Here is a 56,485-nt window from a genome sequence, read left to right as displayed (position 1 = left end):
AGGGTGATATCAATATCTTCGCCTTGGTTGTCATCGGTTTGCTGGCAGTAGCGATTATCGGTTTCGTGGTGTTCATTGAGCGTGGTCAGCGTCGTATCGCTGTTCACTACGCCAAGCGTCAGCAGGGCCGCAAGGTTTTTGCTGCGCAGACAAGCCACTTGCCGCTGAAGGTGAACATGGCCGGCGTTATTCCGGCTATTTTCGCGAGCAGCATTTTGCTGTTCCCGGCTTCGTTGGGTGCCTGGTTTGGTCAGTCTGAAGGTATGGGCTGGTTGCAGGACATCTCGCAGTCGATCGCTCCTGGTCAGCCGTTGAATATTCTGCTGTTTAGTGCAGGGATTATTTTCTTCTGCTTCTTCTATACGGCGTTGATGTTCAATCCGAAAGACGTAGCGGAAAACCTGAAGAAGTCCGGTGCCTTTATTCCGGGCATCCGTCCAGGTGAGCAGTCTGCGCGCTACATTGATGGCGTACTGACTCGCTTGACCATGTTCGGTGCTCTTTACATGACGGCCGTGTGTCTGTTGCCCCAGTTCCTGGTGGTTGCAGCAAACGTTCCGTTCTACCTTGGCGGGACCTCGTTGCTGATCGTGGTCGTGGTTGTGATGGACTTCATGTCCCAAGTACAATCGCACCTCGTTTCGCACCAGTACGAATCCCTGATGAAGAAAGCCAACCTGAAGGGTTACGGCAGCGGCATGTTGCGCTGAGTACCCATAAGGTTCGAGGAGTTGGTGATGAAAGTTCGTGCATCGGTGAAAAAGCTGTGCCGTAACTGCAAGATTATTCGCCGCGAAGGTGTTGTTCGAGTAATTTGCAGCGCGGAACCGCGTCACAAACAGCGCCAAGGCTGAGTGTGATTGTGCTTCAAGCCCGGCAGCTAGTGCGCTGCCGGGTTGATTATTTGTTATTACAGCGATATTATCTCGCGCCCTATTTCTTGGCTTCCGGGGCGTAGGTAGCTGTCAATTGGAGTCCCACTGAATGGCCCGTATTGCAGGCGTTAACATTCCAGATAACAAGCATACTGTTATCTCGCTGACCTACATCTATGGTGTTGGTCGCACTACTGCGCAGAAAATCTGTGCAGACACTGGGGTAAACCCAGCAGCAAAGATCAAAGATCTGAGCGACGAGCAAATTGAACAGCTGCGTGGCGAAGTGGCGAAGTTCACCACTGAAGGTGACCTGCGTCGCGAAATCAACATGAAAATCAAGCGCTTGATGGACCTCGGTTGCTATCGCGGTCTGCGTCATCGTCGCGGTCTTCCAGTACGCGGTCAGCGTACCAAGACCAACGCGCGTACCCGTAAAGGTCCGCGTAAGCCGATCCGCAAGTAATCGCCCCAGCGAATCGACAGGAATTTAATCATGGCAAAACCTGCTGCTCGTCCTCGTAAAAAAGTTAAAAAGACAGTGGTTGATGGCATCGCCCACATCCATGCTTCTTTTAACAACACCATCGTGACCATTACCGACCGTCAAGGTAACGCTCTTTCCTGGGCTACCTCCGGTGGTTCGGGTTTCCGCGGTTCCCGCAAGTCCACCCCGTTCGCTGCTCAAGTAGCTGCTGAGCGTGCTGGTCAAGCTGCGCTGGAATACGGCCTGAAAAACCTCGACGTTAACGTCAAGGGTCCAGGTCCAGGTCGTGAATCCGCAGTCCGCGCTTTGAACGGCTGTGGCTACAAGATCGCCAGCATCACCGACGTGACGCCAATCCCGCACAACGGGTGCCGTCCGCCGAAGAAGCGCCGCGTGTAATCCAGGAGATTGTAAAGAATGGCTCGTTACATTGGTCCAAAATGCAAACTCGCTCGTCGCGAAGGCACCGATCTCTTCCTGAAGAGCGGCGTGCGCGCGATCGAATCGAAGTGCAACATTGAAGCAGCACCTGGTATCCACGGCCAACGCCGCGGTCGCCAGTCCGACTACGGCACCCAACTGCGTGAAAAGCAGAAGGTCCGTCGTATTTATGGCGTTCTCGAGCGTCAGTTCAGCGGCTACTACAAAGAAGCTGCTGGCAAGAAAGGTGCAACCGGTGAAAACCTGCTGCAACTGCTCGAATGCCGTCTGGACAACGTTGTATACCGTATGGGCTTTGGTTCGACTCGTGCCGAATCCCGTCAGCTGGTATCGCACAAGTCGATCAGCGTTAACGGTCAGACCGTAAACGTTCCGTCGTATCAGGTTCGTGCTGGTGACGTGGTCGCAGTTCGCGAGAAAGCAAAAAACCAACTTCGCATTGTCCAAGCTCTCGATCTGTGTGCCCAACGTGGCCGCGTAGAATGGGTAGAAGTAGACACTGAGAAGAAGTCGGGCGTTTTCAAGAACGTTCCTGCTCGCAGTGATCTGTCCGCCGACATCAACGAAAGCCTGATTGTCGAGCTCTACTCCAAGTAAGGGCTAGAAAATAGGTGCATCCATGCAGATTTCGGTAAATGAGTTCCTGACACCCCGCCACATTGATGTGCAGGTTGTCAGTCCAACCCGCGCCAAGATCACTCTCGAGCCTCTCGAGCGTGGTTTTGGCCACACCCTGGGCAACGCGCTGCGCCGCATCCTGTTGTCCTCAATGCCCGGCTGCGCAGTAGTCGAGGCCGAGATTGACGGTGTGCTCCACGAGTACAGCGCCATCGAAGGTGTACAGGAAGACGTAATTGAAATCCTGTTGAACCTTAAAGGTCTGGCCATCAAGCTGCACGGTCGTGACGAAGTTACGCTGACCTTGTCGAAGAAGGGTTCGGGGGTGGTTACCGCTGCCGATATTCAGCTGGATCATGATGTCGAGATCGTTAACCCCGATCACGTAATCGCTAACCTGGCGTCTAACGGCGCCCTGAACATGAAGCTCACCGTAGCTCGTGGTCGTGGTTATGAACCAGCCGACTCGCGTCAGAGCGATGAAGATGAAAGCCGCAGCATTGGTCGCTTGCAGCTTGACTCTTCGTTCAGCCCGGTTCGCCGTATCGCATACGTGGTGGAAAACGCCCGTGTCGAGCAGCGTACCAACCTGGACAAGCTGGTTATTGATCTGGAAACCAACGGTACTCTGGATCCTGAAGAGGCTATCCGCCGCGCTGCAACCATCCTGCAACAGCAGTTGGCTGCGTTCGTCGACCTCAAAGGTGACAGTGAGCCAGTGGTTGTCGAGCAGGAAGACGAGATCGATCCGATCCTGCTTCGCCCGGTTGACGATCTGGAACTGACTGTACGTTCGGCTAACTGCCTTAAGGCGGAAAACATCTACTACATCGGTGACCTGATTCAGCGTACCGAAGTAGAGCTGTTGAAGACTCCGAACCTGGGCAAGAAATCCTTGACTGAAATCAAGGACGTTCTGGCCTCCCGCGGTCTGTCCCTCGGCATGCGCCTCGACAACTGGCCGCCTGCAAGTCTTAAGAAGGACGACAAGGCGACTGCCTGATCGTCGTAATCACCGAACGTAGTGTTTGGTAAGGAATGAACCATGCGTCATCGTAAAAGTGGGCGTCACCTGAGCCGCACCAGCTCGCACCGCAAGGCCATGTTCCAGAACATGGCGGTGTCGTTGTTCGAGCACGAGCTGATCAAGACTACTCTGCCAAAAGCCAAAGAACTGCGCCGCGTTGCCGAGCCGCTGATCACTCTGGCCAAGACAGACAGCCTGGCTAACCGCCGTCTGGCTTTCGACCGTACTCGTTCGAAAGCTATCGTTGGTAAGCTCTTCAACGACCTGGGCAAGCGTTACGCTACCCGTGAGGGTGGCTACCTGCGCATCCTCAAGTGCGGTTTCCGCGCTGGCGACAACGCGCCTATGGCGTACGTCGAGTTGGTTGATCGTGCTACTGCTGGCGAAGCTGTATCCGCCGAGTAAGACGTCAGTCTGAAACGAAAAACCGGGCCTAGTGCCCGGTTTTTTGTGTCCACAAGAAAATGCGCTGTTCGTACAAGCTTCTGACATTGTTCTGTTGTCACTATGTGTTGGGAAACTTAATTAGTAATTATCTATCGATGACTACAAGTTAATGAATTTGTAGGTGTTACATCGATGATCAATACTTCCCAGCAAGCCGATTCGCCGGCAGTTTCAAGACTGACAGAGGAAGAAGACCGTATGAGCCAGATCAAAACGCTTACGACCGCCAGTGGCGCACCTGTCGCTGATAACCAGAATTCTCGCTCCGCCGGCCCTCGTGGCCCGCTGCTGCTCGACGATTTTCACCTGATCGAGAAGCTTGCCCATTTCAACCGTGAAAATATTCCTGAGCGCCGCGTACACGCCAAAGGCTCGGGTGCTTACGGTACTTTTACTGTTACCCGCGACATTACCGAGTACACAAGCGCCAAGCTGTTCGAATCTGTAGGCAAACAAACCCCGACATTCCTGCGTTTCTCTACTGTTGGCGGTGAGCGTGGTTCGGCTGACACCGAGCGTGATCCGCGCGGTTTTGCCCTGAAGTTTTACACCGAGGAAGGCAACTGGGACATCGTTGGCAACAATACTCCGGTGTTCTTCATTCGTGACCCGCTGAAGTTTCCCGACTTTATCCACACCCAGAAACGTCTGCCGCAGAGCAACCTGAAAAGCGCGCAAATGATGTGGGACTTCTGGTCGCATTCGCCTGAAGCGCTGCACCAGGTGACCATCCTGTTCTCGGATCGCGGCATCCCCGATGGCTACCGTCATATGCACGGTTTTGGCAGCCACACCTACAGCCTGATCAACGCAAGAGGCGAGCGTCACTGGGTGAAATGGCACTACAAGACCCAGCAAGGGATCAAGAACCTTGCGCCGGCCGACGCCGCACGCCTGGCGGGTACCGATCCGGATTACGCGCAGCGTGACCTGTTCGAAGCCATCGAGCGTGGCGACTTTCCGAAATGGCGTGTGTGCATTCAGATCATGACCGAAGCTCAGGCTGTGGCGCATTACGAGAACCCGTTCGACGTGACCAAGACCTGGTCGCAGAAGGAATTCCCGCTGATCGAGGTCGGTGAGCTGGAGCTGAACCGCAATCCGCTGAACTACTTCGCCGAGGTTGAGCAAGCTGCATTTGGTCCCAGCAACATGGTGCCTGGTGTCGGTCTGTCGCCGGATCGCATGCTGCAAGGCCGCGTGTTCGCTTACGCCGATGCGCACCGTTACCGCGTGGGTACCAATCACCAACAATTGCCGGTAAACGCGCCGCGCAGCCCGGTGAACACTTATCAGCGCGACGGTTCGATGGCGTTCGGCAGCAACGGTGGTGCAGCGCCTAACTACGAACCGAACAGCTACATCGAATCACCGAAACAAGCCCCGCACTACGCCGAACCCGCGCTGGCCTTGAGCGGTGCTGCTGATCGTTACGATCATCGCGAAGATACGGACTACTACAGCCACGCCGGTGCGCTGTTCCGCCTGATGAATGACGAGCAGAAGGCCTTGCTGGTCAGCAATATTGCCGGCGCCATGAGCGGTGTTTCGCCTGATGTGGTTGACCGTCAGTTGCAACATTTCTTCAAAGCTGACCCGGCGTATGGAGAAGCAGTCGCAAAGCTGCTCAACGTACAGCTTAACGAAGTCTAAACGAGAAGCAGAACCGCCCTCATTAGGGCGGTTTTTGCGTTATTTAGGCTGATTTTCTCAGAATATCTTCGCTTTTATTGCGCGAAACGGGGTGACCTTCCGGTCAGCTTGGTTCAAACTACAGACTTTCAAGCAGGGAGATGTAGGGCGATGCAAGGCCACCCAGACGTTATCGATTACCTCAACACGTTGCTGACCGGCGAACTGGCCGCGCGTGACCAATATTTTGTGCACTCGCGGATGTATGAGGACTGGGGTTTCACCAAGCTCTACGAACGAATCAACCACGAGATGGAAGAAGAAGCAGGTCACGCAGACGCGCTGATGCGCCGGATCCTGATGCTCGAAGGTACGCCGCGCATGCGCCCTGACGATCTTGACGTCGGTACCACCGTGCCGGAGATGCTTGAAGCCGATCTGCGTCTTGAATACAAAGTTCGCGCCGCACTGTGCAAAGGCATTGAACTGTGCGAGCAGCACAAGGACTACGTCAGTCGCGAGATTCTGCGTGTTCAGCTCAACGACACCGAAGAAGATCACACCTACTGGCTGGAAAAGCAGTTGGGCCTGATCAAACTCATCGGTCTCGAGAATTACCTGCAATCCCACACCTGATTGCACAGACACAAAAAAGCCCCTGTCACTGTTGAAGTGACAGGGGCTTTTTCGTTCCTGGCTTTTAAGCCCGGTCGCGAATCAACAACGGCTTGAGGTAATGACCTGTGTGAGACTGCTTCATCTCGGCCACTTCCTCAGGCGTGCCGGTGGCGATGATCTGCCCACCCTTGGAGCCGCCCTCTGGCCCTAGGTCCACCAACCAGTCGGCAGTCTTGATGACGTCCAGGTTGTGCTCGATCACCACTACCGTATTGCCGTGGTCGCGCAGGCGATGCAGCACGTCGAGCAATTGCTGGATATCCGCGAAGTGCAGGCCGGTGGTCGGCTCATCGAGGATATACAGGGTCTTGCCGGTGTCGCGCTTGGACAGCTCGCGTGACAGCTTGACCCGCTGCGCTTCACCACCGGACAGCGTGGTCGCCGACTGCCCGAGTTTGATGTACGACAGGCCCACATCCATCAACGTCTGCAGCTTGCGCGCCAGCGCCGGTACCGCGTCGAAGAACTCCCGGGCTTCCTCGATGGTCATCTCGAGGGTTTCGTGGATGCTCTTGCCCTTGTATTTGATCTCAAGGGTTTCGCGGTTGTAGCGCTTGCTCTTGCACACATCGCAGGGCACGTAGATGTCCGGCAGGAAGTGCATTTCCACTTTGATCAAGCCGTCGCCCTGGCACGCCTCGCAGCGACCGCCCTTGACGTTGAACGAGAAGCGCCCCGGGCCGTAACCTCGGGAGCGTGACTCGGGCACGCCGGCGAACAGTTCGCGGATCGGCGTGAACAGCCCGGTGTAGGTGGCCGGATTGGAGCGCGGCGTACGGCCGATCGGGCTTTGGTCAATGTCGACGACTTTGTCGAGATGTTCCAGGCCTTTGATGCTGTCGTGCGCGGCCGCTTCCAGCGTGGTCGCACCATTAAGTGCAGTAGCGCTCAACGGGAACAGCGTGTTGTTGATCAGCGTCGATTTGCCCGAGCCGGAAACGCCGGTCACGCAGGTCAGCAGGCCGATCGGGATTTCCAGATCGACGTTGCGCAGGTTGTTGCCGCGCGCGCCCTTGAGCGACAGCGTCAGCTTCTTGTTACGCGGCGTGCGTTTGGCCGGCACTTCGATCTTCACCCGCCCCGACAGGTATTTACCGGTCAGGGAGTCCGGGTGCGCCATGACTTCGGCCGGCGTACCTTCAGCCACGATCTGCCCGCCGTGCACCCCGGCGCCCGGGCCGATATCCACCACATAGTCAGCCAGACGAATCGCGTCTTCGTCGTGCTCGACCACGATCACCGTGTTGCCGATGTCGCGCAGGTGCTTGAGGGTGCCGAGCAAACGGTCGTTATCGCGCTGGTGCAGACCAATGGACGGTTCGTCGAGGATGTACAGCACCCCGACCAGACCGGCGCCGATCTGGCTCGCCAGACGAATGCGCTGCGCCTCGCCACCGGACAGGGTGTCGGCACTGCGATCCAGCGATAGATAGTCGAGGCCGACGTTGACCAGGAACTGCAGACGCTCGCGGATCTCCTTGAGGATCTTGTCGGCGATTTCGCCGCGACGGCCGGTCATCTTCAGCTCGCCGAAGTATTCGCAGGCATCGCCAATCGGCAGGTTGGTCACTGCCGGCAGGGTTTTCTCGCCAACCCACACGTGCCGCGCTTCACGGCGCAGACGAGTGCCGCGGCAATCCGGGCAGGCCTGGGTGCTGAGAAACTTGGCCAGTTCTTCACGCACGCTGGCCGATTCGGTTTCGCGGTAGCGACGCTCAAGGTTCGGCACGATGCCTTCGAAGGGGTGCGAACGTTTGACGATGTCGCCGCGATCGTTCAGATACTTGAAGTCGACATTCTGTGAGCCGCTGCCATGCAGAATGTGTTTCTGCTGTTCGGCGGTCAGCTCGTTGAACGGCTTCTCCAGGCTGAACTTGTAATGCGAAGCCAGCGAGCCGAGCATCTGGAAGTAATAGACGTTGCGCCTGTCCCAACCGCGAATCGCGCCCTCGGCAAGAGTCAGTTCACCATTGACCAGGCGCTTGATGTCGAAGAACTGCTTCACGCCCAGCCCATCGCAGGTCGGGCAGGCGCCGGCCGGGTTGTTGAAGGAGAACAGCTTCGGCTCCAGCTCGCTGATGGCGTGGCCACAGATCGGGCAGGCGAAGCGCGCGGAGAAGATCATCTCTTCGCCCGGCTCATCGTCCATCGGCGCCACCAGGGCAATGCCGTCCGCCAGCTTCAGTGCGGTTTCGAAGGATTCGGCCAGACGCTGCTGCAGGTCGGCACGGACCTTGAAACGGTCGACGATCACATCGATCGAGTGCTTCTTCTGCTTGTCCAGTTTCGGCAGTTCGTCGAGCTCGCAAATGCGGCCGTTGACCCGGGCGCGGACGAAGCCTTGGGCGCGCAGTTCTTCGAACACCGACAAGTGTTCGCCCTTGCGCTCGCGGATCACCGGGGCCAGCAACATCAGTTTGCTGCCTTCCGGCTGGGCCAGCACCAGGTCGACCATCTGGCTGACGGTCTGCGCTTCCAGCGGAATGTCGTGATCGGGGCAGCGCGGCGTGCCGACGCGTGCATAGAGCAGACGCAGGTAGTCGTAGATTTCGGTGATGGTGCCGACCGTGGAGCGCGGGTTGTGCGAGGTCGACTTCTGTTCGATGGAGATGGCCGGCGACAAACCTTCAATGGTGTCGACGTCGGGCTTTTCCATCATTGACAGGAACTGTCGGGCGTAGGCCGACAGGGATTCGACATAGCGGCGCTGACCTTCGGCGTAGAGCGTGTCGAAGGCCAGGGACGACTTGCCGGATCCGGACAGGCCGGTGATGACGATCAGTTTGTCCCTTGGCAGGGTCAGGTCGATGTTCTTCAGGTTGTGGGTACGGGCCCCACGTATCAGGATCTTGTCCAAAGTGGCCTCGCTCGGCGGGCGTCGAAAACGTAGGAGTATACGGGCAAATACTGGATGGATGCACACTATCAAACGAAGGGTTTTTTACCTTGCATGAAGAGAGTTTCATCTATACGCGTCATAGCGTCGCGATATACCCCGTCTTTCGATGGGACTGGTAGAATCGCCGCCGGTTCACACGAGGTTTTTCCATGCACGATCCCCACAGCGAACGCATGAGTGGCAGCGAGACCCGCGCAGCGAGCGGTCTGGCCCTGGTGTTCGCCTTCCGTATGCTTGGCATGTTCATGGTGTTGCCGGTACTGGCGACCTACGGCATGGACCTGGCGGGAGCGACCCCGGCCCTGATCGGGCTGGCGATTGGCGCTTACGGCCTGACCCAGGCGATTTTCCAGATTCCCTTCGGGATCATTTCCGACCGTATCGGCCGGCGTCCGGTGATTTTCCTCGGGCTGGTGGTCTTCGCCCTCGGCAGTGTACTGGCGGCCCAGGCGGATTCGATCTGGGGCGTGATCGCCGGGCGTATCCTGCAGGGCGCCGGGGCGATTTCTGCCGCGGTGATGGCCCTGCTCTCCGACCTGACCCGTGAACAACACCGCACCAAAGCCATGGCGATGATCGGCATGACCATCGGCCTGTCGTTCGCCGTGGCCATGGTGGTCGGGCCGCTGCTGACCCGTGCGTTCGGCCTGTCCGGGCTGTTCCTCGCGACGGGCGGCATGGCCCTGTTCGGGATCGTCATCGTGATGTTCATGGTGCCGAAATCCACCGGGCCGCTGAGCCATCGTGAATCCGGCGTGGCGCGTCAGGCCTTGATGCCGACGCTCAAACATCCGGACCTGCTGCGTCTGGATCTGGGCATTTTTGTGTTGCACGCGATGTTGATGTCGAGCTTCGTCGCCCTGCCGCTGGCACTGGTGGAAAAGGCCGGGTTGCCCAAGGAGCAGCACTGGTGGGTTTACCTGACTGCGCTGTTGATCTCTTTCTTCGCCATGATCCCGTTCATCATCTACGGCGAGAAAAAACGCAAAATGAAACGAATTTTGCTCGGCGCCGTCCTGACGTTGATGCTCACTGAGCTATTCTTCTGGCAGTTCGGTGACAGCTTGCGGGCCCTGGTGATCGGCACGGTGGTGTTCTTCACCGCGTTCAATCTGCTGGAAGCTTCGTTGCCGTCGCTGATCAGCAAGGTTTCACCGGCAGGCGGGAAGGGCACGGCCATGGGCGTGTATTCCACCAGCCAGTTCCTCGGTTCGGCACTCGGCGGGATACTCGGCGGCTGGCTGTTTCAGCATGGCGGTCTGTCGGTTGTGTTCCTTGGATGTGCCGGTCTGGCTGCCATCTGGCTGGCCTTTGCTGTTACCATGCGCGAACCTCCCTACGTGACGAGCCTGCGCTTGCCGTTGTCGCCCGAGGCGATCCGCGAAGCGGGTCTGGTCGAGCGCCTCAAGGCCCTCGTAGGGGTAACAGATGCAGTGATAGTTGCTGATGAAGCGGCTGTTTACATCAAACTGGACAAAGAATTAGTGGATCGCGACACCCTCGAACGCCTGGTGAACAACCCGGCCGAGGCTGCTTGCGAAGCCTAGGAGAACGTTATGGCCCGTGGGGTTAACAAAGTCATATTGGTCGGCACTTGCGGCCAGGATCCCGAAGTTCGCTACCTGCCTAACGGTAACGCCGTGACCAACCTGAGTCTGGCAACCAGCGAACAATGGACCGACAAGCAAACCGGTCAGAAGGTCGAGAAGACCGAGTGGCACCGTGTTTCGATGTTCGGCAAGGTTGCCGAAATCGCCGGCGAATACCTGCGTAAAGGTTCGCAGGTTTACATCGAAGGCAAACTGCAGACCCGCGAGTGGGAAAAAGACGGTATCAAGCGTTACACCACCGAAATCGTGGTCGACATGCAAGGCACCATGCAACTGCTCGGCGGCCGTCCACAACAGGGCGATCAACAAGGCGGTGGCAACAACTACCAGCAACAGGCACCACGTCAACAGGCTCCACGCCCGCAGCAGTCGGCTCCGCAACAGCGTCCAGCCCCGGCTCCACAGCAGGCTGCACCGCAACCGGCTCCGGATTTCGACAGCTTCGATGACGACATTCCGTTCTGATTCGCTGCTGCATCCGCGCTGAATAAAAAAGGCCCGTCGTTCAACACGACGGGCCTTTTTTGTGGCGCAAGGTCCGCGATTAGCGCTGATCTCCTGTGGGAGCGGGCTTGCTCGCGAAGGCGTCGGGTCAGTCAAAGCATTTGTTGAATGGCAGACCGTTTTCGCGAGCAAGTCCGCTCCCACAGGTGCGGATGTATGCCTCAGTCGAGGATCAGATGCGGCAGGAACCGGCTCGAATCCTTGGTGATCAGACTGTTGTCTTCGCGCACGCCAATCCCAGCCGCTTGATCACCAATCACCCACGAGCCGATCAGGGTGTAGCTGTCATCGAACTTCGGCAATGGCGCAAACTCCTGCAGGATGAATGGCGCATCGGTGTAGGGCCCGTCCTCTTTGACGATCAGACCTTCCGCCGTTTGCAGTTCGATGTTGGCGCCTTCGCGGGAGAAGTACGGTTTGCGTACCCAGCCCTTGGGCACCGCACGGGTCGGATTCGGATCAAGGTGCGCCGCGAGCAGATTCGGATGCCCCTTGTGCAGCTCCCACAGCAAAGGCAGCGCGCCTTTGTTCGACAGGATCGATTTCCACGCCGGCTCAAAGAACTGCGTATCGCTCTCGGCAATTGCAGCACCGAACGGCTCATGGAAAATGAATTCCCAGGCGTGCAGCTTGAACAGGTGCGGGATCCAGCGATCCTCCAGATCGACGAAGCGTCCCTCGGCGGTCAGGCCGATGTCTTCGATGTCGATATGCCGGGATTCGATGCCGACCTTTTCCGCGATCAGGCGCAGGTAATCGGTGGTGCCCTTGTCTTCGACCGAGTCTTTCATCGAGGCAAAATAGAACGGCCGCTTGAGCTGCAATTCGGCGAAGGCCTGATGCAACTTGGTATCGATGCTGTTGAACTGGTCTGCGTGGCGCGGCAGCATTCCGCGCTCGATGCACTGTTCCAGCCAGCCCCACTGAAATGCCGCCGCCTCATAAAGGCTGGTCGGCGTGTCGTAGTTGAGTTCCAGCAGCTTTGCCGGGCCGTTGCCGCTGTAGGAAAAGTCCATGCGCCCGTAGAGATGGGGATGACCTTCCAGCCAGGACGTGCGGATCATGTCGTAGTACGGCGCCGGGATGCTCAGGCGATCCAGCAACTCTTCGCTATGCACCACGCGATCAACCAGGTCCATGCACATCTCGTGCAGTTCGGTGGTCGGATCCTCCAGATCGTTTTCAATCTGCGCGAGCGTGAACTGGTAGTAGGCGCTTTCGTCCCAGTACGGTTCGTCGTCGATGGTGTGGAACAGAAAGCCGAGGCTTTCGGCCGTCTGTTTCCAGTCGGGGCGCTCGGCGCAGTGGATCTTCTTCATGGTCAGCTGCTCGAACTGCCCCAGCCGCCCCAACCGCTGCGGGCGGAAGACTGGCTGCCGAAACCACCGCGGGACGTCGACGAAGCGACGTTGACCGGTTTGCTTCGGGAGTTGTCGTAGCGGGTGTCGGTGCGAGTTGCCGGCGCCGATTCGATTTTGCGGTACTGCGCCGAGGTGTTGTAGGTCTGGCGGGTATCGCGGTCGCGATAGACCGTGCGGTTGGCGTTGTTGCTCATCGCATTGCCGATCAACCAGCCTGTGAGCCAGCCGTTACCTGCACCACCGGAACCGGAAGAGTGGAAAGTGCTTTGCGCATTCTGCGCAGCGGCGGCTTCACCGGCAGGCATCTGCGCATTGGCAATCGCATTCAGGTCCTGCGGCGCCTCACCGCTCTGTGGCACCTTGAAACCGCCGAGCTTCGGCACGAAGCGACCGTCGGAATTCTTCTGGCACCAGTCGGCGGCAAAGTCTGCGTCGCACTTGGCCTTGTCATCGTAGGCCGGTGCAATGCGTCGGTGCTCGGTCAATGCCGCGACATAGGCGTTCGAGCAGACATCGGCGGCCACTTCGGCGCCGACGCACTCCTCGACAGTTTGAAAGCGTTGCTGATCCTGCGCGGCAACCTCGCCGGAAATCGCCAGCGCCACCGAAGCGGCGAGAGACAGTTGAACGTACTTGCTGCGTTTCATCGAAGGCTTCCTGCCGATCAGTTGGACGGGGTCATGCACGCGGCGTTGAGCATGCCGACGCTGATGGCCACCGCGGCCACGTAGATACCGGAAGCGATTTCACCGTTGGCGATGCGCTGGGACGTGCCTTTGAGCACCAGCCCTGTGGCGAGGAAGGCCAGCAGTTGCACCACGGCCGCAATCACTGCCCACAGCAAGAAATCGAGGACGTTGACCGAAAACGCGATCACGTTGCTGGCCGGAATCGCAAAACCGATGATCGCCCCCGCGAGGGCAATGGCGGCGGCGATGTTGCCGGAGCGAATCAGCTCGAACTCTTTGTGTGGTGTGATGCGGGTGTAGACGAACTGAAACAGCATGAACAACAGCACGGCGCCGATCAGGTAGATGACGAAACCGACCAGCGCGGTCTTGTTCAGGGAAACGGCCAGCACTTCCAGCATGGAAAACTTCCTTTTTTAAATGGTGCTCAAATCAGTCGTGTACAGCGAAATGCCCAGCGAGGTGCTCAGGCTGACGGTGCCTTCCTCGTCCTGTTCGACGGAGAACAGCAGCAGCTCGCGGCGATCGGTCAGGCCGGTCTCGCGGGCGTAGAGCATCGAGTGGTGCTCGATAGTGTAGGACTCGTCCGGGTTGATCACGTGTTCGGTCAGCGGCACCAGTTCGGTCTGGCCCTGCTCGGTGCCCCATTCGCGGCTGTACTGGACGCCGTCGTGGGTGTAGGTCGGCAGGCCGATCGGGCTGGCGGGGCCGGCCAGGCGCTGCAGTTCGGCGTCACTGTTGACGGTCACGTAACTGAGATAGTTGAACAGGGTGACCGACTCGATCTGGTCGTCACCGGTGACGTGGATCTGTAGCCAGAAATCCTCGTCATTCATGTAATAGCGGTGCAGTTTGTTGGATTGGCCGAGGTCGACCCAGCCGGCGCTCCAGATTGCCTGATCGAATGGCACTCGCACTGACGTCGAGCCGTCGAGCAGCAGGGCGAGAGTCGAATCGAATCTGACAGCCTTGCCTTGCGCCATCCCGAGTGGGCCACTGGCAACGGTTGGCGTTGGCGCAGCGGACTGCCAGTTGCTGGTGCCCAGCAAATCTTTGAACCATCCCATGGGTACATTCCTTGAGGCGGGTGGAGGTGTGCGTCGTAAAAAGCGCCGCTAGTGTACCGGGCCGGGCGACGAACGAGCAGAGTCATTTGCACAGCACAAACCATGTGGGAGCGGGCTTGCTCGCGAATACGGTGTGTCAGCTAGCAAATTGTTCACTGACACAGCGTATTCGCGAGCAAGCCCGCTCCCACAGGTTTTTTATCGCGTTGTTACTGCGTGGACTTCTGCTTCAGACGTTCAAGAATCGCATTGGCGCTGCCTTCGTTCGGCGTGATGCCGGCGTCGCGCAGTTTGCGTTCCAGGTCGTTGCCGGTCGAAGCGTCAGCCAGCTCATCGGCGGCGCTCAGCTCGGCGGCGCGTTGCTGTTGCTTGGCCTGCAGACGGTTCAGGGTGCCGACCGCGGTCTCCAGTTTGCCGTTGGCGCCACCGCTGGCGATGGATGCGCTGACCTGCGCCTTCTGCACGCTTTCACGGGCCTTGGCCATGTCCACCTGCTGGCGCAGGCTCTTGATTCGCGACTCGGCTTTGCTGATGTCCTTGCGCATGTTTTCGGCGTAGGTGCCGAACTCGTCGCTCTGGGCTTTCTCAGCGGTCAGGTCGTTGGTCAGGGTCGAAATCGCTTCGGCCACTTCCATCGCCAGGTCTTCGCGGCCGGCGTTCAGCGCGGAAACAGCCTTGGCTTCCAGATCCTTGATCTTCGCGTCGTACTCGCTCACGCGGTCGGCGGCCAGCTTGTGCTTGGCCATGATGGTGACCAGCTCGCGGCGGGCGTTGGACAGCGCGGTGTCGGCGTCGCGGATTTCCTGGTCGAGGATGCGCAGAGCCTGTTGGTCGACGATCGCTTCGCCGACTTCATTGGCGCCACCGCGCAGCGCGGTGAACAACTTGCTCCAGATGGACTGAGTCATTGGATATTCCCTGTTGATTACTTGAAGAAGTGTTCGAAGGCTTCGCTCGCGCGCTGCACGTTGTCGACCAGGGTTTTCACCTCGGTGACGACGTTGGTCAGGCTCGAGTCGGCGCTGAGGGCGCCAAACATGTTGTAAACGGTCTGGCCGTTGGGCATCGACTCGATACCGATCGACGACAGCGGGAACATTTCCCGGCTGCGCAACACGGCGTCGTTGAAGGCGCGCACGTCAGTGATCGAGTCGATGTCCACCAGCACGGTGTCGACGATGATCTGTGCACCGGCCACGGCGATGTGAATCGGCAGACCGCCGAATTCGTTCATTTCCAGCTTGATGCTGGGTTCGGAGCTCTGGATCAGAGACAGCGTGATCTCGTGCGAAGCCACCTCGTCCAGTGCCTTGAGGGCGTTGAAGAGGCTATCGATGTTCCAGTTGTTGCCTGCGCTCATGTAATTCTCCGACATGAATGAGCCAGCCAGAATCGGTTGGCGTAGCTGTTGCTCCATCTGCTTGAGCAAGCTTCGGTTTTCCGGAAGTACCCAAGTTTCGTGTTTCACATAACCGGCGGCAGCCAGGCCCGCGCGCATCTGCTTCATGTAGAAGCTCGACGGCTTTTTCGCGGACGGTTTCGAGCGCTCTCCCTTTGGGCTCTCTGATGCAACGGTGGGGGAGCGACTTTTCATGGCAATGACTCCGTTATGAACATCTCACGCGTGAGCCACACTACAACCAATTCAAAATGCCATCAATGGCTCACGCGTGAGATTTTTTCGGCCTGTCATCATCGCTGATGAGGTGGTGGTCGCAAGCGTTGCCCCGGGTGGGGAGTGTGGTTCTGATTGATCACTGATGTTTATTGTCTGAAAGGCGAATTTATTTTCAATTCGCCTGCTGTGATTTTTTACTGTTTAAATATTGAAGATAATTCCTACATTGTTTTTGCATGTTTCCGTAAGAAGTAATAGCGGCCCTTCGTAAGAGCGTAGGAAGTGTGTTATTTGGGAGTAATATTAAGAAATAAGGTCGGTTCGCAACCACTGAAAACTTATTCTAGTTTTGGAGTGTGCACACCTTCACCCCGGTGGGAGAAAGTTTCGACTACCGGCCCTTCAACTTTTGAGGAAATCATTATGACTTTCGAAAAAGCATCTTCCGCTGGCGATTCTCAGATCGGCTGATCTGATCAGTAAGAACCGGGGCCTTTGCGGTCCCGGTTCTTTTACTAACTTGTTTTAATAGCGATCGAGGCTCGAATATGAAGCTTTGTCTTAAACCGACGATTATTCCGTTCAAACTTGATGGTCAGGTAGTTCTGCGCTTTAACGGTCAATACGCAAAAATCCCCGACCCCCGTGGTGCTGTCTGGGAGTTCGTCAGGACACTTGATGGCCGTACACCCTACGAAGTGTTGATTACCCAAGTGGCAGACCGTTATCCCGGGGTGGATCAGGACGAAATCCGAAGCGTCGCGCAAGATCTGATCAAATACCGGTTGGTCGAGAGTCCGGATACTTTTGAAACGACTTCTCTTTCGGATCATGATCGCATCAGATTTTCCCGCAACATCGACTTTTTCGGGTCGATGGCGGCTGTGGGCGAGAACAAGTTCACCCACCAGGAAAGACTGCGCGCGGCCAGGGTCTGCGTACTGGGCTGCGGCGGTCTGGGCACCCATATCCTGTTCGACCTGGTGGCGCTGGGTGTCCACCACTTGACGATCCTCGATTTTGACACGATCGAGTTGAGCAATTTGAACCGGCAGATACTTTACAAGGAAACCGACGTCGGCATGCCGAAGGTTACAACGGCCAGGCGCAGGTTGCTTGAATTCAACAGTCACCTCGACATTACTGCTCACGAAACCCGCCTCCAGTCGGCGCAAGACGTCGCCGGCATCGTACGCGGTCACGATATTGTGATTTGTGTCGCCGATAAACCCGCGAACTACATGGCCGACTGGCTGAATGAGGCCTGCGTTGAACAGGGCGTACCCTTCATTTCAGGCGGGCTTGATGTACGCCGCTCGGTGTTTTATTCGGTGGTGCCTGGCTCCTCGGGCTGCGGCGCTTGCTGGCTGACGTCGGCGCGTAACAAGAGCAGCCTGGTGAACAGCGTTTCGACCATGGCCAAACAGCACGACATCACCTATGAGCATCCCGGCCCGGCTCTTGTGACTTTGGTGGCCGTCACCGCTGGGATGATGGTCAGCGAAACGGTCAAGATCATCACCGGCTGCCAACCGCCACAATTGACCAACAAGCTCAAGGAATTCACATTCGACGACCTGGACGTCAGCGTTGCTGAAGTCTGGCAACAGAATCCGGACTGCACGGTATGTGGACATCTCGCGAACGGGCAACGGTCGCAGCAGACGGAGACTGTCTAGATGTTCAAACTCCTGGCGTCCTATGCCATCACGTCCATCTGCTCATGGGCCATCGCGTTTCTGATCCCGCTTTATGTTTATGAGCAGACCGGCTCCCCAGTCTGGACGTCGCTGGCTTTTTTCGCCGCGATGGCGCCCTACATACTGGTCACGCCCTTCGCCGGTGTGTGGAGTGATCGCTACAGCAAACGGCGTTTTTTGATCGGTGGTGATCTGATCAACATCGTCACCGGCTGCCTTATATATGCTGCCGTGAGTACGCTGTCCGGGAGCAGCTTGAGTATCACTCTGTTACTGCTGAGCTTTCTGTTGGCAAGCGTCGGTGCCACCCACCACCCGGTTTTCCAGAGCATTGCGCCTGCGCTGATCGAGGGGCCCAAACTTCATCGATTCAATGCGATCATCAACGCCAGTGACAACATCATTCGCATCGTTGCGCCAATCGGCGTTGCGGCCTTGCTCGCCATTAGTACCAAAGAGCAGTTGCTCATTGGCAGCATTGTCGGATTTGCGCTATCCCTGCCGCTTTGCTTCTTGCTTAAAGAGCAGGGTAGGCCTGCGCCTGCCACCACGCGGGTATTCACGGAAATCAAAGCCGGACTGCTGTATGTCATCCAGCAGCGAGAACTGTGTTCGTTTGTCATGCTGTTCTTTTTCTGCAATTTCGGTTTCGCCTTGATCGGTGCCAGCCTTGTCTATGTCTACACCACGCTACTGGCCGTGCCATTGAGTGATGTCGGCTATTACTACGGGCTCATTGGTGCAGGTGCCGTCGCCGGATCAGCTACGGGGGCGTTTCTGGTGAAGAGATATCTGGCCGGCATTCTTATCCGTCGAAGCTGTTTGCTGGCCGGGGTGTTCACGCTGATGGGGGCGATGGCCAACGATCCGTGGTCACTTTCGGCACTGTGGGCGCTTTCTACCGGTTGCCAATCCGTGGTGGTCATCGCTTTTTTCACCTATCGCCAGCAAGTGGTGCCGCAAACCATTCTAGGGCGAACGGTAGGAGTTACACGGCTCATTGCCTACCTCGCGATTCCACCGGCGAGCCTGCTGAGTGGATGGCTGTTACTGCATTTCTCGAGCAGCGCTGTGATTTTTGCGTCAGGCGGTCTGTGCATCATTTTCGCCTCTCTATGTGCTTACTTTCTGGCCAGGTTTGAGCGCCCGGTCATTTACAGCGACGCACAATGAATATGGTTTTTTAAGTTTTCGGGGTTTCGGAATAACTGGAACGTTGCGATCGGCAGGATGGCTGATAAAGAATTAAAAGGAATTTAAAGTTGGAAGCAGACAAAGAGTTGAATCGGGGCGATAGGGCGAAGGTCATTAAGCTCATGACCGGAGGCACATTATGGGACGAATGGCTGGACGCTGATGCGTTAGATGGATTGGTTAATCATGAGCTGTTGCTGGCAATGCAAAACGGTCATGTTTCCCTGAAGGGGATGCGTTACTTTCTGATCCAGCATCATTACTACTCGCGAAACTTTACCCGCTTTCTGTGTGCGATCATCAATCGCCTTGAGTCCGTTGGCGACATCAAATTGCTGATGGAAAACATGCAGGAGGAAATGGGCATTGATGGTGACAACAAGCTCACGCATGCCGAGCTTTTTCAAAGGTCGCTGCGGATCCTGGGCACCCATCCCTTGGCAGAATCGCCTTTACCTCAGACCGTGGATTTCACCCAATGCATCATGCAGCGTTGCCGCAGTGAAAATCCTGTCGAGGGCCTCGCAGCACTCTGCCTGGGAGCCGAAGCCATTGTGCCGCTGATTTACAAACCGATTCTCCTGGCACTGGAGGGACTGAATGTCAGTGAGGAAGGCCTGGAGTTCTTTCGCCTGCATATCGAAGAGGATGAGGACCACGCGATTACCATGTTGGGAATTCTGCAACGCCTGACTCACCAGACTCCTGAAGCCAAGCGGCTTGCGATTCAAATCGGGCGTCAGGCTATCCTCAAACGTTGTGTCATGTTCGATGCCATCTGGAACGAAGTCAGTCAGCAGTAGCCGGCGTTCCGTTTCGTGCAAATTGCCGCGGATTCGCTGGCAGTCGTGCAGATTGGAACAGGCTTGATGCCACCATGCTTGTTCCAAGCGATTGATTCATTTTGGCATTCCCGGCGCCAGGCGATTGGCCTGATCTCTGCAGTTCTCTGGTTACATTCATCAACTGGCTTGAAGGGGGACGCATGACCCCGATGTCGAGCAGGAAAGTGGTCGTCGCCCATTCGGTTCGGGCCGGGGCGCCGCAACATGAAGTGCAGACTAACAAGGCACTTGCCCGCTGGCTGGCGCAGATTCTGGGACTCAGCTTCGGCGGAAGTTTTGACCCGCAGAAGCATCGCGGTCGAGATTTGTATTGGCTGCCGACCCAGACCATTGTTGGCCCGGCCAGCGCGCGTAAACTGGGGATCAAGGGCCCCGGCGATTTGTGGGGCGGGTACGTCGAACACGATTTCATTTGCACCAAAGCCATCAGCCACGGCTTGCGCAGTCATCTGGCTCACGCGCCGCAAGGCTGGGCGCCGCAATTTTCCGAGCGCGTGCGCGATGTGGTGCTCGACGGCTTGACGGTGTTTGCCGTGGAAGATGCGCGACCCGCTGCCGAGCATCTGCTGTACAGCGGGCCGATCCGCCTGAAGCCGATTCACGCCTGTGCCGGTCGCGGCCAGGAAGTTATCAACAGCCTCGACGCGCTCGATGAAGTACTGGCCCGTGCAGAAGCAAAAGCGTTGTTTCACGATGGCGTGGTGCTGGAGCAGGACTTGAGCAAGGTCTTCACCCACAGCGTTGGCCAGTCATTCATCGGCGACAAAGTGCTGAGCTACTGCGGTGATCAATACTTGACCAAGGATGCCCATGGCGAAGACGTCTATGGTGGTTCGAATCTGTTGGTAGTGCAGGGCGGTTACGAAGATCTGCTGGCGCTGGATTTGCCGGATGACGTACGACTGGCCATCAAGCAGGCACAGATTTTCGACCGGGCGGCGGATGAGGCTTATCCAGATTTCTACGCCTCGCGGCGCAACTACGACATTGCCCAAGGACTGGACAGCAATGGCAAACCTCGTAGCGGGGTACTCGAACAGTCCTGGCGCATGGGCGGTGCCAGCAGCGCTGAACTGGCCGCGCTGCAAAGCTTTGTCAACGATCCAGATATGCCGGCGATCCGCGTGTCGACGGTGGAGACGTACAACGATCAGACCCTGCCGGCCGACGCCATCGAAATCTATCGCGGGCCAGCAGAGAACAGCGACTTCCTTCTCAAATACGTAACGGTCAAATCCTATGACGGCTAGAAGCGAAAGCATTCAGATCGACATTGATGACGAGCAGATGAGCGGGACGTTTCTCAGTCCCAAATCGAAAGTCCCCGGGGTGTTGTTTGTTCACGGCTGGGGCGGTAGCCAGGAGCGCGATCTGGAGCGCGCCAAGGGCATCGCCGGGCTTGGCTGTGTCTGCCTGACCTTCGACCTTCGCGGGCACACCGGTGGTACCGGCATTCCGTTGACCCGGGTCACACGCGAGGACAACCTGCGCGACTTGCTCGCCGCCTACGATCGCCTGCTGGCGCACCCGGCGCTCGACACCTCGGCGATTGCGGTGGTCGGCACCAGTTATGGCGGTTACCTGGCTTCGATCCTCACCTCGTTGCGCCCGGTGCGCTGGCTGGCGCTGCGAGTGCCGGCGCTGTATCGCGACGAGCAATGGCACACGCCCAAGCGTGATCTGGACAAGGCTGACCTGCGGGATTACCGGGCGACGTTGGTCCGTGCTGACAGCAATCGTGCGCTGCACGCCTGTTCGCAATTCACCGGAGATGTGTTGCTGGTGGAATCGGAAACCGACGACTACGTGCCCCACGCGACGATCATGAGTTACCGCGCGGCCTGTCAGCAGACCCATTCGCTGACGCACCGGATTATCGACGGCGCCGACCATGCCTTGAGCGAGCCGGTTTCGCAGCAGGCCTATACCTCGATTCTGGTGGACTGGATTACCGAGATGGTGGTCGGTGAGCGGTTGAGCATCATCCAGTCCACATGATCTTTGGTGCCCTTTCGGACGCCATCGCGAGCAGGCTCACTCCTACAATTTGAAATGCGCTCCCCCTGTAGGAGTGAGCCTGCTCGCGATAGCCTTTTCAGTTTCACAACAAAATCAGGACGGTTTCTTCTCGATCCGCAACGCCTTGGCCTTGGCCTCCACCAACAAATACATCACCACCGTAATCAACAACGGCAGCAGAAAATAAATCGCCCGATACGCCAGCAACCCCGCCACCAGACTCCCGCGTGAAGCTTCGTGCTGCAGCAGCGCGACGAACACCGCCTCCAGCACCCCTAGTCCCGCCGGAATGTGCGTGATGACCCCGGCTATCGCACTGATCAGCAGTACGCCAAGCACCAACGGATAATCCAGTTTGCTCGGCAGCAGAGTGAAAATCACCGCCGCCATCAGCGACCAGTTCAATGCGCCGAGCAGCAACTGCAGCACGGCCATGCGCAGTGACGGCAGGTTGATTTCCACCCCGCGAATCGACCACTCGCGGCGCTTCGAGAACTGGCAGGCGGCGAGGTAACCGGCACTCAACAGCAGTAACAGCACGCCGATGCCCTGCAATGCATCGCTGCTGATTTTCCAGCCCGGCGGCATGCTCACCAGACCGCTGCTGAACACCGCGCCGGCAATCGTCATGTAGCCGAACCAGTTGGTCGCCAGGCTCAGGCCGAGGATTTTGGCGATGTTGCCTTTGCTCACACCCAGGCGCGAATATAGCCGATAGCGCATGGCGATCCCGCCGACCCAGGCACTGAGATTGAGGTTGAACGCATAGCTGATGATCCCCACCGGCAGGATCTGCTTCCAGGTCAGGTCCTGGCGAATGTAGGTGCGGCCGATCAGGTCGAAACTGGCGTAGGTGAGAAAGCTCAGCAGGGTCAGGCTGGCGGCGATGATCAGCGTGCGGACCTTGAAGTCAGCCAGGGTTTGCAGGACTTCCGCCCATTCGATGCGGCTGGCGAACATCGTCAGCAACACGATCAGCGCGAGGAAGAACAGCAGGGTCAGCGGGCGTTTCCAGCGACTCCAGCGAGAATGCACGGCAGGCGCCGATTGCGCATGGGAATGGCTCATGGGATATCTCCCCGAAACGGCTTGAGCCGCGGTTTGTGCGCCGGCAACCAACCGGCCATCGACGGGAAATGCCGCAAGAAGTGAAATACCAGAAACCCTACGGTCATGTGCCAGATCCGCCCGCGTGGGGACATGTCGGCGTCCATGGCCTTGCAGTGGTTCTGGCTCAGGTCTTCGAGGCGCTGGAACAAATGCTGATTGAACGCGCGGTCGCGGATCAGCACGTTGGCTTCGAGGTTGAGCGACAGGCTCAGCGGGTCGAGATTGCTCGAGCCGACCGTGCTCCATTCCTCATCCACCAAGGCGACTTTGCCGTGCAGGGGGCGCTGGCAATATTCGTGGATCTGCACGCCGGCCTTGAGCAGGTAGTCGTAGGTCATGCGCGCCGCCAGTTTCGCCACCAGCATGTCCGGCTGGCCTTGCAGGATCAGCCGCACCTCGACGCCACGGCGCGCGGCATTGCGGATCTCGCGCAGCAGGCGGTAGCCGGGGAAGAAGTAGGCGTTGGCGATCACCACCCGACGTTTGGCCCGGCGCAATGCCTGCAAATACACGTCTTCGATGTCGGTGTGATGCTGATCGTTGTCGCGAAACACCAGCCGTACCTGACCGTCGTGATCGTTGAAAGCCATGTCCGCCCGGCGCTGACGCCGGCGCTGCCACCAGAACCGTGCGCGTCCCGGGCGACCGCTTTGCAGCAGGGCGAAGTGATGGATGTCAGCGACCGCCGGCCCCTGAATCTGCACCGCGTAATCCTGTTTCGCCTCGGGGCCGAAATCGGCCAGGTGATCGCCGGAAAAGTTGATCCCGCCAATGAACGCAATCAATCCGTCGACCACCACAATCTTGCGGTGCAGGCGGCGGAACCAGTTGGTGCGAAAACCCAGATGTTTGGGCGCCGGATCGAACATTTGCAGGTGCACGCCAGCATCGCTCAATGCCGCGAGATAACCGGTGGACAATTCGCCACAACCAAAACCGTCGAGACTGACAGTGGTGCGCACGCCACGCCGGGCGGCGTCGATCAGGATCTGCTGCAACTCTGCACCGACCTTGTCTTCGAAAACGATGAAGGTCTCCAGCAGGATTTCACTCTTCGCCGCACGCATGGCGTCGAATACCCGGGGGAAATATTCCTCGCCGTTTTCCAGCAACTCGATGCGGTTGTTGCCCTGCCAGCCGTACTCGACATCGACATGCCCGGGCTCGCGCACCGGCGGGTTGATGCTGATCGGTGCCACGGCGGATTTCTCCAGCGGTGCGCTGCTCATAATTCGATCTCCACCGATAACGGGGCGTGGTCGGAAAGGTGTGACCAGGGCCGATTCGCCAGGACTGTCGGCTGGCTGGCCTTGAGGTTACGCACGTAAATACGATCGAGCCGCAGCGTCGGCAGGCGTGCCGGAAAACTGCGCGCCGGTTTGCCGTGATGCTCGGCGAACACCTCGCGCAGACCGCAGGGTTCGAGCAACGCATCGGCGCGCTGGCGCCAGTCATTGAAGTCACCGGCGACGATCACTGGGGCGTCAACCGGCAGCTCCGCCAGACGCTCGCCGAGCAGCTTCAGTTGCGCATTGCGATGGCTTTCGCGCAGGCCCAGATGCACGCAGATCGCATGCACCTCGACGCCATCGCCGGGCAGGCGCAGCACGCAATGCAACAGGCCACGGTTTTCGTGGCCGCTGATCGAGACGTCGAGGTTGTCGTGGCGGATGATCTGGAATTTCGACAGCAACGCATTGCCATGATCGCCCTCCGGATACACCGCGTTGCGCCCATAGGCGAACTGCGGCCAGAGGCTGTCGGCGAGGAACTCGTATTGCGGCATCGTCGGCCAGTTGCTGTAGCGTTTGGGATGGTGTTCGTGGGTGCCGTGGACTTCCTGCAAAAACACCACGTCGGCCGCCACGCTACGCACCGCTTCGCGCAACTCCGGGAGGATGAAGCGTCGATTGAGGGCGGTGAAGCCCTTGTGGGTGTTGACCGTCAGCACAGTGAAACGGCGCACCGACACTTCGACGCTGGTCTGTTCGTCGGTGACCCCGACCGGCTCTGGAATACTCATGCCAACACCCCTTCGGCTGCCGGTTCGCCGGGGGTGGTGGCGAGCGTTTTATCCAGCTCAAAACGGTGCAGCAAACTGCGGGCGTCGTAGGGCGCGCGGACTTTGATGTCGTTGTCGAAATAGCAGAACACTTCACGGGATTTACGTGCCCGAGGCTTGAGGCGCGGCGCGATCAGATGCGCATCGCGCGGTTGCTGACCGTGGTGCCAGGCGTCGATGCGTTCGGCCCAGTTCTGCAGCGCCGGTTCGCTGTAGCCGCTGGCGTAAAGTGCCTCGGCACCGTGCAGACGCAGGTAGACGAAATCGCTGGTGAGGTCTTCGCGGTACGGCCACTTGCCGGCGGTGTCGGCGATCACCAGGGCGGTGTTGTAGCGTTTCAACAAGCGCACGAAGTCGGGGTCGATGAAGCTGTCGTTGCGAATTTCCACGGCATGGCGCAGCGGTTTTTTGCGCCAGGCCTTCAGGCTGGCGTGGCCGTGCAGGTGCGAGTCATGCTGGCGGGCGAGGGCGGCGGCCGCTTCAGTGTCGTGAGGGAGCAGGGCGAGGAAGTGTTCGAAGCGCTCGGGATCGAATTTGAAGTTCGGCGGGAACTGCCAGAGGATCGGCCCGAGTTTTTCCTTGAGTTCCAGCACCCCTGAGGCGAAGAAATTCGCCAACGGTTTTTCGATCTCGCGCAAACGGCGAATATGGGTGATGAAGCGCGGCGCCTTGACGCTGAACACGAAGTCGTCGGGCGTTTCGGCGTACCACTGGGCATAACGTTCGGGCCGTTGCAGGGCGTAGAACGATCCATTGATTTCGATGCTGTTGACCGCCCGCGAAGCGAATTGCAATTCGCGTTTCTGCGCCAGTCCTTTCGGGTAGAAATCCCCGCGCCACGGAGCGTAGCGCCAGCCGGAAATACCGATGTGAATCGTTGCCATGTCGCCCTCCCGTTGTCAGTCCTCGTACAGCCTGTGTCTGTTGATGACTGTGGGTGGTTCGGGAAAGTTTCGGTGGCGTTACGGACGGTACATTCTCTGCAAAAACCACACATCTCAATGTGGGAGGGGGCTTGCTCCCGAAGGCGGTGGGTCAGTCAACAACAATGGCGACTGATACACCGTCTTCGGGAGCAAGCCCCCTCCCACAGGGTTACTCAGTGGCCCGTGAATACGCGGCCTTGAGCCGGTTCGGCATAGACCGGACCGAGCCGATCCAGTCGACCGCTCCATGCGGTGAGTGCCAGCGCCACCAGCACCACCAGACCACCGATCCACGCCGTATGAATCAGGCCCAGATGCTCGACGATCAGCCCGCCGCCCCACGCCCCGCCGGCAATCCCGAGGTTGAACGCAGCAATGTTCAGCCCCGATGCCACGTCCACTGCCTGCGGTGTGTGATGTTCAGCCTGACGCACCACATACACCTGCAGACCCGGCACGTTGCCGAACGCCACCGCGCCCCACACCAGCACCGTGGCCAGCGCCAGCCATGGATTGCCGGCGGTGAAGGTCAGTACGAATAACACGGCGGCGAGCAGGGCAAAGATGATTTTCAGGGCACTGATCGGCCCGCGTTTGTCCGCCAGTTTACCGCCCCAGATGTTGCCGACCGCCACCGACACGCCGTACACCAGCAACACCAGGCTGACGGTGCCGGCGCTGAAGCCGGAGATGTCCTGAAGGATCGGCGCAAGGAAAGTGAAGGCGATGAACGAGCCGCCGTAACCGATCGCAGTCATGGCGTACACCAGCAACAGACGCGGTTGCTTCAGCACTTGCAGCTGTTGCAACAGGGACGCCGGTTTGCTGTGGGCGATGTTGTTCGGCACATACAGCAGGCTGCCGATGAAGGCGATCACACCCAGCGCCGAGACGGCGAGGAAGGTTTCGCGCCAGCCGAAATGCTGACCAATGAAGGTGCCCAGCGGCACGCCGGTCACAAGGGCCACGGTGAGGCCGGTGAACATGATCGCAATCGCACTGGCGGCTTTTTCCTTGGGCACCAGACTGGTGGCAATGGTCGAGCCGATGGAGAAGAACACTCCATGCGCCAGGCCGGTAACGATCCGCGCCAGCACCAGCGATTCATAACTCGGCGCCATCCACGCCAGCAGGTTGCCGAGGGTGAACAGCACCATCAGCGACAGCAGCAACAGTTTGCGCGGGACTTTGCCGGTGAGGGCAGTCAGCACCGGCGCGCCAATGGCAACGCCCAACGCATAGAGGCTGACCAGCAGCCCGGCAGACGGCAGGCTGACGCCGAGATCGGCGCCAATGGTGGGTAACAGGCCAACGATGACGAACTCGGTCGTCCCGATGGCGAATGCGCTGAGGGTCAGCGCGAGCAAGGCAATGGGCATGACAGCACTCCGGTAGAGGTTTGAATGGAGCGCAGTGTCGGGGTTTGGCTTGTGCGGAAAAATACGGGGTTGGGCATTTGATATTTGCCTTGGACGCAAAGGTCAAAAGCGCTCCCCCTCACCCCAACCCTCTCCCCCAAAGGGGCGAGGGGGAAGGGAGCTGATCTCGGTTGCACTCAATATTGAGTTCGGCTGGATATTTCAGGTCGATGTAGCTCGAGAGCACAACTCGGTCGGCTCCCTCTCCCTCGGGGAGAGGGCTGGGGTGAGGGTGCTCTTGAACTTGCCAGACAATTACCGATCAGTTCCTTACAGGTTCAGCCAAGGGGGATCGGAGTTTTGATCAAGTTCAGGGTCGCTGTTTTGCTGGGGGCGCTGCTGTTGGGCGCTGGCCAGATGGTGCAAGCCGCCGCGTTGCCGGGCGTTCCGGCCACCGCTGAAGAACCGGCCAAACCCGAGCCGATCGTGCAGGGCGGCTTGCTCGGCGCGATCAGTACGAGCATCGACGACGTGCAGGACAAACTCGATCTCAACGAGCATCTGGTCGACGCCTGGCGCCTGCGGGCCGATCGCGCAGCGGATGAGGTCGACAAACTGGTCAACCAGCCGTCGGATCGTTCGGGCTGGAGCGTCGCCGGGGATTTCCTGATGTTGTCCGGCGTCTGGCTTGGCACTTTTGCGCTGCTCACGGTGCTCGGCAGCCTGCTGGCCAAGCGGCTGAGTCAGGGTCGTTGGCTGCGCACCCGCCAGCGCAGTCAGGACCTGGTTGGCTACCTGCTGCCGTACACGCTGCCGGCGCTGATCTGCCTGCCGCTGACGCTGTACGTCAGCCACTTTCTGCAAGCCTCGATCGGCCGGGCGCTGGCGTTGTGTTTTGCCTACGCCACCAGCAGCGGGATTTTCTCCACCTCGATGCTGTTGTGCGTGGTGGTGATGTTCAACGTCGGCCATAAACGGCCGGCCGCGCGGATCATCCGCGACTACTGCCCGAAACCGCTGTTCCTGATCGGTTTTCTCGCCGCCCTCAGTGACGCGTTGACCAGCCCACAGATCGCCCGTCAGTTAGGCGGCAACATCACCAGCAGCGTCGCGGTGTTCACCGGGTTGATCGCCTCGATCATCTTCGGTCTGCTGGTGATTCGCCTGCGCCGGCCGGTGGCGCACCTGATCCGTAACCGACCGCTGGCGCAGCGTCTGAAACAGCCGTCGTTGCAGGAGTCGCTGCGGATTTTTTCCGGGCTCTGGTACTGGCCGATCGTGTTGATGGTGCTGGTCTCTGCGGTCAATCTGATCGGCATCGGCGAGGACAATCAAAAGGCCCTGCGCTGCGCGCTGTTCACCACGGTGCTGCTGATCGGCACGGTGTTTCTCAGCACCATCCTCCAGCATTTGTTCAAGTCGCGAAAAGCCGAGGCGATCCAGCGCAGCAGCGCCTACAAGGAACGCTTCCTCAGCCTATTGCACGCGTTGCTGCGGATCGTCATCGCGATAGCCTTCATCGACATCCTCGGGCGGATCTGGGGCGTTTCGCTGCTCGATTTTGCCCAGAGCAGCACGGTCGGACGGGCGATCAGCAACGCGCTGAGCAGCATCGGCCTGATCTTCCTCGTCACGTGGCTGTTGTGGGTGGTGCTCGACACGGCGATTCAGGAAGCGTTGAAACCACCGGTCAGCAAACGCTCGTCGCGCCAGCCCAGCACTCGGGTGAAAACCATCCTGCCGCTGCTGCGCAATGCGATCAAAATCATCCTGGTGGTGATCTGCGCGATTACCACCATGGCCAACCTCGGGATCAACGTTGCGCCACTGTTGGCTGGTGCCGGGGTGGTCGGCCTGGCCATCGGTTTCGGTTCGCAGCAACTGGTGCAGGACGTGATCACCGGGCTGTTCATCATCATTGAAGACACGCTGTCGATCGGTGACTGGGTGGTGCTCGACTCCGGTCACGCCGGCACCGTCGAAGGCCTGACCATCCGCACCCTGCGCCTGCGTGACGGTAAGGGTTTCGTGCACTCGGTGCCGTTCGGCCAGATCAAGGCAGTGACCAACCAATCACGGCAGTTTGCCTACGCGTTTTTCTCGGTGCAGTTCACCTACGACACCGATGTCGACAAGGCCATCGAACTGATCCGCGAGACCGGCGATTCGATCCGCGAAGACCCGTTCCTCAAGTACAACCTGCAAGGGCCGCTGGATGTGTTTGGGGTGGACCGGATGGACTTGAACGGCGTGGTGCTGACCGCGCAATTCCGTACCGTGTCGGGCGGGCAATATGCGGTGAGCCGGGCGTTCAATCAGCGTTTGAAAAAGCTTGTGGATAACAGTCCTGACGTGCACTTCGCGCAGACTTATCCACAGCAGGTTTTGTTGCCCAAGCGGCAGGGTGAGAAGGAGCTGTTGGCGAGCGAGGCGCCACAACGGTCGAATACCTGACCGTCGGATTTTGTGGTGGGATTGCCGGCCTCTTCGCGAGCAAGCCCGCTCCCACATTGGATTGGTGAACGCCGCAGATCCCTTGTGGGAGCGGGCTTGCTCGCGAAAGGGCCGGAACTGTCGACATCAATGCCGGATCAGCTTGCTCCGCACCTGCTCCATGGCCACCTGATCCAGCTCTGTCCAGAAAACCTGCTTGCCGGCAATCTCGGCAGCAACCGGCACCCCATCGCGATACACCAACCGATTGCTCGCCAGCGCCGGCACTTTCGCCCCCGGCAACAGCGTCCCGGCCAGATTCAACGGATCCACCCCGCACACCGCGATCAAACTGCCGTCATGTGCCCGCCGCCGTACTTCGCGCAGCAACGGAATCGCCTCCGGCAAGGCAAACTGTTCCCCCGCCAGGCCACTGACAAAGCGCCCGCCGCGAATCTCGCCACGGGCCTCCAGCCGATGAAACGTGCGCAGCAATTCGCGCCAGCTCGGCAGCCAATCCGCCTCGCGCTCCAGCAGACGCCAGAACACCACGCCGTAGCGGCGCAGCAAGGTCATGGCGACATGTTCGAGGGTTTCCGGCGAAGCGCTCTGGCTGTTCTCCATGAGCGGCCCGCGTCGCAATAACGCCCAGCGCCCGGCATCGTCCATGCCGCCGATAAACGCTCCGCGTCCGCGTCGACTGCTGCGTTGCTGGCGCTTGCTCGCCGGGGTGATCAGCGCACGCAGACCGGCGAAGCTGTCGGCGTTTACCAGGCCGGCACCGACCAGTTCCTGCAAGGCGATTTCCAGCTCGGTGCGCAATAGGTGCGCTTCATGGATCAGTTCATCGAAAAACAGCGCGCCGTGCTGACTCAGCGCCTCGTAGACCTTCTGCGTTTTCGCTGACAGTTCGCTGACCGGCGTTTGCTCGGTCAATCCACTCCACAGTCCGACCTGACTGCGCGGCAGCAGCACAATCGGCGTACTCCGCAACGCCGTGCCGCTGACTTTCTGTCGGGCACTGAGGCGCGTCCACACCAGTTTGCCGTTGCGGCACAGCTCATCCAGCCAGCTCGGCGAGTAGTCTTTCAGGCGTGCCGGGAGAAGGTCGCTGTCCCACGCGGAGGCCGCTGCCGGGTAACCTTCGAACTGACCGACAATCGCCGGCAACACCACGTTGCCCTGACCTCGCGTAGCGGGGGACAGATGCTGCCAGTCGAACAGAAAACGCATGAAATCCTGCAGGGCCACCGGCTCGATTTCCCGGCGCAGACGCTTGACCGTATAGCGATGAATGCGCGCCAGCAGATGCCGTTCGCACCATTCCTCAATGGCCACACCGGGAGTGAAATGACCGCGCAGCACATAGCCTTCGCGCTCCAATTGCGCGAGCGCCTGCGCGACTTGTGTGGCGGGCAGCGCCAGCGGTTCGGCAATTGCCGGGAGCGGCAGCGGGCCGAACGCGCCGAGCCGCGCGCGGACCACTTCGATCAGCGCTTCCTCGAACGTCCACGGCTCGTTGAAACCAGGCAAGGCCTGCTGCTGAGGTTGCAGCGTGGCCTGTGGATAAAGCGCCAACAGGCAGGTCAGGCGTTCTCGCGCCAGCCACAACGAGCCAGGCTGTGGATGTGTAGTGACGGTGAGGCCGTCTTCGCGAGCAGGCTCGCTCCCACAGTTGACTGTGTTCCAACTGGCGGAACCCGGTTGAATGTGGGAGCGAGCCTGCTCGCGAAGCTTTTCTTTTGCCGTTACTGGCGGAACGGCCAAGCGGCAGGCGCGACCGCTCGCAGTCAGCGCGTCAAGCCATTCGCGCCAGTGTTCGCCAGCCTGAACTTCAAGGTCGCTGATGCAGGCCAGGCTCATCAGCGCCTCGTGCATTTCATCGACGTTGGCCGGCGTCGGCCACGCTTCTTCACGCACCGCGTTAATGGCGTCTGCGTCCAGCGCACCGAGATCATCGGTGGATTGCGGGTCGCTCCAGCGCCGGTTGAGCACCGCTTGGGTGCGGCGTTCTTCCAGCGGCGCATCGTCGAGAAAGCTGTACGGCCGCGCGCTGAGAATTTCCGCCGCCAGTGGTGAAGGTGCTGGCAGGTCGCGGCTGAGCAACCGCACCTCGCCGCGCTCCATACGCCGCAGCAGATTGAGCCAGCCGTCGCTGTCCATGGCTTCGTGCAGGCAATCGTCGAGGGTCTGTTCCACCAGCGGATGTTCGGGAATTTCCCGTTCGCCGGCGAGGTTTTCCAGGCAGGCGATCTGATCGGGAAACACGCTGGCAATCAGGTCTTCGCTTTTCATCCGCTGCAACTGCGGCGCGACTTTGCGCCCGCCGGTAAAACGCGGCAGTGCCAGCGCCACCCCGGCATTCCAGCGCCAGCGCACACCGAACAATGGCGCGTCGAGAATCGCCTGAATCAGGATGTGCTCGGCGCTGTTGCTGTGCAGGTACCGCCAGACGTCATCCAGCTCGAAACTGTGGCTGGTGGACAGCGACAGGACAATCGCGTCTTCGCTGGCAGCAGCCTGCAACTCGAAGTTGAAGGTGCGGCAGAAACGCTTGCGCAAGGCCAGGCCCCAGGCGCGGTTGATGCGGCTGCCGAACGGTGAATGGATGATCAGTTGGGTGCCACCGGATTCATCGAAAAATCGCTCCATCAGCAGCGTGTCCTGCGAGGGCAGGGCGCCGAGGGTCAAGCGAGCGCGGGCGAGATAGTCCACCAGTTGTTCGGCGCTGGCGAGGTTCAGGCCGAGGGTTGCGGTCAGCCAGTCGAGGGCCGGTTGCAAATCACCGGGGCGGGCGCCGAGCAGGTCGTCGAGGGTCGCTTGCAGGCGCGCCACTGCCGCAGACAATTCATCACTGCGCCCCGGTGCTTCGCCGAGCCAGAACGGAATGGTCGGCGGCTGGCCTTGGGCATCCTCGACCCGCACCTTGCCGGTTTCCACCCGCAGGATTCGGTAGGAGGTATTGCCGAGCTGGAACACGTCACCCGCGATGCTTTCCACGGCAAAGTCTTCGTTGACGCTGCCGATGTTCAGACCCTGCGGTTCCAGCAGCACGCTGTAGTCGGCGTTGTCGGGGATGGTGCCGCCGCTGGTCACGGCGGTCAGTTGCGCGCCACGGCGGCCACGCAGGGTGTGGCTGACCGCATCGCGATGCAGGTAGGCGCTGCGGATGCCCTGACGACCGTTGTAGCCTTCGGCGAGCATCGTCAGCAGCGCCTGATAGTGTTTTTCGTCGAGATCGCGGTACGGCGAGGCTTTGCGAAACAGCGCCAGCAGCGCGTCTTCCGCCCATTCCCGGCAACTGACTTCGGCGATGATCTGCTGCGCCAGTACATCCAGCGGCGCTTCGGGGATGTGCAGGGTGTCGAGTTCGCCACGGCGCACGCAGTCGAGCAGGGCGGCGCATTCGATCAGGTCGTCGCGGGTGGTGGCGAACAAGCGGCCCTTGGGCGTGCCGCCGACCTGGTGCCCGGAGCGACCGACTCTTTGTAGGAACCCGGCAATCGAACGCGGCGAGGCGATCTGGCAGACCAGATCGACTTCGCCGATATCAATGCCCAACTCCAGCGACGCAGTGGCGATCAACACTTGCAGCTCACCGCGCTTGAGCCGCTGTTCGGCGTCGAGACGGAACTCCTTGGCCAGGCTGCCGTGGTGCGCCGCCACCGCCTGTTTGCCCAGACGTTCACTGAGGTGTCGGCTGAGGCGTTCGGCCAGACGCCGGGTGTTGACGAAAATCAGTGTGGTGCGGTGCTCGCGGGCCAACTCGGCGAGGCGGTCGTAGACCAATTCCCAGACATCGTTGGCCATCACTGCCGACAACGGCACCGGCGGCACTTCGATGCCCAGATCCCGTGGCCGGGCGTGGCCGATGTCGATGATTTCGCAGGGGCGATCAGTGCCGACCAGAAACCGCGCCACGGCATTGATGGGTTTTTGCGTGGCCGAAAGACCGATGCGGGTCAGTGGTTCTGCGCACAGCGCCTGCAGGCGTTCGAGGCTCAGCGCCAGATGACTGCCGCGTTTGCCGGCAGCGATGGCGTGGATCTCGTCGATGATCACTGTGCGTGTGCTGCCGAGCATTTTGCGTCCGGACTCGGAGCCGAGCAGCACGTACAACGATTCCGGGGTGGTCACCAGAATGTGCGGCGCGCGCTTGCGCATGGCGGCGCGGTCTTTTTGCGGGGTGTCGCCGGTGCGCACGGCGGTGGTGATTTGCAGTTCGGGCAGGCCCATCTGGCGTAATTGTTCGGTGATTCCCGCAAGCGGGTTCTGCAGGTTGATGCGGATGTCGTTGGACAACGCCTTGAGCGGCGAAACGTAGACGACGAGGGTTGCATCGGGCAGGCCTTCGGGGTTTTCCAGGCCACGGTGGACGAGGTCGTCGAGCACGGCGAGGAATGCGGTGAGGGTTTTACCGGAGCCGGTGGGCGCGGCGATAAGCGTCGAGCGGCGCTGGCGGATCAACGGCCATGCGCGGGCCTGGGCGGCGGTGACCGTCGGGAAGGTGCTGCTGAACCAGGCGCTGACGGCGGGGTGGAAGCCTGCCAGGGCCGCGTCCTTGGGGATGGGCAGATTCATGGCTTAAGTTATGCGGGTGGGGGCGGGAAGATGCAAGTACCGCTGGGATCTTCAGCGTCTGGCCGGGCCTCTTCGATAGCAAGCCCGCTCCCACAGGGGAACGCGATCAACTGTAGGCGTGAGCCTGCTCGCGATGGGGCCAGTTGATTCAGCACAATTCCCGGCGATCTACACTTTACGGGTGACGGTTGCGCACTAAACCCGCAAAATGCAACGATTCCGGCAATTATCGATGACGGTGTCACCAGCACCGTCGCTAAAGCCATCGTTCCAATCAGACTGGGCCTGCTGACTCTATGCGAATGCGCCTTATGTTACTGGGCGGCGGAAATGCCCTTGGGCAGGCGCTGATTCGCCTCGGTGCGGAAGAAGACATCGGTTTCCTCGCCCCCCGCCCGCCAGAAGACGGCTGGGATGCCGCGAGCCTGACGCAACTGCTCGACGATACCCGTCCGGATGCGTTGATCAACCTCGCCTACTATTTCGACTGGTTCCAGGCCGAGACCGTCAGCGAAAGCCGTCTGGCCGGGCAGGAACGCGCCATCGAGCGGCTGGCCGAACTGTGCCAGCACCACAACATCATCCTCGTGCAGCCTTCCAGCTATCGGGTGTTCGACGGTTCGCGGGCGACCGCCTACAGCGAGAAGGACGAGCCGGTGCCGCTGGGCCTGCGCGGTCAGGCGCTGTGGCGCATCGAGCAAAGTGTTCGCGCCACTTGCCCGCAACACGTGCTGCTGCGCTTCGGCTGGCTGCTCGATGACAGCCCTGAAGGCACCCTCGGACGCTTCCTCGCCCGCGCCGAACAACCGGACGAATTGCTCATGGCCGATGACCGCCGGGGCAATCCGACACCGGTCGATGACGCGGCACGGGTAATCATTTCGGTGCTCAAGCAACTCGATTGCGCGGCGCCGCTGTGGGGTACTTACCATTACGCCGGCCACGAGGCGACCACGCCGCTGGCGCTGGGTCAGGCGATTCTGAGCGAAGCGCGCAACCTGCATCCGCTGGCGATCGAGTCGCCGACCGCGCAGGCCCATGCCGCGCGGCCGGACGCTGCCGAGGAACCGCAACACGCGGTACTCGCCTGCAAGAAAATTCTGCACACTTTCGGGATCAAGCCCCGCGCCTGGCGCGCCGGGCTCCCGGCTTTACTGGATAGGTTTTATCGTCATGGCTGAAGGCCCTGTTTTAATCACCGGCGGCGCCGGTTTCATCGGCTCGCACCTGACGGATGCATTGCTCGCCACCGGCCATTCGGTGCGGATTCTCGATGATCTGTCGACCGGCAAACGCGCCAACCTGCCGCTGGACAATCCGCAGGTCGAACTGATCGTCGGTGACGTTGCCGATGCCGAACTGGTTGCGCGGGCCATGCAAGGCTGCAGCGCCGTCGCGCACCTGGCGGCGGTGGCCTCGGTGCAGGCTTCGGTGGACGATCCGGTGAAGACCCACCAGAGCAATTTCATTGGCACCCTGAATGTCTGCGAAGCGATGCGCCAGGCCGGAGTGAAGCGTGTGCTCTACGCGTCCAGCGCCGCGGTGTACGGTAACAACGGTGAAGGCGAGTCGATTGACGAAGACACGCCAAAAGCCCCGCTGACGCCGTATGCCTCGGACAAACTGGCCGGCGAGCACTACTTCGATTTCTATCGTCGCCAGCATGGCCTGGAGCCGGTGATCTTCCGCTTCTTCAACATCTTCGGCCCGCGCCAGGATCCGTCTTCGCCGTACTCCGGGGTCATCAGCATCTTCAGCGAGCGGGCGCAGAAAGGCCTGCCGATCACGGTGTTCGGCGATGGCGAGCAGACCCGGGATTTCCTCTATGTCGAGGATCTGGTCGACGTGCTGGTGCAAGCGATCGACAAGTCTGAAGTGGAAGTGGGGGCGATGAACGTCGGCTGGAATCAGGCAATGAACCTCAAGCAGATGCTGCAAGCGCTGCAGGAAGTGGTCGGCGAGTTGCCCCCGGTCAGCTACGGCCCGGCGCGCTCCGGCGACATCCGCCATTCGCGGGCGAACAACGCGCGTTTGCTGCAACGCTTCCAGCTGCCAGAGCCGACGCCGATGCGTGTGGGACTGGCGCGGTTGCTCGGCAAGTAGGTTTATCGCAGACATGAAAAAGGCGCCTTTTCACAGGCGCCTTTTTCACGGCCGGAATTTGTCGCTAATCCTGTGGCGAGGGGATTTATCCCCGATCGATCACGAAGTGATCGTCGTCAGTTCTAAGCCTGCTCACCCAAAGCCTCATTCACCACCACGCGAATGTTCGACTGTTGCTTAGAACTTGTAGCCCAGACCCACCATGTACACAAACGGATCGACATCCACATTCACCTTGGCACGGGTGCCCGGCGCCACGGCGTTGTTCTCGACAGTCGCGCGGGTGTCGATGTCCATGTAACGCACCTGGGCGTTGAGCATGATGTTGTCGGTCAGCATGTAGTCGGCGCCGACCTGCCAGGCCAGGCCCCAGGAGTTTTTCGCCTTGAAGTTGCTGAAGCCGTTGGACTGGGCTTCGCTGCCGACGTGCTCGTCATAGATCCAGGTGTAGTTGATGCCGCCGCCGATGTACGGCTGGAACGGCGACTTGGAATCCAGCGGGTAGTACACGACGCTGAGGGTCGGCGGCAGGTGTTTCAGCGTACCGAGTTTGCCGTTGGCGGCTGGCAGTGCGGTGCCTTTGATTTTCACGTCATGCTCGAACGGCGAGGCGGCCAGCAACTCGATACCGATGTTGTTGGTCAGCATGTAGGCGAAGTTCAGACCCAGTTGGGTGTCGCTGCTCATGGTCGCCTTGCCGCCCAGGTTGGTGCCGCTCAACGGACCCTGATCGACCTTGACGCTGGAGCTGTCGGCTTTCGGGTTGACGGTGATCGCACCGGCGCGAACGATGATATCGCCGGCTTCGTGGGCGTGGGCGAGCGGGGCTGCGAGCGCGACTGCAAACAGCGCGGCGCTGAGCAAGGACTTGTTCATGGGAGCTCCAAAAGGACGTTAAAAATGTCTGATGTCCTATGGTATGAAGCCAACTGATACGGTCTTTTGACTCAGCTCAATGAAACAGTGATGGCGGGTTTATTTGTGGAACCTTGGCCGACCCCTTCGCTAGCAAGCTCGCTCCCACATTAGAGCTCGGTCAACTGTGGGAGCGAGCCTGCTCGCGAAGACAATGGGCCGAACAGTGCAGAATTACCGGAATTACTCCGGCAGCTCATACACATAAATCTTGTCCGCCGCCATCTGATACCCGGCATCGGCCAGTTCGCTGGTGGACGCCTTGACCTGCAACGGTCCTTCGACCCAGTACGGCTGATACAGCTCGTCGAGCTTCACGCCCAACTCGCTTTTCACATGCACGATCTGGTTCGACGGCGGTGGCGGCACATGGATGCAGGCGCCGAAGTACGGCACCAGCAGGAAGTCGGTGGTGCGGCCCTCTTCGTTGACTTCCAGCGGCACGATGTAACCCGGCAGGCGGATGTTCTGCCCGTCGAGACTCTGCACCACCGGCGCGTTGGGCATGTCCTGTTTCGCCGCCGGCGCCGACTCGGCGGACAGCGCATCACTCATCTTCGACATGTCGTGCAACGGCGTCATGTTCGGCACTTCCGGCGCGGCGTCCGGCGGGATCATCTCCGACCAGGTCAGGTCTTTCGGCGCCGCTGCCCACACGGGCAGGGCAACCAGCAACAGCAGCGCAAGCACGGCGCGGGGCATGGTGAACATCCTCATAAACGGATCGACAGGCCATCGGCCAGGGATTGGCGATACGCGCGCCAGGCCGGCACGCTGCCCATCAGCAGCGCGGCAGCCAGAATGCCACCGAGCAGCGTCCATTCATACTCGCTCGGCCACGCCAGTGGCAGATACAAACCGTAATTGGCCTGCACATAACCCTGCGCGGCGGCGATGCCGATGTACAGCAATGCCAGCCCGGCGATTACGCCGGTCAGCGCCAGGGCAAAGGCTTCCAGCACCAGCAGGCTTGCGATATGCCAAGGCCGGGCACCGACCGAGCGCAGAATCGCCATCTCGCGGCGACGCTCGTTGAGGCTGGTGAGAATCGCCGTGAGCATGCCGATCAACCCGGTCAGCACCACGAACAGCGAGACCACGAACAAGGCTTTTTCCGCAGTACTCATCAGGCTCCACAACTCCTGCAAGGCCACGCCCGGCAGGATCGCCAGCATTGGCTCGCCACGGTATTCGTTGATCTCGCGTTGCAGGGCGAAGGTGGAAATCTTGCTGTTGAGGCCGAGCATGAACGCGGTGATCGCCTGTGGCGTCAGGTCCATGTTGCGTGCCTGATCCGCCGTGATCCGGCCGTTGCCGCGCGCCGGCACGCCGTTGTGCCAGTCGATGTGAATCGCCTCCATGCCGCCGAGGCTGATGTGCAACGTGCGATCCACCGGGGTACCCGTGCGCTTGAGAATGCCGACCACGGTGAACGGCTTGTCGTCATGCTTGACCAGACTGATCGCCGCCACGCCGTGGGCCAGCACCAGTTGGTCGCCGAGTTTGTAATGCAGCGCCTCGGCCACTTCGGCGCCGAGCACCACTTCGAACGGATCGGTGGCGAAGGCGCGGCCATCGGCCAGTTCCAGGTGCTGCTGGCGACCGTACTGGTAATGCTCGAAATAGGCTCCGGTGGTGCCCATCACCCGGTAGCCGCGATGCGAGTCGCCGAGGGACATCGGGATCGCCCACTTCACTTTCGGGTTGCTGGCGAAATGTTCGAAGCTGTCCCAACGGATGTTGTTGGTCGCGTTGCCGATGCGGAACACCGAGTACAGCAGCAGGTTCACCGAGCCGGAGCGGGCGCCGACGATCAGGTCGGTGCCGCTGATGGTGCTGGCGAAACTGGCCTTGGCCTCGGTGCGCACGCGCTCGACGGCGAGCAACAGGCAGACCGACAGGGCAATCGCAAACGCGGTGAGCAGGGCGGTAAAGCGGCGGTTGGCCAGGCTGGCCATGGCCAGACGAAACAGATACATCTCAGACCTCGGCAGACGTGGCGGCGCGATTGAGCTCGGCCAGGGACAGGTGACGGTCGAACAGCGGCGCAAGGCTTTGGTCGTGGCTGACGAACAGCAAGCTCGACCCGGCTTCGCGGCATTCGGCGAACAGCAGACGAATGAAGTTTTCCCGAGCGTCGTAATCCAGCGCCGAGGTCGGTTCGTCGGCGATCACCAGTTCCGGTTGGCCGATCAACGCGCGGGCGGCGGCGACCCGTTGCTGCTGACCGATCGACAGCGAATCGGCGCGACGACCGAGGATGCTTTCGTCCTTCAGGCCCAGATGGGCGAGCAGGGTGGCGGCGGCCTGATCGACGCTGCCGTGGCGCTGTTTCGCCCGTTCGGCACGCAGTTTGGAGAAGTGGCAGGGCAACTCGACGTTCTCGCGTACCGAGAGAAACGGCAGCAGGTTGAACTGCTGGAAGATGTAGCCGGTGTGATCGACGCGAAAGCGGTCGCGGGCGCCGGCACCGAGTTCGGTCAGTTCCTGGCCGAGCAGGCGAATGCTGCCGCGCCCGGGTTTCTGCACGCCACCGAGCAGGCCGAGCAGGGTGGTCTTGCCACTGCCGCTGGGGCCTTTGAGGAACAGGGTTTCGCCCGGCTCCAGGCGAAACGCCGGGATGTCCAGCAGCGGCGGGTGACCGGGCCAGTTGAAGCCCAGGTCGGACAGTTCGATGAGTGCTTGGGTCATGGCACCAATTTCATGAAGTGAACACGTAACCCCTTGTGGGAGCGGGCTTGCTCGCGAATGCGGTGGATCAGCCAAATCCATGTTGACTGACCCACCGCATTCGCGAGCAAGCCGCTCCCACAGGGGATTGTCGGTGTGATCAGAATTTCAGGGCAGCAGCCTTGGCCGTCACTTCCGTACCTTGCTGGCCGTTCGGGCCGATCAGTTGTACCTGAATTTTCTGGGTGGCCGGGAAGGTATTGAAGAGGTTCGCCAGATCCAGAGTCTTCAAGGCCCCCGGTGCAGCGCAACTGAATTGATAGTGCGCGTGGATTTCGCTGTGTTCATGGTGATGCGCTTCACCGCCCTTGGCATCGTGATCATCATCGTCATGGTCGTCGGCATCCGGTTTGTCGCCGAACAGCGGGCTTTCCAGCTCCTGGCTGGCGACTTTGCAACCAGCGGCGGCCGGCAGGCTGAACAGCGCCAGCGGGTTTTCCAGTTGGGCGCGGGCGGCGGCGACTTTGGCCTTGTCGGCGTCGCTGGTGGCGGCGTGTTCGAAGCCCACCAGGTTCATCGCCGGGCTTTCCAGTTCCAGTTCCAGGGTCTGGCCGTCGAGTGCGGCGTTCAGTCGGCCGACGCCATGTTCGTGGGCGCCGAGGCTGCCGTGCTCATGGTCATGATCGTGCTCATCGGCGGCATGGGCGATGGCCAGCGGCAACAGGGCAAACGGCAAAGCGAGCAGCAGACGACGCATGGCGGTCTCCGGAAAGTAAAGTGAAGAGTTTGTTATGTAATCTTATAACGAAAGTCCGCAGAGTTTGCCCGTGCGCTTGGCGTTGCACAAGTCCCGTGGGAGCATGCAGGTCAGAAATGTGCAGGAGCGAAGCAGATGTTGCGGATACGCGGAACCGTCGGCGCGATGCCGGTGGATTTGACGGTGGAGCTGGATGACAGCGATTGGGCAAAGCTTGGCGCAGCCCTTGGCGCGCAGTCGCAGGGCGATCAGCCTGAAGCGGCATTGAGCGCGCCGGCAGCGAAACCGCTGAACCAGGACGATGCGTTGTGGCAGGTCGCGCAGGATCTGTTGCGCCAGGCCAGGCAACTCAGCGGGCCGGATCTTCTGGAGCAGCTTGAGGGCCTGACCGGCAGCGCGGCGGCGGGCAAACGCCTGCTGGTGCGATTGCGCCACAGTTCACAGGTGAAAGTGGCGAGCGGCGGCGATACGCCGCTCTACAGCTGGGTCGAGTGAGCCGCAAAGGATCGCAGCCTGCGGCAGCTCCTACAGGTTCAGCGTTCATCCGCAAATACGGGTGAACACGATCGAATGTAGGAGCTGCCGAAGGCTGCGATCTTTTGATCTTAATAAAGCGCAGCGAATACTTTACGGCGGTAAGCGGTCACCAGCGGGTGATCGTTGCCCAGCAGTTCGAACACCTGCAGCAACGTCTTGTGCGGCAGACCCTCGCCATAGCTGCGGTTACGGATGAACAGCTTGAGCAAGGCTTCCAGCGCCGCTTCGTATTGCTGACGCGCCAGTTGCTGGATCGCCAGTTGATACACCGCTTCGTCGTCCTGCGGATCTTTGGCCAGGCGCGCCTTGAGGTCGGCAGCATCCGGCAGATCACGGGCAAGTCCCAGGAATTTGATCTGCGCCTTGGCCCCGGCCAGTGCAGCCTTGTGCTCATCGCTCTTGACCGCGTCGAGCACGGTTTGCGCTTCGCCCAGTTCGCCGCGTTCGGTCAGGCAGCGGGCGTAGAGGATCAGCGCCTTGGCGTTGCTGTTGTCTTCGGTGAGCATCACCACCAGCGCCGCTTCCGCGTCAGCGTAACGACCGTCGTCGAACAGCGCCTGCGCCTGTTCGAACGGATCGGCGGCGGCCGGCGGCGGCATCTGCACATGCGGCTCAAGCAAGGCGCGTACGGCGGATTCCGGTTGCGCACCGGCAAAACCGTCCACCGGTTGACCGTCCTTGAACAGCACCACGGTCGGCAGGCTGCGGATACCGAAGCGGGCCACGATGTCCTGCTCGATGTCGCAGTTGACCTTGGCCAGCAGCAGTTCGCCCTGATAGCTCTCGGCAATGCCTTGCAGCATCGGCATCAATGCCTTGCACGGCGCACACCATTCGGCCCAGAAATCCACCAGCACCGGTTTGTTGAAGGAAGCTTCGATCACCGACTGGTCGAAATCGGCAGTCGTGGCGTCGAAGATGTACGGCGTTTGCTGACTCATGGGAGATCTCGTAAAAGCGTGGATGGGGCAACTATACGGCTTGGCGGGGTGTGGCCGGAAGCGGGGGCAGGTTTAGAGATGTGTTGCCTGATAGGACGCCTTCGCGAGCAAGCTCGCTCCCACAGGGGGAACGCAATCCAAATGTGGGAGCGGGCTTGCTCCGGGCGGCGATCCGACGAAGCTTTTTAGCTCCGCCGCGCGTGGTACAGGCTCACATGCCGAAATTCTTCCGGCTCCGCCAGATCCGGCAAGGTCATCGCCTCAAGCATTTCGATGCGCTCATATAACGGATGGCGAAAATCCCGAACCCGCGAATCCGCCACCAGCGCCTCGCGGCCACGGCTGAGAAACGCGTCGAGCAGCGGCAGGTTCTCACGGTCGTAGAGCACATCCGCCACTAGGATCAGATCGAAGCGATCAGCCTCGGCAAAGAAGTCCGTCGAATAGCTCATCTGCACATCATTGAGTTCAGCATTGGCCCGGCACGCAGCAATCGCCAGCGGATCAAGATCGCAAGCCACCACCTCCAACGCCCCGGCCTTCACCGCCGCAATCGCGGCGATCCCGGAGCCGGCGCCGAAATCCAGCACCCGCTTGCCGCGCACCCACTCCGGAAACTCCGCCAGATAGCGCGCCACCGCCAGGCCGCTGGCCCAGCAGAAACTCCAATACGGCGGTTCGTGGAGGATGCGCCGGGTTTCGTCGGGACTGAATTCGCGATCCATGTTGTCGCCGTCGATCAGCCACAGCTGCAAATCGGTACCCGGCAATGCACAGGCCTTGAGCCGGGCATCACCGAGCAATTCACCTAACGCCAGTTGCAGGTCGAGCGGTGGCGTCATGGCGCTTTGACAAATTGCAGCTGGCCCAGCGCCTGAGTGGTCGGCTGGGTAATGGGTTGCGACGGCAGATGCAGGATCAACTGGCCGGACTGCGTGGCACGGCCGCGCAGCTCAACCCGCGCGCCGGCGGGGAATGCTTCGGGGTTGAAACGCAGACGGAACGGCAACGCCTGGTTATTGCCTATCAGCGTGGAACTGGCGAGCAACTGTTGCGGGCGGGACTTATCGTCGATCACCAGCAACGCCAGTTCGACTTCGGCCCCGGCTGGCACGCCTTGCAGGGTGCCGCTCAGTTCCCGTTGATAAGCCGGCAGCGGACCGAGGTCAGCGGCTTCCTGGGCTTTTTTCTGCGCCTGTTGTGGCGCCGGGCCCGGCGTGGGCGGCTGCGGCTTGGGTTTATCGCTGCCACAGGCCACCAGCAGGGCGAAAAGACTGAGCAAAACGAGCGGTCGTAGCGACATTGGCAGCTCCAGAAAATGAAATCCGTGGATCAAACGATCATGCCCGTCTGTATACCGCAAACCCTATGGCTTGTCTTGCCACCGGGATGCGCTACCATGGCCCTCCCTTTTTTTGTTGCCAGCCACCATGCACTGTCCCTTCTGCGGTGCCAACGACACCAAGGTCATCGACTCGCGTCTGGTCGCCGAGGGCGAACAGGTGCGCCGCCGGCGTGAATGCCTGGCCTGCGGCGAGCGTTTCACGACATTCGAGACGGCCGAACTGGTGTTGCCGCGCCTGATCAAAACCGACGGCAGCCGCCAGCCGTTCGACGAAGAAAAGCTCCGTGCCGGCATGCAACGCGCCCTGGAGAAACGTCCGGTGAGCGTCGAGCGCCTCGAATCCTCTCTGGTTCACATCAAGCACAAGCTGCGCGCCACCGGCGAGCGCGAGGTCAAATCCCTCGTGGTCGGCGAACTGGTGATGGCCGAGCTGCAAAAGCTCGATGAAGTGGCCTACATCCGTTTCGCCTCGGTGTACCGGCGCTTCCAGGATCTCAATGAGTTCCGCGAAGAGATCGACCGCCTCGCCCGCGAACCGGTGAAAGAATGACCAGCGCCGCCGAGCAGGCGATCCTCGACGCCCACTTCATGGCGCGCGCGCTTGAACTGGCGCGCAAGGGTCACTACACCACCCATCCCAATCCACGGGTTGGCTGCGTGATCGTGCGTGACGGGCAGATTGTCGGCGAAGGCTTTCACGAGCGCGCCGGCGAACCCCACGCCGAGGTCCACGCCCTGCGCGCTGCCGGTGAACTGGCCCGCGGCGCCACCGCTTACGTGACCCTTGAGCCGTGCAGCCACCATGGCCGCACACCGCCGTGCGCCGATGCGTTGGTGACTGCCGGGGTGGCTCGGGTGGTCGCCGCGATGCGCGATCCGAATCCACAGGTCGCCGGGCGTGGCTTGCAGCGTCTGAGCGATGCCGGGATCGCCACCGAAAGTGGCGTGCTCGAAGCCGAGGCGCGCCAGCTCAATCAAGGTTTCCTGAAGCGCATGGAACACGGCTTGCCGTTCGTGCGGGTCAAGCTGGCCATGAGTCTCGACGGTCGCACGGCGATGGAAAGCGGCGAGAGCCAGTGGATCACCGGCCCAGCCGCACGTTCTGCCGTACAGCGTTTGCGCGCGCAGGCGGCCGTGGTGCTGACCGGCGCCGACACCGTACTGGCTGACGGCGCACGCCTGACCGTACGCGCCGACGAACTGGGTCTGGATGCCGAACAAACTGCACGGGCCATGAGCCGTCCGCCGCTGCGGGTGCTGGTCGACGGGCGCCTGCGGGTGCCGCTGGACGCGCCGTTCTTCAAGGCCGGCCCGGCGCTGGTCGCGACGTGCATGGCGGTCGAAGAACAATACGCCAATGGCCCGGAATGCCTGATCGTGCCGGGTGACGACGGTCAGGTCGATCTGCATCAACTGCTGATCGAACTGGCCAACCGTGGCGTCAACGAAGTGCTGGTCGAGGCCGGCCCGCGCTTGGCTGGCGCGTTCGCCCAGCTCGGTCTGGTCGATGAGTTCGTGATCTTCATTGCCGGCAAGTTTCTCGGCTCCACGGCGCGGCCGTTGCTGGACTGGCCGCTGGCCTATATGAAGGACGCTCCCGAGCTGAAAATCACTGAAATCCGCGCGGTTGGCGATGACTGGCGAGTCACTGCGACGCCAGTCGTTTCGGCGAGCGTATAATTCCCGGCCATCGCGTTAGCGCTGGCTTCGTTCTCAAGGAGAACCCCATGTTTACCGGCATCATCGAATCCATCGGCAGTATCCGCGCACTGACCCCAAAGGGCGGTGATGTGCGGGTGCATGTCGAAACCGGCAAGCTCGACCTGAGCGACGTCAAACTAGGCGACAGCATCGCCGTCAACGGCGTGTGCCTGACGGCGGTTGAGCTGCCGGGCAACGGCTTTGCCGCCGACGTCAGCCGCGAAACCCTCGACTGCACCGCCATGAATGACCTGAAAAGCGGCAGCCCGGTCAATCTGGAAAAAGCCCTGACCCCGACCACCCGTCTCGGCGGCCATCTGGTCAGCGGCCACGTCGACGGTGTCGGCGAAGTGGTGTCGCGCAGCGACAATGCTCGTGCGGTGGAATTTCGCATTCGCGCGCCGAAAGAACTGGCCAAGTACATCGCCCATAAAGGCTCGATCACCGTCGACGGCACCAGCCTGACCGTGAACGCGGTCGATGGCGCCGAATTCATGCTGACGATCATTCCGCACACCCTGAGCGAAACCATCATGGCTTCCTACAAGCCGGGCCGCCGGGTGAACCTGGAAGTCGATTTGCTGGCGCGTTATCTGGAGCGTTTGCTGTTGGGTGACAAGGCTGCAGAGCCGACCGCCGGTGGCACGATCACTGAAAGCTTTCTGGCCGCCAACGGCTACCTCAAATCCTGACTGAAGGGGGTGCCTTGTGGCGCTCAATAGCATCGAAGAACTGGTTGAAGACATCCGCCAAGGCAAGATGGTCATCCTCATGGATGACGAAGACCGCGAGAACGAAGGCGACCTGATCATGGCCGCCGAATGCTGCAAGGCCGAGCACATCAACTTCATGGCCAAGCACGCCCGCGGCCTGATCTGCATGCCGATGAGCCGCGAGCGCTGCGAGCTGTTGAAGCTGCCGTTGATGGCCCCGCGCAACGGTTCCGGTTTCGGCACCAAGTTCACCGTATCGATCGAAGCCGCCGAAGGCGTCACCACCGGTATCTCCGCCGCCGACCGTGCGCGCACCGTGCAAGCGGCTGCGGCGAAAGACGCCAAGGCTGAAGACATCGTCAGCCCGGGGCACATCTTCCCGCTGATGGCTCAGGCCGGTGGCACCCTGGCTCGTGCCGGTCACACTGAGGCCGCCTGCGACCTGGCGCGCATGGCCGGTTTCGAACCAAGCGGCGTGATCTGCGAAGTGATGAACGACGACGGCACCATGTCCCGTCGCGCCGAACTGGAAGCGTTTGCCGCCGAACACAACATCAAGATCGGCACCATCGCCGACCTGATTCACTACCGGATGATCCACGAACGTACCGTTCAGCGGATTGCCGAACAGCCGCTGGACAGCGAACTGGGCCAATTCAACCTGGTGACCTATCGTGATTCGGTGGAAGGCGACGTGCACATGGCCCTGACGCTGGGCACGGTTTGCGCCGAAGAGCCGACCCTGGTTCGCGTGCACAACATGGACCCGCTGCGCGACCTGCTGATGGTCAAGCAACCGGGCCGCTGGAGCCTGCGCGCCGCGATGGCTGCGGTGGCCGAGGCCGGCAGTGGTGTGGTGCTGTTGCTCGGTCACCCGCTCGACGGCGACGTGCTGCTGGCGCATATCCGCGAAACCGGTGAGCAGGCAGCGGTGAAAAAACCGACCACTTACAGCATCGTCGGTGCCGGTTCGCAGATCCTGCGTGACCTCGGCGTGCGCAAAATGCGCTTGATGTCTGCGCCAATGAAATTTAATGCGATATCCGGTTTCGATCTGGAAGTTGTAGAATACGTGCCCTCCGAATAATGACCCGGTGAATTCGGCATTGTTGACGTAGATCCTTGTGGTGAGGGGATTCATCCCCGACGGGCTGCGCAGCGGCCCTATTTGGTTGGGACTGCTGCGCAGTCCATCGGGGATAAATCCCCTCGCCACAGGGTGTAGTCGAGCAGCAATGCGGTTTTTTCCGGTCATGAATTTGTGGCTAATATCACTGAGGGATGCGTACGAAACGCGTCCCGGCTCTTTAAGAGATCTGACGAATGACCCTGAAGACCATCGAAGGTACCTTCATCGCCCCTAAAGGCCGCTACGCTCTGGTAGTGGGCCGTTTCAACAGCTTCGTGGTTGAAAGCCTGGTCAGCGGTGCAGTTGATGCCCTGGTTCGCCACGGCGTGAGCGAAAGCGACATCACCATCATCCGCGCACCTGGCGCCTTCGAAATCCCGCTGGTTGCGCAGAAAGTCGCTCAGAAAGGCGAGTTCGCAGCCATCATCGCCCTCGGCGCGGTCATTCGTGGCGGCACTCCGCACTTCGAATACGTGGCTGGCGAATGCACCAAGGGCCTGGCCCAGGTGTCCATGGAGTTCGGCGTACCGGTCGCGTTCGGCGTCCTGACCGTTGATTCCATCGAGCAAGCCATCGAACGTTCCGGCACCAAGGCCGGCAACAAAGGTGCTGAAGCTGCCCTGTCCGCTCTGGAAATGGTCAGCCTGCTGGCGCAGTTGGAGGCCAAGTGATTAGCGACGATAGCGATCGTTTCAACCCGCGCGATCCGAAACCTGCGGATGCCGGCAAGCCATCGAAAAGCGTCAAGCGTCGCGAAGCCCGTCAGCTCGCGACTCAGGCTCTGTATCAGTGGCACATGGCCAAGGCTTCGCTGAACGAAATCGAAGCGCAGTTCCGCGTTGATAACGATTTCACCGATGTCGATGGCGCGTATTTCCGCGAAATCCTTCACGGGGTTCCGGCGAGCCGCACCGAAATCGATACTGCGCTCAAGCCTTGCCTGGACATCGAAATCGAAGAGCTGGACCCGGTTGAACTGGCGGTTCTGCGCCTGTCTACCTGGGAACTGCTCAAGCGCGTCGACGTGCCGTACCGCGTGGTGATCAACGAAGGTATCGAGCTGGCGAAAGTCTTCGGTTCGACCGACGGCCACAAGTTCGTCAACGGTGTACTCGACAAGCTGGCTCCGCGCCTGCGTGAAGCTGAAGTCAAGGCGTTCAAGCGCTGATCAGCGCTTGATATCGCAATGGGCGAGTTTGAGCTGATCCGCAATTTCTTCGCCGCCGCGCCTTGTGCGCAGGGCGGCGAGGGCGTTGCCCTGGGGATCGGCGACGACTGCGCCTTGCTGGCGGTTCCCCCCGGGGAGCAGTTGGCGATTTCCACCGATACGCTGGTGGCCGGCGTGCACTTCGCCGATCCCTGCGATCCGTTTCTGCTCGGTCAGCGCTCGCTGGCCGTTGCGGTCAGCGACCTGGCCGCCATGGGCGCCACGCCCGTTGCCTTTACCCTTGCCCTGACTGTGCCGACGGTGACCGCCGATTGGCTGCAAGCCTATGCCCGCGGTTTGAACCGCATGGCGCAGAGCTGCGGCGTCGCGCTGGTTGGCGGCGACACCACCCGTGGACCATTGAGCCTGACCGTCACCGTATTCGGTCGCGTTCCGGCCGGGCAGGCGTTGACCCGCAGCGGCGCACAACCGGGCGACCTGCTTTGTGTTGGCGGCGAACTGGGCAATGCCGCCGGTGCCTTGCCGCTGGTGCTTGGCCAGCGTGAAGCCGACACTGATATTGCCGAGCCGCTGCTCAGTCATTACTGGTCGCCGCAACCGCAACTCGGGCTCGGTCAGGCCTTGCGCGGCAAGGCCACCTCGGCCCTGGATATCTCCGATGGCCTGCTTGCCGATTGCGGCCATATCGCTCTGGCTTCGCAGGTGCGGCTTGAGGTTGAACGCGAGCGCGTACCGTTGTCCGATGCTTTAGTGGCGTTTCTCGGCCAGCGTGGCGCCGAACGGGCGGCGTTGAGCGGCGGCGATGACTATGTGCTGGCCTTCACGCTACCGTCCGTCGAGTTGCCGGCACTGCTGGCCGATGGTTGGCCGATCCATGTGATCGGGCGTGTGGCGCAGGGCCAGGGTGTGGTGCTGCTGGATCGCGAAGGACACGACATCACCCCGCAAATCCGGGGTTATCAACATTTTCAGGAGACACCGTGACAGATCACCCGAAACAGGTTCCGGCCGAATTCGTTCCGCCGTCGGTCTGGCGCAATCCCTGGCATTTCCTCGCGTTCGGCTTCGGCTCCGGCACCTTGCCGAAAGCGCCGGGCACGTGGGGTTCGTTAGTTGCGCTACCCTTTATTCCGTTGTGGCAGATGTTGCCCGACTGGGGTTACTGGCTGATGCTCGGGATCACCATGCTGTTCGGCTTCTGGCTGTGCGGCAAGGTCGCCGACGATTTGCGGGTACACGACCACGAAGGCATCGTCTGGGACGAAATGGTCGGGATGTGGATCACCCTGTGGCTGGTGCCGGAAGGCTGGTACTGGTTGCTCGCGGGGTTCCTGATGTTCCGCTTCTTCGACATTCTCAAGCCATGGCCGATCCGCTGGATCGATCGGCATGTCCATGGCGGCGTCGGCATCATGCTCGATGACGTGCTGGCCGGCGTGTTCGCCTGGCTGGCGATGCAGGGACTGGTGTGGATTTTCGCCTGATCCGGATTGTCAGGGTTAAGTGGGGAGACTAAGGATGGTTAGTCGCTGGCTGGCGCTGGTGTTTTTTACCTTGCTGGGCACTGTCGCCAGTGCGCAGGAAGCTGCGCCGACGCCCGCGGTCATCCATCTGGCCAGCGAAGACTGGGAAGACTACACCGCCGCTGACGGTCACGGCCTGGGCTGGGACGTGCTGCGCAAGGTCTTCGAACCGGCCGGGGTGAAGCTCGACATTCGCAGCGAACCATACACTCGTTCAGTTGGGCTGGCCCAGCGTGGCGAGGTCGATGCTTGTGTCGGTTCTTATCATGAAGAATTCAGCGACCTGCTCTATCCGCGCTGGAATTTCGACACCGACCACATCTACGCCCTGGGCCTGGCGAGTAATCCAGCACCGACCCCGGAAACCCTCGGCCAATATCGGCTGGCTTGGGTTCGTGGTTACGACTATCAGAATTATCTACCCGGCGTGCGCAACTTCAACGAGGTCGTGCGACGTACCGGGATCCTCTCGATGCTCACCCACAACCGTGCTGACTATTACATCGATGCGCAGACCGAAATCGATTACGTGGTTGGCCGGGCCAAGGATCCGACGCAGTTTCGCAAGACCCACATCGCCGAATTGCCGCTGTACCTGTGCTTCGCCGATACGCCGCAAGCGCGCACGCTGATGGCGCTGTTCGACAGGCGCATGGAGCAGTTGGTGAAGAGCGGCGAGCTGAAGCCGATTTTCGAGCAGTGGAAGCAGCCGTATCCATTTGATACGCCCTGATTGCGAATCTTGTGCCCAACACTGTCCCCCTGTGGGAGCGGGCTTGCTCGCGAGTGCGGTGGTTAAGCCAGCCTATTGCCGACTGACACGACGCCTTCGCGAGCAAGCCCGCTCCCACAGGGAGGGGCCACGCCAACCGGGTGTTATCAAACTTTTTGATCGTTATGCCCGATAATTCAGCCTAAGCGCCTGCCGGAACCTGCTGTTACAATGCCGGCCTGCGAATCTTCAGACTTTTTAGATCAGGAGCACACAGGTGCCTGTCGTTTTTGTCGCCGCTTGCAAGCTGCCAACGCCTTTTGCGCAATTCACCATGCACGGTTTTCTCGATGAAGCCACCGGCCGCGAGCACGTTGTGCTGAGCCTGGGTGAAATTGACGACGGTGCCCCGGTCCTTGGCCGGTTGCATTCCGAGTGCCTGACCGGTGATGCCCTGTTCAGCCAGCGCTGCGACTGCGGCTCGCAACTCGAAGCGGCGCTCAAGGCCATCGCCCGCGAAGGCCGCGGCGTGCTGCTGTACCTGCGTCAGGAAGGTCGTGGCATCGGTCTGCTGAACAAGATCCGCGCCTACGAGTTGCAGGACGGCGGCGCCGACACCGTGGAAGCCAACGAGCGTCTGGGCTTTGCCGCCGATCAGCGTGACTACGCGATGTGCCTGCCGATGCTGGAGCACCTGGGCGTGAAGTCGCTGCGCCTGATGACCAACAACCCGCGCAAGGTCAAAGCCCTGACCGACATGGGCATCGTCGTCGCCGAACGCGTGCCGCTGCACACCGGCCATAATCCGCACAACAAGCTCTATCTGGCGACCAAGGCCAGCAAGCTCGACCACATGATGGGCAACGAGCATCAGGGCGAGGTCGACCGCGCGTGACCCGCGGTCAGGTGCGCCGCCGTTTGGCGGTCGACTGGTGGAAATATCTGGCACTGGCGCTGCTGCCGTTGTTCGTGCTCAACGCACTGTTCGGCCAATATGAAGCGTTTCTGCCGGTACTGACCATGCCAATGTTCATTGCCGGCGTGGCCTCGATGTTTGTCAGCCTGAAGTTTTTCGGTGGCTACAAACACGCACTGATCGCCACCCAGAAAGCCCTCGATACGCCTGCCGAGCCGGCGGCCTGGATCGCGCTCGCGGCCCGTCGCCGTATTGCGTTCCTCGCTGCATCGTTGCCGGCATGGATCGGTGCGCTGGCCGTGTTCGTCGGCCTCGAAGCCGTACCGCTGATGCTGCTGGCGCTGTCCACGGCCGTGCTGTTCTACCTCTATCGCATCCCGCGTCAACTCGGCTGATGCGTCGTCTGTGGCTGGCGGTGCTGCTGCTGGCCGTCGCCGGCCCGGCGCTGGCGAGTCTGCGGGTGGTCAGCCTCGCGCCTTCGCTGTCGGAAATCGTTGTCGAGCTGGACTCGGCCGATCTGCTGGTCGGCGTGCTCGATGCCGGCGAGCGTCCTGCCGCGCTCAAGGATGTCCCGTCAGTGGGCCGCTACGGTCAGCTGGACATGGAGCGTCTGCTCAGTTTGAAGCCCGATTTGTTGCTGTTGTGGCCTTGCAGTGTCGGCCCGGCGCAACGCGATCAACTCAAACGCCTGAACATCCCGACCTACGTCGCCGAACCGCACAATCTCGAACAGCTTTCTGCACAGATCGAAGCCATTGCCGCGCAACTCGGCCGGCCTGAACGTGGGGTGACACTGGCGGCGGATCTGCGCCAGAAACTCGATGACCTGCGCCAACGCTATCGCCGGGAGACGCCGCTGACAGTGTTCTATCAAGTCTGGGACAAGCCGCTGTACACCATCGGTGGCGGGCAGATCATCAGCGATGCGCTTGAGGTATGCGGCGCGCGTAATGTGTTTGCCGATCTGAGTCTGCCGGCGCCGCAGGTCAGTATCGAAGCGGTGTTGCAGCGCGATCCCGCGGTGATTCTGGCCGGTGATCAGGCCCAGCTTGATGCCTGGAAAGCCTGGCCGCAGGTGGCGGCGGTGAAGCAGGGGAAACTACTGTTGGTTACTGATAAAGGCCTTGAGCGCCCGAGTGGGCAGATGATCGAGGCAACCGCCAAACTCTGCCATTTGATTGCGCCTGACCGCTGAGACCGAGGTGAATTCTTCGCGAGCAAGCCCGCTCCCACATTTGGAATGCGTTCCCACTGTGGGAGCGGGCTTGCTCGCGAAGAGGCCAGTCGAAGCAGCGCAAATTCTGGATCAGAGCTCCGGCGTCCAGGTCACCCCAAACACCCAGGCCCGACCTTCCTCGCGATAGCCGTACTGGCTGCCGTCATAGCTGTAGAGCGCGCGGCTATAGCCTTTATCGAACAGGTTCTCGATCTTCATATCCAGTTTGATCTCGCGGTTCAGTGCCCAACTGCTGCGCAATCCGATCAAGCCGTAGCCGCCCAGTGACTGGGTGTTGTCCTTGTCGTCGTAGCTACTGCTTACCGCCTGCCAACTGGCGCCCAGACCCAGTCGGTCAAACTGCCGATCCAGATCCCAGCTCATCGTGCGCCGTGCGCGGCGGGCCAAGGTGTGCCCGGTATCGCGATCGCGCGGGTCGATGATCGCCACGCCGAGATTGCTCTGCCAGCCGAACAGCTCCTGCTTCAATGCCGCTTCGAAACCGTTGATCCGTGCCGAGGCCACGTTCTCCGGGCGTGAGTTGCTGCCGAAGATGATCGCGTCTTCCAGGTCGGTGCGATAAATCGAAGTTTCCAGGCGACTGGAATCGCTCAACTGGCTACGCCATTGCAACTCGTAGCTTTTCGAGGTTTCCGGTTTCAGGTTCGGGTTGCTGAAATCCGGGTAGTACAGGTCGTTGAAGGTCGGCGCGCGGAAGCCTTCGCTGTAGCTCAGCAGCAGATCGTTGTCCGGGTTCAGCGGCAGGGTAAAGGTGCCGCTCCAGGTGTTCTGGCTGCCGAACTGCTGATTGTCGTCGTGGCGCAGGCCCAGCTCCGTGGAGAAGCTGTCGGCCTGATAGCGATGCTGGATGAACGCCGCGCGGTTCCAGCGGCTGTCCTCGTCGAACGCGGTGCTGCTGTTGACCCGGTCTTCGTACCAGTCGCCGCCGAGGATCAGGCTGTTGCGCGCATCCAGAGTCAGGTCGTTCTGCCAGTTCACCGAATCGCGATAGGTGTTGAAAACCGTGCGCTCGTCGCTGAGTTTGTCGAGGGTCTTTTCGCGGTTTTCGGTGTGACCGAATTCGACGCGGGTTTTCCAGATTTCGTTGACCCGGGCATCGACGTAGCTGCTGATACTGCTGACGTTGAAGTCGCTGTAGGGCTGCTGTTGCACCGACTCGAAAGTGGTCGTATCGAAGCGCCCGAACGGGTTGTCGAACTCGCTTTTGCCGCGGTTATCCAGCAGGTTGGCGCCGACTTCGATGTCATCGGTCAGCGCATGGCTGAGACTCAGGCTGACGGATTGATTGCGATAGGCATCGTGATCGCTGTCGCTGGGGTAGGACTCGTGCGTACGGTCGATACCGGCAGTGTCATCGAGGCTGGCGCCCAGGTTGAAGCGGGTTTTCTCGTCGCCACCCGACAGGCCGAGACTGCGTTCCCAGGTCTGGTTGCTGCCGAAACCGACGTGCAAGCGAGGCTGTAAACCTTGCTCGTTACCGCGCCGGGTGAAGATCTGGATCACCCCGCCAATCGCATCGCTACCGTAGATCACCGAACGCGAACCGCGCAGCACTTCCACGCGTTCGATCTGGTCGATGTTCAGGTGCTGCAGGTTGCTGTCGCCGGAGGTCGAACTGCCGATGCGCTGACCGTCGACCAGCACCAGACTCTGCGCCGACTGGGTGCCGCGAATGTAGATCCCCGGCAGGCTGCCGCGCCCACCGGCCTGCGCCACCTGCACGCCCGGCACCCGTTGCAGCAGGTCGGTGACGCTGCTCGGTTGCAGGCGGTCGATGTCTTCGCGGGTGAACACGGTGTTGGCGGCGCTGCTGTCGTTGCGCGCTTCGACCTGGCGGTTGGCGCTGATCAGCGTGTCCGGCAGTTTCAGGGCCTGATCGCGTTCGAAGCTGTCTGCGAGGGCATTGGCGGTGTGAAGCAGGAAGAAGGGCAGGGCGAGGCGCGAGAAGTTCATCGGTGATCCATTGGGTATTTCTGATGTACACAAATCAAATGTGGGAGCGGGCTTGCTCGCGAAGGCGCCGGTTCAGTCAACTCATCATCGACTGAACCGGCGCCTTCGCGAGCAAGCCCGCTCCCACATGGGTATTGCGTGTTACTTGTTGAGCAGTTCCAGACGCTCACGAATCGAAGCTTCGATTCCCGCTTCGTCCAGCCCGCACTCGGCCAGCATCTGCGCGGGTTTGGCGTGCTCGACGTAGATGTCCGGCAAGCCCAGATGCAGCATCGACTTGAGAATGTTCTCGCGCGCCAGGAACTCGCTGACCGCGCCACCGGCACCGCCCATGACCGCGTTCTCTTCGATCGTCACCAGCAACTCGTGGTTGCCGGCGATTTCGCGCACCAGTGCCTCATCCAGCGGCTTGACGAAGCGCATGTCGACCACGGTCGCATCCAGCTTCTCGGCGACTTTCAGCGCTTCGCTCAGTTGCACGCCGAACACCAGCAGGGCGACTTTGCTGCCCTGGCGACGGACGATGCCCTTGCCGATTTCGATCGGCTCCAGATCCTTGTCGATGGTCGCGTTCGGGCCAGTGCCGCGCGGGTAGCGCACGGCCGCCGGGCCGTTGTACAGGTGGCCGGTGGTGAGCATCTTGCGCAATTCGTTTTCATCGCTCGGGGTCATGATGACCATCCCCGGGATGCAGCGCAGGTAGGACAGATCGAAGCTGCCGGCGTGGGTCGGGCCGTCTTCGCCCACCAGACCGGCGCGGTCGATGGCGAACAGCACGTCGAGGTTTTGCACCGCGACGTCATGCACCAACTGGTCGTATCCGCGTTGCAGGAACGTCGAGTAGATCGCCACCACAGGCTTGGCACCTTCGCAGGCCATGCCGGCGGCGAACGTCACCGCGTGCTGTTCGGCAATCGCCACGTCGAAGTAGCGCAGCGGGAAACGTTCGCTGAACGCCACCAGGTCCGAACCTTCCTTCATCGCCGGGGTGATGCCGACCAGACGCGGATCAGCCGCCGCCATGTCGCACAGCCATTCGCCGAACACCGCCGAATACTTCGGCCCGCCAGCCTTTTTCGGCGCAGCGGCCGGAGCGTCGAGCGGTTCGAGCTTGGTGATCGCGTGGTAACCGATCGGATCGACTTCTGCCGGGGCGAAGCCTTTGCCTTTCTTGGTGACGATGTGCAGGAACTGCGGGCCTTTCAGATCGCGCATGTTGCGCAGGGTAGCGATCAGGGTTGGCAGGTCGTGGCCGTCGATCGGGCCGATGTAGTTCCAGCCCAGCTCTTCGAACAGGGTGCCGGGAACCAGCATGCCTTTGGCGTATTCTTCGGTGCGACGGGCGATTTCCCAGGCGCCGGGCAGGCGCGACAGGACTTTCTTGCTGCCCTCACGCATGCTCGCGTAAGTGCGGCTGGAAAGGATCTTCGCCAGATAATTCGACAGACCACCGACGTTGCGCGAGATCGACATGTCGTTGTCGTTGAGGATCACCAGCATGTTGGCGTTGACTTCCGGCGCATGGTTCAGCGCCTCGAAGGCCATGCCGGCGGTCAGCGCGCCGTCACCGATCACCGCAATCGCCTTGCGATCGCTGTTTTGCAGGCGGGCGGCAATGGCCATGCCGAGCGCGGCGCTGATCGAGGTGCTGGAGTGGCCGACGCCAAAGGTGTCGTACTCGCTCTCGGCGCGACGCGGGAAAGCGGCGATGCCGTCCTTCTGGCGCAGGGTTTCCATGCGCTGGCGGCGACCGGTGAGGATCTTGTGCGGATACGCCTGATGACCGACGTCCCACACCAGCCGGTCATCCGGGGTGTCGAAGACGTAATGCAACGCGATGGTCAGCTCGATGACGCCCAGGCCGGCACCGAAATGCCCACCGGTCTGGCCGACCGTGTAGAGCAATTCCAGGCGCAACTCATCGGCCAGGGTTTCCAGCTCGGCTTCGCCTAACCGGCGCAGGCCGTCCGGCGTGTTCGCGCGG

55 protein-coding genes (2 of these 55 cut by a window edge) are annotated in these 56,485 nt (G+C 60.6%); 32 read left to right on the top strand and 23 right to left on the bottom strand.

What is annotated here, in order from left to right; translation table 11 throughout:
* The 9 genes from secY to bfr all read left to right on the top strand — a co-directional run.
* Window positions 1–710, top strand: the 3' portion of a protein-coding gene (secY, locus tag V9L13_RS17525; RefSeq protein ID WP_338800120.1) for a preprotein translocase subunit SecY. It extends 619 nt beyond the left edge of the window; only the last 710 of its 1,329 coding nucleotides appear in the window; its start codon lies beyond the left edge, outside the window; the stop codon is at window positions 708–710.
* A 27-nt stretch (window positions 711–737) separates the two neighbouring features.
* Entirely contained in the window at window positions 738–854 is a 117-nt protein-coding gene (rpmJ, locus tag V9L13_RS17520; protein ID WP_002555468.1) for a 50S ribosomal protein L36, read from the top strand.
* Window positions 855–984: 130 nt separating this feature from the next.
* On the top strand, window positions 985–1,341 hold the full coding sequence (gene rpsM, locus V9L13_RS17515) for a 30S ribosomal protein S13 (protein ID WP_008374135.1): 357 nt from the start codon (window positions 985–987) through the stop codon (window positions 1,339–1,341).
* A gap of 30 nt (window positions 1,342–1,371) precedes the next feature.
* Window positions 1,372–1,761, top strand: coding sequence for a 30S ribosomal protein S11 (rpsK, locus tag V9L13_RS17510; protein WP_002555466.1), 390 nt, complete (start codon window positions 1,372–1,374; stop codon window positions 1,759–1,761).
* Between the two features lie 18 nt (window positions 1,762–1,779).
* Window positions 1,780–2,400 carry a 30S ribosomal protein S4 gene (gene rpsD / locus V9L13_RS17505; protein WP_003176404.1) on the top strand — a complete coding sequence of 207 codons (621 nt, stop codon included), beginning with the start codon at window positions 1,780–1,782 and terminating at the stop codon, window positions 2,398–2,400.
* 22 nt (window positions 2,401–2,422) lie between these two features.
* Window positions 2,423–3,424 (top strand): DNA-directed RNA polymerase subunit alpha, encoded by a 1,002-nt coding sequence (rpoA, locus tag V9L13_RS17500; protein WP_003186012.1) that lies wholly within the window; start codon window positions 2,423–2,425, stop codon window positions 3,422–3,424.
* Between the two features lie 42 nt (window positions 3,425–3,466).
* Window positions 3,467–3,853: a 50S ribosomal protein L17 gene (gene rplQ, locus V9L13_RS17495; protein WP_003176402.1), complete on the top strand. Its 387-nt coding sequence runs from the start codon at window positions 3,467–3,469 to the stop codon at window positions 3,851–3,853.
* A gap of 240 nt (window positions 3,854–4,093) precedes the next feature.
* Window positions 4,094–5,548, top strand: coding sequence for a catalase (locus V9L13_RS17490; RefSeq protein ID WP_338800119.1), 1,455 nt, complete (start codon window positions 4,094–4,096; stop codon window positions 5,546–5,548).
* A gap of 150 nt (window positions 5,549–5,698) precedes the next feature.
* Window positions 5,699–6,163 (top strand): bacterioferritin, encoded by a 465-nt coding sequence (gene bfr, locus V9L13_RS17485; RefSeq protein WP_003228714.1) that lies wholly within the window; start codon window positions 5,699–5,701, stop codon window positions 6,161–6,163.
* Between the two features lie 64 nt (window positions 6,164–6,227).
* On the opposite strand, the gene uvrA is transcribed toward bfr, so the two are convergent.
* Window positions 6,228–9,062, bottom strand: a complete 2,835-nt coding sequence (uvrA, locus tag V9L13_RS17480; protein WP_003228713.1) for an excinuclease ABC subunit UvrA — start codon at window positions 9,060–9,062, stop codon at window positions 6,228–6,230.
* Between the two features lie 191 nt (window positions 9,063–9,253).
* Here uvrA and V9L13_RS17475 point away from each other — a divergent pair, with 191 nt between their 5' ends.
* Entirely contained in the window at window positions 9,254–10,651 is a 1,398-nt protein-coding gene (locus V9L13_RS17475) for an MFS transporter (RefSeq protein WP_003228711.1), read from the top strand.
* A 9-nt stretch (window positions 10,652–10,660) separates the two neighbouring features.
* Window positions 10,661–11,179, top strand: coding sequence for a single-stranded DNA-binding protein (locus tag V9L13_RS17470; RefSeq protein ID WP_007966163.1), 519 nt, complete (start codon window positions 10,661–10,663; stop codon window positions 11,177–11,179).
* A 200-nt stretch (window positions 11,180–11,379) separates the two neighbouring features.
* On the opposite strand, the gene V9L13_RS17465 is transcribed toward V9L13_RS17470, so the two are convergent.
* The 6 genes from V9L13_RS17465 to V9L13_RS17440 form a co-directional block, all read right to left on the bottom strand.
* On the bottom strand, window positions 11,380–12,537 hold the full coding sequence (locus V9L13_RS17465; protein ID WP_338800118.1) for a glutathionylspermidine synthase family protein: 1,158 nt from the start codon (window positions 12,535–12,537) through the stop codon (window positions 11,380–11,382).
* A 2-nt stretch (window positions 12,538–12,539) separates the two neighbouring features.
* The gene (locus tag V9L13_RS17460; RefSeq protein WP_338800117.1) at window positions 12,540–13,226 is read right to left on the bottom strand and encodes a DUF1190 domain-containing protein; all 687 of its coding nucleotides are present in this window, start codon (window positions 13,224–13,226) and stop codon (window positions 12,540–12,542) included.
* 17 nt (window positions 13,227–13,243) lie between these two features.
* Window positions 13,244–13,669, bottom strand: coding sequence for a DUF350 domain-containing protein (locus V9L13_RS17455; protein WP_338800116.1), 426 nt, complete (start codon window positions 13,667–13,669; stop codon window positions 13,244–13,246).
* Window positions 13,670–13,684: 15 nt separating this feature from the next.
* Window positions 13,685–14,335 (bottom strand): DUF2491 family protein, encoded by a 651-nt coding sequence (locus tag V9L13_RS17450; RefSeq protein ID WP_003228702.1) that lies wholly within the window; start codon window positions 14,333–14,335, stop codon window positions 13,685–13,687.
* Between the two features lie 209 nt (window positions 14,336–14,544).
* Window positions 14,545–15,243 carry a PspA/IM30 family protein gene (locus V9L13_RS17445; protein ID WP_103483879.1) on the bottom strand — a complete coding sequence of 233 codons (699 nt, stop codon included), beginning with the start codon at window positions 15,241–15,243 and terminating at the stop codon, window positions 14,545–14,547.
* 17 nt (window positions 15,244–15,260) lie between these two features.
* Complete coding sequence (locus V9L13_RS17440) at window positions 15,261–15,842, bottom strand: YjfI family protein (protein WP_226501021.1); 582 nt, start codon at window positions 15,840–15,842, stop codon at window positions 15,261–15,263.
* A 659-nt stretch (window positions 15,843–16,501) separates the two neighbouring features.
* Here V9L13_RS17440 and V9L13_RS17435 point away from each other — a divergent pair.
* From V9L13_RS17435 to V9L13_RS17415, 5 genes are all read left to right on the top strand, one after another.
* A complete protein-coding gene (locus V9L13_RS17435; protein WP_338800115.1) occupies window positions 16,502–17,632 on the top strand; it encodes a ThiF family adenylyltransferase in 1,131 nt (376 codons plus the stop codon).
* A complete protein-coding gene (locus tag V9L13_RS17430) occupies window positions 17,633–18,826 on the top strand; it encodes an MFS transporter (RefSeq protein ID WP_338800114.1) in 1,194 nt (397 codons plus the stop codon).
* Window positions 18,827–18,915: 89 nt separating this feature from the next.
* A complete protein-coding gene (locus V9L13_RS17425; RefSeq protein WP_338800113.1) occupies window positions 18,916–19,650 on the top strand; it encodes an iron-containing redox enzyme family protein in 735 nt (244 codons plus the stop codon).
* Between the two features lie 182 nt (window positions 19,651–19,832).
* Entirely contained in the window at window positions 19,833–20,942 is a 1,110-nt protein-coding gene (locus tag V9L13_RS17420; RefSeq protein ID WP_338800112.1) for a DUF3182 family protein, read from the top strand.
* Entirely contained in the window at window positions 20,932–21,690 is a 759-nt protein-coding gene (locus V9L13_RS17415) for an alpha/beta fold hydrolase (RefSeq protein ID WP_103483876.1), read from the top strand. The genes V9L13_RS17420 and V9L13_RS17415 overlap by 11 nt, the downstream gene beginning before the upstream one ends.
* Before the next feature lie 114 nt (window positions 21,691–21,804).
* Here V9L13_RS17415 and V9L13_RS17410 read toward each other — a convergent pair whose 3' ends face one another.
* The 5 genes from V9L13_RS17410 to V9L13_RS17390 form a co-directional block, all read right to left on the bottom strand.
* Window positions 21,805–22,779, bottom strand: coding sequence for a lysylphosphatidylglycerol synthase domain-containing protein (locus tag V9L13_RS17410; RefSeq protein WP_003228693.1), 975 nt, complete (start codon window positions 22,777–22,779; stop codon window positions 21,805–21,807).
* Window positions 22,776–24,050 carry a cardiolipin synthase ClsB gene (gene clsB, locus V9L13_RS17405; RefSeq protein ID WP_338800111.1) on the bottom strand — a complete coding sequence of 425 codons (1,275 nt, stop codon included), beginning with the start codon at window positions 24,048–24,050 and terminating at the stop codon, window positions 22,776–22,778. The genes V9L13_RS17410 and clsB overlap by 4 nt, the downstream gene beginning before the upstream one ends.
* Window positions 24,047–24,844, bottom strand: a complete 798-nt coding sequence (locus V9L13_RS17400) for an endonuclease/exonuclease/phosphatase family protein (RefSeq protein ID WP_103483874.1) — start codon at window positions 24,842–24,844, stop codon at window positions 24,047–24,049. Before V9L13_RS17400 ends, clsB begins: the two co-directional genes overlap by 4 nt.
* Window positions 24,841–25,767 carry a DUF72 domain-containing protein gene (locus V9L13_RS17395; protein WP_226501029.1) on the bottom strand — a complete coding sequence of 309 codons (927 nt, stop codon included), beginning with the start codon at window positions 25,765–25,767 and terminating at the stop codon, window positions 24,841–24,843. The genes V9L13_RS17400 and V9L13_RS17395 overlap by 4 nt, the downstream gene beginning before the upstream one ends.
* A gap of 215 nt (window positions 25,768–25,982) precedes the next feature.
* The gene (locus tag V9L13_RS17390; RefSeq protein WP_103522049.1) at window positions 25,983–27,188 is read right to left on the bottom strand and encodes an MFS transporter; all 1,206 of its coding nucleotides are present in this window, start codon (window positions 27,186–27,188) and stop codon (window positions 25,983–25,985) included.
* A gap of 339 nt (window positions 27,189–27,527) precedes the next feature.
* On the opposite strand from V9L13_RS17390, the gene V9L13_RS17385 reads away from it, so the two are divergent.
* On the top strand, window positions 27,528–29,621 hold the full coding sequence (locus V9L13_RS17385; RefSeq protein ID WP_338800110.1) for a mechanosensitive ion channel family protein: 2,094 nt from the start codon (window positions 27,528–27,530) through the stop codon (window positions 29,619–29,621).
* A 126-nt stretch (window positions 29,622–29,747) separates the two neighbouring features.
* Here the strand turns inward: V9L13_RS17385 and V9L13_RS17380 are convergent, their stop codons facing one another.
* Window positions 29,748–34,181 carry a DEAD/DEAH box helicase gene (locus V9L13_RS17380; RefSeq protein ID WP_338800109.1) on the bottom strand — a complete coding sequence of 1,478 codons (4,434 nt, stop codon included), beginning with the start codon at window positions 34,179–34,181 and terminating at the stop codon, window positions 29,748–29,750.
* A gap of 296 nt (window positions 34,182–34,477) precedes the next feature.
* On the opposite strand from V9L13_RS17380, the gene V9L13_RS17375 reads away from it, so the two are divergent.
* Both V9L13_RS17375 and V9L13_RS17370 read left to right on the top strand, forming a co-directional pair.
* Window positions 34,478–35,362, top strand: a complete 885-nt coding sequence (locus tag V9L13_RS17375) for a sugar nucleotide-binding protein (RefSeq protein ID WP_226501032.1) — start codon at window positions 34,478–34,480, stop codon at window positions 35,360–35,362.
* Window positions 35,355–36,284 (top strand): NAD-dependent epimerase/dehydratase family protein, encoded by a 930-nt coding sequence (locus V9L13_RS17370; RefSeq protein ID WP_338800108.1) that lies wholly within the window; start codon window positions 35,355–35,357, stop codon window positions 36,282–36,284. The genes V9L13_RS17375 and V9L13_RS17370 overlap by 8 nt, the downstream gene beginning before the upstream one ends.
* A 177-nt stretch (window positions 36,285–36,461) precedes the next feature.
* Here the strand turns inward: V9L13_RS17370 and V9L13_RS17365 are convergent, their stop codons facing one another.
* From V9L13_RS17365 to V9L13_RS17345, 5 genes are all read right to left on the bottom strand, one after another.
* Window positions 36,462–37,160, bottom strand: coding sequence for an OmpW family outer membrane protein (locus tag V9L13_RS17365; RefSeq protein WP_003228675.1), 699 nt, complete (start codon window positions 37,158–37,160; stop codon window positions 36,462–36,464).
* A 222-nt stretch (window positions 37,161–37,382) separates the two neighbouring features.
* A complete protein-coding gene (locus V9L13_RS17360) occupies window positions 37,383–37,901 on the bottom strand; it encodes a DUF3299 domain-containing protein (RefSeq protein WP_003228673.1) in 519 nt (172 codons plus the stop codon).
* An 11-nt stretch (window positions 37,902–37,912) separates the two neighbouring features.
* Window positions 37,913–39,178 carry an ABC transporter permease gene (locus V9L13_RS17355; RefSeq protein ID WP_003228671.1) on the bottom strand — a complete coding sequence of 422 codons (1,266 nt, stop codon included), beginning with the start codon at window positions 39,176–39,178 and terminating at the stop codon, window positions 37,913–37,915.
* Between the two features lies 1 nt (window position 39,179).
* Window positions 39,180–39,890 carry an ABC transporter ATP-binding protein gene (locus V9L13_RS17350; RefSeq protein WP_007966120.1) on the bottom strand — a complete coding sequence of 237 codons (711 nt, stop codon included), beginning with the start codon at window positions 39,888–39,890 and terminating at the stop codon, window positions 39,180–39,182.
* Window positions 39,891–40,029: 139 nt separating this feature from the next.
* Window positions 40,030–40,626: a DUF2796 domain-containing protein gene (locus tag V9L13_RS17345; RefSeq protein ID WP_262141717.1), complete on the bottom strand. Its 597-nt coding sequence runs from the start codon at window positions 40,624–40,626 to the stop codon at window positions 40,030–40,032.
* A 135-nt stretch (window positions 40,627–40,761) separates the two neighbouring features.
* Between V9L13_RS17345 and V9L13_RS17340 the strand changes: the two genes are divergently transcribed.
* On the top strand, window positions 40,762–41,121 hold the full coding sequence (locus tag V9L13_RS17340; protein WP_226501035.1) for a hypothetical protein: 360 nt from the start codon (window positions 40,762–40,764) through the stop codon (window positions 41,119–41,121).
* A 110-nt stretch (window positions 41,122–41,231) separates the two neighbouring features.
* Here V9L13_RS17340 and trxA read toward each other — a convergent pair whose 3' ends face one another.
* From trxA to V9L13_RS17325, 3 genes are all read right to left on the bottom strand, one after another.
* A complete protein-coding gene (trxA, locus tag V9L13_RS17335) occupies window positions 41,232–42,104 on the bottom strand; it encodes a thioredoxin (RefSeq protein ID WP_262141719.1) in 873 nt (290 codons plus the stop codon).
* A gap of 185 nt (window positions 42,105–42,289) precedes the next feature.
* Window positions 42,290–42,946 carry a 50S ribosomal protein L11 methyltransferase gene (locus V9L13_RS17330; protein ID WP_338800107.1) on the bottom strand — a complete coding sequence of 219 codons (657 nt, stop codon included), beginning with the start codon at window positions 42,944–42,946 and terminating at the stop codon, window positions 42,290–42,292.
* A complete protein-coding gene (locus tag V9L13_RS17325; RefSeq protein ID WP_338800106.1) occupies window positions 42,943–43,407 on the bottom strand; it encodes a YbaY family lipoprotein in 465 nt (154 codons plus the stop codon). The genes V9L13_RS17330 and V9L13_RS17325 overlap by 4 nt, the downstream gene beginning before the upstream one ends.
* 127 nt (window positions 43,408–43,534) lie before the next feature.
* Here V9L13_RS17325 and nrdR point away from each other — a divergent pair, with 127 nt between their 5' ends.
* The 12 genes from nrdR (at window position 43,535) to V9L13_RS17265 (ending at window position 52,506) form a co-directional block, all read left to right on the top strand.
* On the top strand, window positions 43,535–43,999 hold the full coding sequence (nrdR, locus tag V9L13_RS17320) for a transcriptional regulator NrdR (protein ID WP_003228656.1): 465 nt from the start codon (window positions 43,535–43,537) through the stop codon (window positions 43,997–43,999).
* Window positions 43,996–45,129, top strand: coding sequence for a bifunctional diaminohydroxyphosphoribosylaminopyrimidine deaminase/5-amino-6-(5-phosphoribosylamino)uracil reductase RibD (ribD, locus tag V9L13_RS17315; protein ID WP_338800105.1), 1,134 nt, complete (start codon window positions 43,996–43,998; stop codon window positions 45,127–45,129). The genes nrdR and ribD overlap by 4 nt, the downstream gene beginning before the upstream one ends.
* Window positions 45,130–45,176: 47 nt before the next feature.
* Window positions 45,177–45,842 carry a riboflavin synthase gene (locus V9L13_RS17310; protein ID WP_098965821.1) on the top strand — a complete coding sequence of 222 codons (666 nt, stop codon included), beginning with the start codon at window positions 45,177–45,179 and terminating at the stop codon, window positions 45,840–45,842.
* Between the two features lie 16 nt (window positions 45,843–45,858).
* Window positions 45,859–46,950 carry a bifunctional 3,4-dihydroxy-2-butanone-4-phosphate synthase/GTP cyclohydrolase II gene (gene ribBA / locus V9L13_RS17305; RefSeq protein ID WP_003228650.1) on the top strand — a complete coding sequence of 364 codons (1,092 nt, stop codon included), beginning with the start codon at window positions 45,859–45,861 and terminating at the stop codon, window positions 46,948–46,950.
* 236 nt (window positions 46,951–47,186) lie between these two features.
* Window positions 47,187–47,663, top strand: a complete 477-nt coding sequence (ribE, locus tag V9L13_RS17300; protein ID WP_003228649.1) for a 6,7-dimethyl-8-ribityllumazine synthase — start codon at window positions 47,187–47,189, stop codon at window positions 47,661–47,663.
* Entirely contained in the window at window positions 47,660–48,160 is a 501-nt protein-coding gene (nusB, locus tag V9L13_RS17295) for a transcription antitermination factor NusB (protein ID WP_003228643.1), read from the top strand. The genes ribE and nusB overlap by 4 nt, the downstream gene beginning before the upstream one ends.
* Before the next feature lie 18 nt (window positions 48,161–48,178).
* Window positions 48,179–49,144: a thiamine-phosphate kinase gene (gene thiL, locus V9L13_RS17290; protein WP_103522157.1), complete on the top strand. Its 966-nt coding sequence runs from the start codon at window positions 48,179–48,181 to the stop codon at window positions 49,142–49,144.
* Window positions 49,141–49,644 carry a phosphatidylglycerophosphatase A gene (locus V9L13_RS17285; RefSeq protein WP_003228639.1) on the top strand — a complete coding sequence of 168 codons (504 nt, stop codon included), beginning with the start codon at window positions 49,141–49,143 and terminating at the stop codon, window positions 49,642–49,644. Before thiL ends, V9L13_RS17285 begins: the two co-directional genes overlap by 4 nt.
* Window positions 49,645–49,678: 34 nt before the next feature.
* On the top strand, window positions 49,679–50,416 hold the full coding sequence (locus V9L13_RS17280; RefSeq protein WP_338800104.1) for a transporter substrate-binding domain-containing protein: 738 nt from the start codon (window positions 49,679–49,681) through the stop codon (window positions 50,414–50,416).
* 256 nt (window positions 50,417–50,672) lie between these two features.
* Entirely contained in the window at window positions 50,673–51,290 is a 618-nt protein-coding gene (gene ribA, locus V9L13_RS17275) for a GTP cyclohydrolase II (protein WP_003228637.1), read from the top strand.
* On the top strand, window positions 51,287–51,706 hold the full coding sequence (locus tag V9L13_RS17270; RefSeq protein WP_003228636.1) for a hypothetical protein: 420 nt from the start codon (window positions 51,287–51,289) through the stop codon (window positions 51,704–51,706). Before ribA ends, V9L13_RS17270 begins: the two co-directional genes overlap by 4 nt.
* The gene (locus tag V9L13_RS17265) at window positions 51,706–52,506 is read left to right on the top strand and encodes a cobalamin-binding protein (protein ID WP_338800103.1); all 801 of its coding nucleotides are present in this window, start codon (window positions 51,706–51,708) and stop codon (window positions 52,504–52,506) included. Before V9L13_RS17270 ends, V9L13_RS17265 begins: the two co-directional genes overlap by 1 nt.
* 111 nt (window positions 52,507–52,617) lie before the next feature.
* On the opposite strand, the gene V9L13_RS17260 is transcribed toward V9L13_RS17265, so the two are convergent.
* On the bottom strand, window positions 52,618–54,501 hold the full coding sequence (locus tag V9L13_RS17260) for a TonB-dependent receptor (protein ID WP_338800102.1): 1,884 nt from the start codon (window positions 54,499–54,501) through the stop codon (window positions 52,618–52,620).
* A 141-nt stretch (window positions 54,502–54,642) separates the two neighbouring features.
* On the bottom strand, window positions 54,643–56,485 hold the 3' portion of the coding sequence (gene dxs / locus V9L13_RS17255) for a 1-deoxy-D-xylulose-5-phosphate synthase (RefSeq protein ID WP_103521353.1). It continues 56 nt past the right edge of the window; the window shows 1,843 of its 1,899 coding nt (coding positions 57–1,899); its start codon lies beyond the right edge, outside the window; the stop codon is at window positions 54,643–54,645.

Source organism: Pseudomonas sp. RSB 5.4 (assembly GCF_037126175.1).
Classification (GTDB): domain Bacteria; phylum Pseudomonadota; class Gammaproteobacteria; order Pseudomonadales; family Pseudomonadaceae; genus Aquipseudomonas; species Aquipseudomonas fluorescens_H.
Note: the sequence above shows the minus strand (reverse complement) of the source record. Positions and strands in the feature narration are given on the sequence as shown.

Coding starts and splice junctions, on each gene's coding strand:
- V9L13_RS17340 (WP_226501035.1), top strand. CDS start 40,762: ATGTTGCGGATACGCGGAACCGTCGGCGCGATGCCGGTGGATTTGACG.
- V9L13_RS17355 (WP_003228671.1), bottom strand. CDS start 39,178: ATGTATCTGTTTCGTCTGGCCATGGCCAGCCTGGCCAACCGCCGCTTT.
- V9L13_RS17370 (WP_338800108.1), top strand. CDS start 35,355: ATGGCTGAAGGCCCTGTTTTAATCACCGGCGGCGCCGGTTTCATCGGC.
- V9L13_RS17460 (WP_338800117.1), bottom strand. CDS start 13,226: ATGAAACGCAGCAAGTACGTTCAACTGTCTCTCGCCGCTTCGGTGGCG.
- thiL (WP_103522157.1), top strand. CDS start 48,179: ATGGGCGAGTTTGAGCTGATCCGCAATTTCTTCGCCGCCGCGCCTTGT.
- V9L13_RS17380 (WP_338800109.1), bottom strand. CDS start 34,181: ATGAATCTGCCCATCCCCAAGGACGCGGCCCTGGCAGGCTTCCACCCC.
- V9L13_RS17490 (WP_338800119.1), top strand. CDS start 4,094: ATGAGCCAGATCAAAACGCTTACGACCGCCAGTGGCGCACCTGTCGCT.
- V9L13_RS17365 (WP_003228675.1), bottom strand. CDS start 37,160: ATGAACAAGTCCTTGCTCAGCGCCGCGCTGTTTGCAGTCGCGCTCGCA.
- V9L13_RS17350 (WP_007966120.1), bottom strand. CDS start 39,890: ATGACCCAAGCACTCATCGAACTGTCCGACCTGGGCTTCAACTGGCCC.
- rpoA (WP_003186012.1), top strand. CDS start 2,423: ATGCAGATTTCGGTAAATGAGTTCCTGACACCCCGCCACATTGATGTG.
- rpsM (WP_008374135.1), top strand. CDS start 985: ATGGCCCGTATTGCAGGCGTTAACATTCCAGATAACAAGCATACTGTT.
- V9L13_RS17465 (WP_338800118.1), bottom strand. CDS start 12,537: ATGAAGAAGATCCACTGCGCCGAGCGCCCCGACTGGAAACAGACGGCC.
- V9L13_RS17310 (WP_098965821.1), top strand. CDS start 45,177: ATGTTTACCGGCATCATCGAATCCATCGGCAGTATCCGCGCACTGACC.
- V9L13_RS17345 (WP_262141717.1), bottom strand. CDS start 40,626: ATGCGTCGTCTGCTGCTCGCTTTGCCGTTTGCCCTGTTGCCGCTGGCC.
- V9L13_RS17265 (WP_338800103.1), top strand. CDS start 51,706: ATGCGTCGTCTGTGGCTGGCGGTGCTGCTGCTGGCCGTCGCCGGCCCG.
- rpsD (WP_003176404.1), top strand. CDS start 1,780: ATGGCTCGTTACATTGGTCCAAAATGCAAACTCGCTCGTCGCGAAGGC.
- V9L13_RS17260 (WP_338800102.1), bottom strand. CDS start 54,501: ATGAACTTCTCGCGCCTCGCCCTGCCCTTCTTCCTGCTTCACACCGCC.
- V9L13_RS17395 (WP_226501029.1), bottom strand. CDS start 25,767: ATGGCAACGATTCACATCGGTATTTCCGGCTGGCGCTACGCTCCGTGG.
- rplQ (WP_003176402.1), top strand. CDS start 3,467: ATGCGTCATCGTAAAAGTGGGCGTCACCTGAGCCGCACCAGCTCGCAC.
- trxA (WP_262141719.1), bottom strand. CDS start 42,104: ATGAGTCAGCAAACGCCGTACATCTTCGACGCCACGACTGCCGATTTC.
- V9L13_RS17400 (WP_103483874.1), bottom strand. CDS start 24,844: ATGAGTATTCCAGAGCCGGTCGGGGTCACCGACGAACAGACCAGCGTC.
- ribD (WP_338800105.1), top strand. CDS start 43,996: ATGACCAGCGCCGCCGAGCAGGCGATCCTCGACGCCCACTTCATGGCG.
- nrdR (WP_003228656.1), top strand. CDS start 43,535: ATGCACTGTCCCTTCTGCGGTGCCAACGACACCAAGGTCATCGACTCG.
- V9L13_RS17280 (WP_338800104.1), top strand. CDS start 49,679: ATGGTTAGTCGCTGGCTGGCGCTGGTGTTTTTTACCTTGCTGGGCACT.
- V9L13_RS17445 (WP_103483879.1), bottom strand. CDS start 15,243: ATGACTCAGTCCATCTGGAGCAAGTTGTTCACCGCGCTGCGCGGTGGC.
- clsB (WP_338800111.1), bottom strand. CDS start 24,050: ATGAGCAGCGCACCGCTGGAGAAATCCGCCGTGGCACCGATCAGCATC.
- V9L13_RS17455 (WP_338800116.1), bottom strand. CDS start 13,669: ATGCTGGAAGTGCTGGCCGTTTCCCTGAACAAGACCGCGCTGGTCGGT.
- V9L13_RS17435 (WP_338800115.1), top strand. CDS start 16,502: ATGAAGCTTTGTCTTAAACCGACGATTATTCCGTTCAAACTTGATGGT.
- V9L13_RS17360 (WP_003228673.1), bottom strand. CDS start 37,901: ATGCCCCGCGCCGTGCTTGCGCTGCTGTTGCTGGTTGCCCTGCCCGTG.
- V9L13_RS17330 (WP_338800107.1), bottom strand. CDS start 42,946: ATGACGCCACCGCTCGACCTGCAACTGGCGTTAGGTGAATTGCTCGGT.
- V9L13_RS17325 (WP_338800106.1), bottom strand. CDS start 43,407: ATGTCGCTACGACCGCTCGTTTTGCTCAGTCTTTTCGCCCTGCTGGTG.
- V9L13_RS17430 (WP_338800114.1), top strand. CDS start 17,633: ATGTTCAAACTCCTGGCGTCCTATGCCATCACGTCCATCTGCTCATGG.
- rpsK (WP_002555466.1), top strand. CDS start 1,372: ATGGCAAAACCTGCTGCTCGTCCTCGTAAAAAAGTTAAAAAGACAGTG.
- V9L13_RS17450 (WP_003228702.1), bottom strand. CDS start 14,335: ATGGGATGGTTCAAAGATTTGCTGGGCACCAGCAACTGGCAGTCCGCT.
- V9L13_RS17475 (WP_003228711.1), top strand. CDS start 9,254: ATGCACGATCCCCACAGCGAACGCATGAGTGGCAGCGAGACCCGCGCA.
- V9L13_RS17410 (WP_003228693.1), bottom strand. CDS start 22,779: ATGAGCCATTCCCATGCGCAATCGGCGCCTGCCGTGCATTCTCGCTGG.
- V9L13_RS17420 (WP_338800112.1), top strand. CDS start 19,833: ATGACCCCGATGTCGAGCAGGAAAGTGGTCGTCGCCCATTCGGTTCGG.
- V9L13_RS17375 (WP_226501032.1), top strand. CDS start 34,478: ATGCGAATGCGCCTTATGTTACTGGGCGGCGGAAATGCCCTTGGGCAG.
- V9L13_RS17470 (WP_007966163.1), top strand. CDS start 10,661: ATGGCCCGTGGGGTTAACAAAGTCATATTGGTCGGCACTTGCGGCCAG.
- rpmJ (WP_002555468.1), top strand. CDS start 738: ATGAAAGTTCGTGCATCGGTGAAAAAGCTGTGCCGTAACTGCAAGATT.
- V9L13_RS17415 (WP_103483876.1), top strand. CDS start 20,932: ATGACGGCTAGAAGCGAAAGCATTCAGATCGACATTGATGACGAGCAG.
- bfr (WP_003228714.1), top strand. CDS start 5,699: ATGCAAGGCCACCCAGACGTTATCGATTACCTCAACACGTTGCTGACC.
- V9L13_RS17440 (WP_226501021.1), bottom strand. CDS start 15,842: ATGAAGCAGATGCGCGCGGGCCTGGCTGCCGCCGGTTATGTGAAACAC.
- ribE (WP_003228649.1), top strand. CDS start 47,187: ATGACCCTGAAGACCATCGAAGGTACCTTCATCGCCCCTAAAGGCCGC.
- V9L13_RS17390 (WP_103522049.1), bottom strand. CDS start 27,188: ATGCCCATTGCCTTGCTCGCGCTGACCCTCAGCGCATTCGCCATCGGG.